Genomic DNA, 55,631 nt, shown 5'->3' with positions numbered 1-55,631 from the left:
AGAAGCTCACCGGCAAGCAGGTCCAGCTGAACATCCTCGAGGTCAAGAACCCCGAGGTGGACGCTCAGCTGGTCGCGCAGGCCGTCGCCGAGCAGCTCTCCTCCCGCGTCTCCTTCCGCCGTGCCATGCGCAAGAGCATGCAGTCGGCGATGAAGGCGGGCGCCAAGGGCATCAAGATCCAGTGTGGTGGCCGTCTCGGCGGCGCCGAGATGTCCCGCTCGGAGTTCTACCGCGAGGGCCGGGTGCCGCTGCACACGCTCCGCGCGAACGTCGAGTACGGCTTCTTCGAGGCCAAGACGACCTTCGGCCGCATCGGCGTGAAGGTCTGGATCTACAAGGGCGACGTCAAGAACATCGCCGAGGTCCGCGCCGAGAACGCCGCCGCCCGCGCCGGCAACCGCCCGGCCCGTGGCGGCGCCGACCGCCCGGCCCGTGGTGGCCGCGGTGGCGAGCGTGGCGGTCGCGGCCGCAAGCCGCAGCAGAACGCCGGTGCCGAGGCCCCCAAGGCCGACGCCGCCGCTGCTCCGGCTGCTGCTGAGAGCACCGGAACGGAGGCCTGACCGAAATGCTGATCCCCCGTAGGGTCAAGCACCGCAAGCAGCACCACCCGAAGCGTGATGGCATGGCCAAGGGTGGTACGCAGGTCGCGTTCGGCGAGTACGGCATCCAGGCCCTCACTCCGGCGTACGTGACCAACCGCCAGATCGAGGCGGCCCGTATCGCGATGACCCGCCACATCAAGCGTGGCGGCAAGGTCTGGATCAACATCTACCCGGACCGTCCGCTGACCAAGAAGCCGGCCGAGACCCGCATGGGTTCCGGTAAGGGTTCGCCGGAGTGGTGGATCGCGAACGTCAAGCCCGGACGGGTGATGTTCGAGCTGTCCTACCCGAACGAGAAGATCGCGCGTGAGGCGCTGACCCGTGCGGCTCACAAGCTGCCGATGAAGTGCAAGATCGTCAAGCGCGAGGCAGGTGAAGCGTGATGTCGGCCGGAACCAAGACGTCCGAGCTGCGCGAGCTGGGCAACGAAGAGCTTGTCGCCAAGCTCCGCGAGGCCAAGGAAGAGCTGTTCAACCTCCGCTTCCAGGCGGCGACCGGTCAGCTCGAGAACCACGGCCGGCTCAAGTCCGTCCGTAAGGACATCGCGCGGATCTACACCCTGATGCGCGAGCGCGAGCTGGGCATCGAGACGGTGGAGAGCGCCTGATGAGCGAGAGCAACGTGACTGAAGAGAAGACCGCCCGCGGTTTCCGCAAGACCCGCGAGGGTCTGGTCGTCAGCGACAAGATGGACAAGACCGTCGTCGTCGCCGTCGAGGACCGTGTGAAGCACGCGCTGTACGGCAAGGTCATCCGCCGTACCAACAAGCTCAAGGCCCACGACGAGCAGAACGCCGCGGGTGTCGGCGACCGCGTCCTCCTCATGGAGACCCGGCCGCTGTCCGCGACGAAGCGCTGGCGCGTCGTCGAGATCCTCGAGAAGGCCAAGTAAGCACCTGAGGGGTATCCCTCAGGTTCGTTCCGCCAGGCTCGGCGGGGCCGCAGGAGACCGCGGCCCCGCCGGGAACCGGCAGACAATCAGGAGATAAGACGTGATCCAGCAGGAGTCGCGGCTGCGTGTCGCCGACAACACTGGTGCCAAGGAAATCCTTTGCATCCGTGTTCTCGGTGGCTCGGGCCGCCGCTACGCGGGCATCGGTGACGTCATCGTCGCCACCGTCAAGGACGCGATCCCCGGTGGCAACGTGAAGAAGGGTGACGTCGTCAAGGCGGTCATCGTTCGCACCGTGAAGGAGCGCCGCCGCCAGGACGGCTCGTACATCCGCTTCGACGAGAACGCCGCCGTCATCCTCAAGAACGACGGCGACCCTCGCGGCACCCGCATCTTCGGCCCGGTCGGCCGTGAGCTGCGCGAGAAGAAGTTCATGAAGATCATCTCGCTCGCGCCGGAGGTGCTGTAAGCATGAAGATCAAGAAGGGCGACCTGGTCCAGGTCATCACCGGTAAGGACAAGGGCAAGCAGGGCAAGGTCATCGCGGCCTTCCCCCGCGAGGACCGCGTCCTGGTCGAGGGTGTCAACCGGGTCAAGAAGCACACCAAGGCCGGTCAGACCGCTCGCGGTTCGCAGACCGGTGGCATCGTCACGACCGAGGCCCCGATCCACGTGAGCAACGTTCAGCTCGTGGTGGAGAAGGACGGCAACAAGGTCGTCACGCGCGTCGGTTACCGCTTCGACGACGAGGGCAACAAGATCCGCGTTGCCAAGCGGACGGGTGAGGACATCTGATGGCTACCACCACCACTCCGCGTCTGAAGACGAAGTACCGCGAGGAGATCGCGGGCAAGCTGCGTGAGGAGTTCTCGTACGAGAACGTCATGCAGATCCCCGGCCTCGTCAAGATCGTGGTCAACATGGGTGTGGGCGACGCCGCCCGCGACTCCAAGCTGATCGAGGGCGCCATCCGCGACCTCACCACGATCACCGGTCAGAAGCCGGCCGTCACCAAGGCCCGTAAGTCCATCGCGCAGTTCAAGCTGCGTGAGGGCCAGCCGATCGGTGCCCACGTCACCCTCCGTGGCGACCGCATGTGGGAGTTCCTGGACCGCACCCTGTCGCTCGCGCTGCCGCGCATCCGCGACTTCCGCGGCCTGTCCCCGAAGCAGTTCGACGGCCGTGGCAACTACACCTTCGGTCTCACGGAGCAGGTCATGTTCCACGAGATCGACCAGGACAAGATCGACCGGGTCCGGGGCATGGACATCACCGTGGTCACCACGGCGACCAACGACGACGAGGGTCGTGCCCTCCTCCGTCACCTCGGCTTCCCGTTCAAGGAGAACTGACCGTGGCGAAGAAGGCTCTGATCGCTAAGGCCGCCCGCAAGCCGAAGTTCGGTGTGCGCGCGTACACCCGCTGCCAGCGCTGCGGCCGGCCCCACTCCGTCTACCGCAAGTTCGGCCTGTGCCGCGTGTGCCTTCGTGAGATGGCTCACCGTGGCGAGCTGCCGGGCGTGACCAAGAGCTCCTGGTAATCCCCTACTTGGGGATGACCGGAGTCTCTCGGTAAGCATCTGGTCGGCAGGAGCCCGGCCCCCCGTGCCGTAGGCTTGTGGGGTTGGGCGCCTGCCGCCCTTACGACTTACTACGCCGTAGGTCCCCGCGCCGCACCCGTCCCGCCCATGAGTGGGGAGAGGGATGGCGCAGACAGGAAACCCCGGCGAGAGAGGCCGAAGGCCAATTCATGACCATGACTGATCCCATCGCGGACATGCTCACGCGTCTGCGGAACGCGAACTCGGCGTATCACGACTCCGTGATCATGCCGCACAGCAAGATCAAGTCTCACATCGCGGAGATCCTCCAGCAGGAGGGCTTCATCACCGGCTGGAAGGTCGAGGACGCCGAGGTCGGCAAGAACCTCGTGCTCGACCTGAAGTTCGGTCCGAACCGTGAGCGCTCCATCGCGGGCATCAAGCGGATCTCGAAGCCCGGTCTCCGGGTCTACGCGAAGTCCACCAACCTGCCGAAGGTCCTCGGCGGCCTGGGCGTGGCGATCATCTCCACGTCCCACGGTCTCCTGACCGGCCAGCAGGCGCAGAAGAAGGGCGTGGGTGGGGAAGTCCTCGCCTACGTCTGGTAGTCGGGAACGGAGGAAAAGCCAATGTCGCGTATCGGCAAGCTCCCCATTTCGGTTCCCGCCGGTGTGGACGTCACCATCGATGGCCGCACGGTCCAGGTGAAGGGCCCCAAGGGCACCCTCACCCACACCGTCGCCGCGCCGATCGAGATCGTCAAGGGTGAGGACGGCGTGCTCAACGTGAGCCGTCCGAACGACGAGCGTCAGAACAAGGCCCTGCACGGCCTGTCCCGCACGCTGGTGGCCAACATGATCACCGGCGTGACCGCGGGATACACCAAGGCGCTCGAGATCAGCGGTGTCGGTTACCGTGTCGCCGCGAAGGGCTCCGACCTGGAGTTCCAGCTCGGCTACAGCCACCCGATCCTGGTGAAGGCGCCCGAGGGCATCTCCTTCAAGGTCGAGTCCCCCACCAAGTTCTCGGTCGAGGGCATCGACAAGCAGCAGGTCGGCGAGGTCGCCGCGAACATCCGCAAGCTGCGCAAGCCCGACCCGTACAAGGCCAAGGGCGTGAAGTACGCGGGCGAGGTCATCCGCCGCAAGGTCGGAAAGGCTGGTAAGTAAGCCATGGCATACGGCGTGAAGATCGCCAAGGGCAAGGCGTACAAGGGCGCCGCGCTGAAGCGTCGCCACATCCGGATCCGCAAGCGGATCTCGGGTACGGCGGAGCGTCCGCGTCTGGTCGTCACCCGGTCCAACCGCGGCATCACCGCTCAGGTGATCGACGACCTCAAGGGCCACACGGTCGCCTCGGCGTCCACCCTGGACTCGTCCATCCGCGGCGGCGAGGGCGACAAGTCGGCGAAGGCGAAGCAGGTCGGCCAGCTCGTGGCCGAGCGTGCCAAGGCCGCCGGTGTCGAGTCTGTCGTGTTCGACCGTGGCGGCAACCGGTACGCCGGGCGCATCGCCGCCCTGGCGGACGCCGCCCGCGAAGCCGGCCTGAAGTTCTGAGCCGGTTCCGTAGCTCAGCGGATAACGAAGAGAGGTAATTCCAATGGCTGGACCCCAGCGCCGCGGAAGCGGTGCCGGTGGCGGCGAGCGGCGGGACCGGAAGGGCCGTGACGGCGGCGCAGCTGCCGCCGAGAAGACCGCTTACGTTGAGCGCGTTGTCGCGATCAACCGTGTCGCCAAGGTTGTGAAGGGTGGTCGTCGCTTCAGCTTCACCGCGCTGGTCGTGGTGGGCGACGGTGACGGCACCGTGGGTGTCGGTTACGGCAAGGCCAAGGAGGTGCCGGCCGCCATCGCCAAGGGTGTTGAGGAGGCCAAGAAGCACTTCTTCAAGGTCCCCCGTATCCAGGGCACCATCCCGCACCCGATCCAGGGCGAGAAGGCCGCGGGCGTCGTCCTGCTCAAGCCGGCGTCCCCCGGTACCGGTGTGATCGCCGGTGGCCCGGTGCGCGCCGTCCTGGAGTGCGCGGGCGTGCACGACATCCTGTCGAAGTCGCTCGGCTCGGACAACGCGATCAACATCGTGCACGCGACCGTGGCGGCCCTGAAGGGCCTGCAGCGTCCCGAGGAGATCGCGGCCCGCCGCGGTCTGCCGCTGGAGGACGTCGCCCCCGCGGCTCTGCTGCGTGCGCGTGCGGGAGCGGGTGCGTAATGGCTCGCCTCAAGATCACGCAGACGAAGTCGTACATCGGCAGCAAGCAGAACCACCGCGACACCCTGCGTTCGCTCGGCCTCAAGCGGGTCAACGACGTGGTTGTCAAGGAGGACCGCCCCGAGTTCCGCGGCATGGTTCACACCGTGCGGCACCTCGTGACGGTCGAGGAGGTCGACTGACATGGCGGAGAACAACCCGCTGAAGGCCCACAACCTCCGTCCTGCCCCGGGCGCCAAGACCGCCAAGACCCGGGTGGGTCGTGGTGAGGCGTCCAAGGGTAAGACCGCGGGCCGTGGCACCAAGGGCACCAAGGCCCGTTACCAGGTTCCGGAGCGCTTCGAGGGTGGGCAGATGCCCCTCCACATGCGCCTCCCGAAGCTCAAGGGCTTCAAGAACCCGTTCCGCACCGAGTTCCAGGTCGTGAACCTGGACAAGCTGGCCGCGCTCTACCCGCAGGGTGGCGAGGTCACGGTGGCCGACCTGGTCGCCAAGGGCGCGGTGCGCAAGAACAGCCTCGTCAAGGTCCTGGGCCAGGGCGAGATCTCCGTGGCGCTGCAGGTGTCGGTGGACGCCGTCTCCGGCTCCGCCAAGGAGAAGATCGCCGCCGCCGGCGGCACCGTCACCGAGCTCGTCTGAGACGACTCGATGGCTTGAACATCCGACCGGGGATGCCTCTACAAAAGGGGCATCCCCGGTTGGTCGTTCCTAGGGGACCGCACTCGCCGGTAAGGTGGCGTCCACTGTGGTAATTTCCCGCGCTGTCCGCCCACCGGCGGCCGGCGCGGGAGCCTGTCCGAATGTTGCTAAATTCGTCGATCCTCAAGACCGTCACCTCTGACGCATAGCGCGGGGGTCGCAGGAGGCACCGTGCTCACCGCGTTCGCCCGGGCGTTCAAGACGCCCGACCTGCGCAAGAAGCTGCTCTTCACGCTGGGCATCATCGTTCTGTACCGGCTCGGGGCCCACATCCCGGTCCCCGGTGTCAGCTATCCGGCAGTGCAGCAGTGTGTGGACGAGGCACAGCGCAACAACAACAGCCTGTTCGGGCTCGTGAACATGTTCAGCGGCGGTGCGCTGCTGCAGATCACGATCTTCGCGCTCGGGATCATGCCGTACATCACGGCGAGCATCATCCTGCAGCTGCTGACCGTGGTCATCCCCCGGCTGGAGGCCCTGAAGAAGGAGGGGCAGGCCGGCACCACGAAGATCACGCAGTACACCCGGTACCTCACGGTCGCCCTCGCCATCCTCCAGGGCACCGGTGTCGTCGCCGCCGCCCGCGCAGGCGGTCTGTTCAGCGGCTGCTCGGTGGCGAGCCAGGTCGTCCCGAACAGCTCCATCTTCACCACCGCCACGATGGTCATCACCATGACCGCCGGCACCGCCGTCGTGATGTGGCTGGGTGAGCTGATCACCGACCGCGGCATCGGCAACGGCATGTCCATCCTGATGTTCGTCTCGATCGCCGCCGGCTTCCCGGGCGCCCTGTGGGCCATCAAGCAGAGCGGCAAGCTCGCCCAGGGCTGGATCGAGTTCGGCACGGTCATCCTGATCGGCTTCGTGATGGTGGCCCTGGTGGTCTTCGTCGAGCAGGCCCAGCGCCGCATCCCGGTGCAGTACGCGAAGCGGATGATCGGCCGCAGGTCCTACGGCGGTACCTCCACCTACATCCCGCTCAAGGTGAACCAGGCGGGTGTGATCCCCGTCATCTTCGCCTCGTCGCTGCTCTACATCCCGCTACTGGTCGTGCAGTTCGCCGGCAACGACACCAGCTGGTCCGGCTGGGTCCAGCAGCACCTCTCGGACGGCAAGCCGCTGCACACGGTCGCCTACTTCCTGCTGATCGTGTTCTTCGCCTTCTTCTACGTGGCCATCTCGTTCAACCCCGAGGAAGTCGCGGACAACATGAAGAAGTATGGTGGCTTCATCCCGGGCATCCGGGCCGGTCGTCCCACGGCCGAGTACTTGAGCTATGTGCTCAACCGGATCACCTGGCCGGGCTCGCTGTACCTGGGCCTGATCGCTCTCGTGCCGACAATGGCGTTGGCCGGCTTCGGCGGTGCCAACCAGAACTTCCCGTTCGGCGGCACCAGCATCCTCATCATCGTGGGTGTCGGTCTGGAGACCGTGAAGCAGATCGAGAGCCAGCTCCAGCAGCGCAACTACGAAGGGTTCCTCCGCTGATGCGAATCGTCCTCGTCGGACCGCCCGGGGCCGGGAAGGGTACGCAGGCCGCGTTCCTTGCCAAGAACCTGGACATCCCGCACATCTCCACGGGCGACCTGTTCCGGGCCAACATCAGCCAGGGCACGGAGCTGGGCAAGCAGGCCAAGGCGTTCATGGACGCGGGCAACCTGGTGCCCGACGAGGTCACCATCGGCATGGCCAAGGACCGCATGGAGCAGCCGGACGCCGAGGGCGGCTTCCTGCTGGACGGCTTCCCCCGCAATGTCGCCCAAGCCGAGGCGCTCGACGCCATGCTGACCGCCGAGGCCATGCGGCTCGACGCGGTCCTCGACCTGGAGGTCGAGGAGGACGAGGTCGTCAAGCGGATCGCCGGCCGCCGCATCTGCCGGAACAACAGCGCGCACGTCTTCCATGTGTCGTACGCCTCGCCCCGGGCCGAGGGCGTCTGCGACCTGTGCGGCGGCGAGCTGTACCAGCGTGACGACGACTCCGAGGAGACCGTCCGCAAGCGGCTCGAGGTCTACCACACCCAGACCGAGCCGATCATCGACTACTACAAGTCCCAGGGCCTGGTCGTGACCATCTCGGCCCTCGGCAAGGTGGACGAGGTGACGGAGCGCGCCATGGAGGCGCTGCGCCGTCGCCCGGAAGCGGCCTGACCGCCGCCCGGCCGGGCCGGATCGGTTTGGTTGGTTCATCAATAGTTCGTCGTTCCGCCGGTCGTACGGCTCCGCTCCGTACGGCCGGCGGAACCGTTACGGCGCGCACACCGGCCGCGGCACCCCCCGGGGAGCCGCGGCCGGCGCCGTGCCGGGACCCGGGCCGTATCGTGGATGGGAGCCCCCGGGACACCGGGCCCGCGCCGGGTCCGTCCGGTACCGGCTCGTCCGTCCCCGGGCTCGCTCCGGTCCGGCACCGGCTCCGGAGCCCGCCGGCGCCCGTGCCCCGGCTTCCTCCCGACCGCTTCCTCCCTCGTTTCCGAAAGGCGTCCGCCGACATGGTGCAGATCAAGACTCCCGAGCAGATCGCGAAGATGCGCGAGGCGGGGCTGGTCGTCGCCGCCATCCACGCGGCCACCCGCGAGGCGGCGGTGCCCGGCGCCACCACCAAGGACCTGGACGAGGTCGCCCGCAAGGTGATCGCGGACCACGGCGCCAAGTCGAACTTCCTCGGGTACGGCGGCTTCCCCGCCACCATCTGCACCTCGGTGAACGAGGTCGTGGTCCACGGCATCCCCAGCGAGGACGTGGTGCTCAAGGACGGCGACATCATCTCCATCGACTGCGGGGCCATCGTGGACGGCTGGCACGGTGACGCCGCGTACACCGCCTTCGTCGGCTCCGGCCACGCCCCGGAGCTGCTGGAACTCTCCCGGGTGACCGAGGAGTCCATGTGGGCCGGCATCGCCGCGATGCGGAACGGCAACCGGCTGGTGGACATCTCCCGGGCCGTCGAGTCGTACATCCGCCGCCAGCCCCGCCCGGCCACCGGCAAGTACGGGATCATCGAGGACTACGGCGGCCACGGCATCGGCACCGAGATGCACATGGACCCGCACCTGCTGAACTACGTCTCCCGCAAGCGCGGCAAGGGCCCGAAGCTGGTGCCCGGCTTCTGCCTGGCGATCGAGCCCATGGTGTCGCTGGGCACGCCCCGCACCGAGGTGCTCTCCGACGACTGGACCGTGATCACCACCGACGGCACCTGGTCCTCGCACTGGGAGCACTCGGTCGCGCTGACCGAGCAGGGCCCGCTGGTGCTCACCGCCCCGGACGGCGGCCGGGCGAAGCTGGCCGAGCTGGGCGTCACCGCCGCCCCGGACCCGCTGGGCTGAGCCCGCGGCGGGGCCGGGACGGGACCGCCGGGGGCCCGGGACCGGGGTGGGCCGGGCCGGTGGCCGGGGTGCCGCTGGCCGGCCGAGGCTGATCGGTGGCCGGGCGGCCGGGATGGCCCGGGATGGCCCGGTGGCCGGGATGGCCCGGTGGGATAAGGATCTTGCCGGGTGGGCAGACTCCCTGGATTCGTCTTTTCACAGGCCCTGACGTAGACTGATGCGTCGGCTCTCGTGTATCCGTGTGTCCTCATGCGGCGACGGAAGTCGATCAAGGTAGCCGATTCGAAGGGCGAAGCGTGGCCAAGAAGCAAGGTGCCATTGAGATTGAGGGCACCGTGATCGAGTCCCTGCCGAACGCCATGTTCAAGGTGGAGCTCCAGAACGGTCACAAGGTCCTCGCGCACATCAGCGGAAAGATGCGGATGCACTACATCCGTATTCTTCCGGACGACCGGGTCGTCGTGGAGCTGTCTCCGTACGACCTGACGCGCGGCCGGATCGTCTACCGATACAAGTAGATCTTGCCCGCATCCCGCTCCGGCGGGGTGGTGGCACTGACCCGGAGAACCTCACATCCCATGAAGGTCAAGCCGAGCGTCAAGAAGATCTGCGACAAGTGCAAGGTGATCCGCCGTCACGGCCGGGTCATGGTCATCTGCGACAACCTGCGCCACAAGCAGCGCCAGGGCTGACGCACGCCGACCTGCACCTCGCAGTTCTTCGCGCGACGCAAGTAATACCCGAAACATACGCAGCGCCCGTCCAAGCCGTGCGCCCCACGGCTGACGGCACCTCCGGCGGGGGCCGGGGACCCGGACGTACCACCCCTTCCGCGCACGTACCTCGTGTACGCGCACGGATCCGAGGGTCGGCGGTCGGGAGCGGCGCTGTGGCAGACCCCCGAACACACAGGAGCCATTGAATGGCACGCGTTTCCGGTGTCGACATCCCGCGCGACAAGCGTGTGGAGGTCGCACTCACCTACGTCTTCGGCATCGGCCGCACCCAGGCGCAGGCGACTCTCGCCGCGACCGGTGTGAACCCGAGCACCCGCGTTCGTGACCTGGCCGAAGAGGACCTGGTCAAGATCCGCGAGTACGTGGACGCCAACCTCAAGACCGAGGGTGACCTCCGCCGCGAGATCCAGGCCGACATCCGCCGCAAGGTCGAGATCGGCTGCTACCAGGGTCTCCGCCACCGTCGCGGTCTGCCGGTCCACGGCCAGCGCACCAGCACGAACGCCCGTACCCGCAAGGGCCCGCGTCGCGCCATCGCCGGCAAGAAGAAGCCGGGCAAGAAGTAGTCCGCAGCAGGACGCTCATCAGCGGTCTTCGCTGTAGGACCGACCACCTCCCGTAGGAGTTAAGACATGCCCCCCAAGGGACGTCAGGGCGCTGCCAAGAAGGTGCGCCGCAAGGAAAAGAAGAACGTCGCTCACGGTCACGCGCACATCAAGAGCACGTTCAACAACACGATCGTGTCCATCACGGACCCGACCGGCAACGTGATCTCCTGGGCCTCCGCCGGCCACGTCGGCTTCAAGGGCTCGCGCAAGTCCACCCCCTTCGCCGCGCAGATGGCCGCCGAGTCGGCCGCCCGCCGCGCGCAGGAGCACGGCATGCGCAAGGTCGACGTCTTCGTCAAGGGTCCCGGCTCCGGCCGTGAGACCGCGATCCGTTCCCTCCAGGCCACCGGCCTCGAGGTGGGCTCGATCCAGGACGTCACCCCCACCCCGCACAACGGCTGCCGCCCGCCGAAGCGCCGCCGCGTCTGACGCGGCGGTCGTGCGGCCGGGCGCCACGGGCGCGGGCCGCCGGGTTGCTTCTCGGGTTCCGGGCGGTACGGCTCTTCGGGGCCGTGCCGCCCGTACCCTTGCAGTACGCAGTACTGACGGACGTCAAATAGCGGGCGTCCACGACTGAAGGAACACACCATGCTGATCGCTCAGCGTCCCTCGCTGACCGAAGAGGTTGTCGACGAATACCGCTCGCGGTTCGTCATCGAGCCGCTGGAGCCGGGCTTCGGCTACACCCTCGGCAACTCGCTCCGCCGTACGCTCCTCTCCTCGATCCCGGGTGCGGCGGTCACGTCCATCCGCATCGACGGTGTCCTGCACGAGTTCACCACCGTGCCGGGCGTCAAGGAGGACGTCACCGACCTCATCCTCAACATCAAGCAGCTGGTCGTCTCCTCGGAGCACGACGAGCCGGTCGTGATGTACCTGCGCAAGCAGGGCCCCGGCCTGGTCACCGCCGCGGACATCGCCCCGCCGGCCGGTGTCGAGGTGCACAACCCCGACCTGGTCCTCGCCACCCTCAACGGCAAGGGCAAGCTGGAGATGGAGCTGACCGTCGAGCGCGGTCGCGGCTACGTCTCCGCCGTGCAGAACAAGCAGGCGGGCCAGGAGATCGGCCGCATCCCGGTCGACTCCATCTACTCGCCGGTCCTCAAGGTCACCTACAAGGTCGAGGCGACCCGAGTCGAGCAGCGCACCGACTTCGACAAGCTGATCGTCGACGTCGAGACCAAGCAGGCCATGCGCCCGCGTGACGCCATGGCGTCGGCCGGCAAGACCCTGGTCGAGCTGTTCGGCCTGGCCCGCGAGCTCAACATCGACGCCGAGGGCATCGACATGGGTCCGTCCCCGACGGACGCCGCGCTCGCCGCCGACCTGGCGCTGCCGATCGAGGAGCTGGAGCTCACGGTCCGCTCCTACAACTGCCTCAAGCGCGAGGGCATCCACTCCGTGGGTGAGCTCGTCGCCCGCTCCGAGGCCGACCTGCTCGACATCCGCAACTTCGGTGCGAAGTCGATCGACGAGGTCAAGGCGAAGCTGGCCGGCATGGGCCTGGCCCTCAAGGACAGCCCGCCCGGATTCGACCCGACCGCCGCCGCCGACGCCTTCGGGGCCGAGGACGACGCGGACGCGGGCTTCGTGGAGACCGAGCAGTACTGAGCAGTGCCGGACCCTTCCGGTGCGGCGCGGCGGACCCGAGCGGTCCGTCCGTACCACCGGGGGTCCACCCCGCCACCGGGTGGTGCGCGCCCCGCGCGCGCACCGGCCGGCGGCGGGACCCGCAGGACTTCCCCCGGGATTCCCCGGAGGGGTGCGCGGAGGGCGCGACGGCCCTTCGCACAGGCTGACACCGGTACCTGACACGGCCGGTGCAGATCACAAGGAGAAACACCATGCCGAAGCCCGCCAAGGGTGCCCGTCTGGGCGGCAGCGCCGCGCACGAGAAGCTGCTCCTCGCCAACCTGGCGAAGTCGCTCTTCGAGCACGGCCGCATCACCACCACCGAGGCCAAGGCCCGCCGCCTGCGTCCGGTCGCCGAGCGTCTGATCACCAAGGCGAAGAAGGGCGACATCCACAACCGTCGCCTGGTGCTGCAGTCGATCACGGACAAGGGTGTCGTCCACACCCTGTTCACCGAGATCGCGCCGCGCTACGCCGAGCGCCCGGGTGGCTACACCCGTATCACCAAGATCGGCAACCGTCGTGGCGACAACGCCCCGATGGCGGTCATCGAGCTGGTCGAGGGCGAGATCGCCAAGAAGGCGACCGTCGCCGAGGCCGAGGCCGCGACCAAGCGCGCGGTGAAGGAGTCCGACGAGGCCAAGGCCGCCGAGGACACCAAGGCCGAGGAGACCGAGGCTCCCGCCGCCGAGGCGAAGGACGCCTGAGTCCCCGCTTCCGGGGCCGCCTGAGCGCGGTCCCGGGGCTCACGGGCCCGTACCCCGCACCTGTGGCGGGGGCGGGCCCGTTCCCGTACGTACGCCCCCGCCGGCCCCCGGCTCGTGGGGGCGGTGGCGGTGCGGGCGACGCGAAGGAAAGGAACGGTCGCGTGAGCGACGAGGTGGAGCCCGGCTTCGTCCGGGTGCGGCTGGATCTGTCGTACGACGGCAGGGACTTCTCCGGCTGGGCCCGGCAGGCCGGCGGGCGCCGGACCGTGCAGGGCGAGATCGAGGACGCGCTGCGCACGGTGACCAGGTCGGCGGAGACGTACGAGCTGACCGTGGCCGGCCGCACCGACGCCGGGGTGCACGCCCGGGGCCAGGTCGCCCATGTGGACCTGCCCGAGGCGCTCTGGGCCGAGCACCGGGACAAGCTGCTGCGGCGGCTGGCCGGGCGGCTCGGGCACGACGTACGGGTGTGGCGGGTGAGCGAGGCGCCGCGCGGCTTCAACGCCCGGTTCTCGGCCATCTGGCGGCGGTACGCCTACCGGGTCACCGACCACCCGGGCGGTGTGGACCCGCTGCTGCGCGGCCATGTGCTCTGGCACGACTGGACGCTGGACGTGGACGCCATGAACGAGGCGGCGAAGCCGCTCCTCGGCGAGCACGATTTCGCGGCCTACTGCAAGCGGCGGGAGGGCGCCACCACCATCCGCACCCTTCAGGAGCTGCGCTGGGAGCGGCTGCCCAGCGGCATCCTGGAGGCCACCGTCCGGGCCGACGCGTTCTGCCACAACATGGTCCGCTCGCTGGTCGGCGCCCTGCTCTTCGTGGGCGACGGGCACCGCCCGGCCGACTGGCCCGGCACGGTGCTGGCGGCCGGCGTCCGGGACTCGGCGGTCCATGTGGTGCGCCCGCACGGGCTCACCCTGGAGGAGGTCGGCTACCCGGCCGACGAACTGCTGGCCGCCCGGAACCTGGAGGCCCGCAACCGGCGCTCGCTCCCGGGCGACCGGACCACCGGCGGCGACGCGGGCTGCTGCTGAGGCCGGGGGGTACGGCCCGGCCCGGGGCGGGAGGCCAGTGGGTCCGGGCGCCCGGTGGCCCGGGGCCGTCAACCCGGTGCCCCCGACCGGCCGGGCTGGCGACGGGGCCCACCCGGTGCCCCGACCGGCCGGGCGCCGGGCTCGGGCCCGGAGACCGGTGGTCCGGCCACCAGGGCGGGCGGCCGGGCGCGGTAGGTCGCTGGAGGCGCCCGGTCGGCCGCCGGCCTCACGCCCGGGACGCCGCGCGCCGGACGGCCCCGGTGACCCGGCCGGTCGGGCGGGTGTCCGGGGACGGGAGGCAGCCGTCCCGGCCGGGCGGCCGGTCAGCCGTGCGGGGCACCCGGACCGTTCAGCCGGTCCGGGCCGGGGCGGTGGCCGCCGCCGACGCCTGGGCCCGGCCCCGGGCGTAGATCTGGTCGAAGGTGAAGGTGCCGAGGTCGTCGCTGGCCTTGAAGACCTGGGCGTCGTCCCGGGTCACCTTCCGGCCACTGGTCCAGCCCGCCTGGGTGAAGTAGGCGTACCGCCCCACCGCGTTGGCGCGGCGCAGACAGACCGTCGCCCGGCAGAACTCGCCCACCCCGGAGCCGGCCAGCGGCGCGATCCCGCCGGTGGCCTCCTGCTTCGCGCGCCGGGCCGCCGCCTCGTTCTCGAAGAGCGCCACGCCGACCGTGACCGCCACCCCGTCCCGGACATAGGTGGCCCGGAGGACCCGGTCGCAGCCGTGCTTCGCCAGCACCGCGCCGAGACCGCCCTGGGCGGCCGAGCCGCAGCCGTCCGTGGCGGCGGTGGCGCCCTTGCGGTACGCCCGGTCGCCCACGGTCAGCCGGCTGCCGGGGAAGAGGGTCTCCGGGCCGATCGGTGCCTTGTCCTTGGCGGCGCTGGCGATGAAGTCCCGGGGGTTGGGCGGCGGCGGGGGAGCGACCGAGGAGAACGAGGGCTCGGGGCGGGCGCTCTCGCTGGGCAGCACCGGGGCGGCGCCGTTCTTCGCCGGATCCCGCCCGGAGCCGCCGTCGGTGGTGACGACCGCCGCCGCCACGACGGCGGCGACCGCAGCGGTGGCCAGCACCCCGCCGCCGATGAACAGCCGCCGCCGGCGCCGCGCCCGGGCCGCCGAGGCGTCCGCCAGCGCACCCCAGTCCGGGGTGTCCGCCCCCGTCTCACCGAACCCGAAGCCGGGGCCGCCGCCGGGCCCGCCCGGACCGGGCGCGGGGGCGCCGGGGCCCGTGCCGTACGACGGCTGTTGCTGGTACGGACGGTCGTTCCCCTGGTGCGGCTGCTGCGGCCACCCGGGCCCCCCAAAGCTCATGGCGCGCATCTTAGATGCCCCCGGGGACACGCGGATCCTCCCGGGGACACACCTGTCCGGAACCGGGGTAATCCGGTTGGGCGGAGCGGGGCGCGGCCGGAACAATGCCCTCCATGGGACATCTGGAGGCCGCGCACCTGGAGTACTACCTGCCGGACGGGCGGGTACTGCTCGGTGATGTGTCGTTCCGGGTCGGCGAGGGCGCGGTGGTCGCCCTGGTCGGTCCGAACGGCGCGGGAAAGACGACACTGCTGCGGCTGATCGCCGGCGAGCTGGAGCCGCACGGCGGATCGGTGGTGGTCTCCGGCGGGCTCGGGGTGATGCCGCAGTTCGTCGGCTCGGTACGGGACGACCGGACCGTCCGGGACCTGCTGGTCTCGGTCGCGCCGGCCCGGATCCGGGAGGCGGCGGCCGCGGTGGACGAGGCCGAGCACCTGATCATGACCGTGGACGACGAGGCCGCCCAGCTCCAGTACGCGCAGGCGCTCAGCGACTGGGCGGAGGCGCGCGGGTACGAGGCCGAGACGCTCTGGGACATCTGCACCACGGCCGCGCTGGGCGTGCCGTACGACAAGGCCCAGTTCCGCTCGGTCCGGACGCTCAGCGGCGGCGAGCAGAAGCGGCTGGTCCTGGAGGCGCTGCTGCGCGGCCAGGAGGAGGTGCTGCTCCTGGACGAGCCGGACAACTACCTGGACGTGCCGGGCAAGCGCTGGCTGGAGGAGCGGCTCGCGGAGACCCGTAAGACGGTGCTCTTCGTCTCGCACGACCGGGAGCTGCTGGCCCGGTCCGCGCAGAAGATCGTCGCCGTGGAGCCGAGCCCGGCCGGCTCCGACGTCTGGGTGCACGGCGGCGGCTTCGCCACCTTCCACGAGGCCCGGCGGGAGCGGTTCGCCCGCTTCGAGGAGCTGAAGCGGCGCTGGGAGGAGAAGCACGCCCAGCTCAAGAAGCTGGTGCAGGACATGCAGCAGTACGCCGCCCGCAGCGATCTGATGGCCTCCCGCTACCAGGCGGCCCAGACCCGGCTGCGGAAGTTCGAGGAGGCCGGGCCGCCGCCGGAGCCGCCGCGCGAGCAGGACATCCGGATGCGACTGCGCGGCGGCCGTACCGGCGTACGGGCGGTGACCTGCGCGAATCTGGAGCTGACCGGGCTGATGAAGCCGTTCTCGCTGGAGGTCTTCTTCGGCGAGCGGGTGGCGGTGCTGGGCTCCAACGGCTCCGGCAAGTCGCACTTCCTGCGGCTGCTGGCGGGCGACGCCTCGGTGGCGCACCGGGGCGAGTGGAAGCTCGGCGCCCGGGTGGTGCCGGGCCACTTCGCGCAGACCCACGCCCACCCCGAGCTGCTCGGCCGGACCCTGGTGGACATCCTCTGGACCGAGCACGCCAAGGACCGGGGCGGCGCGATGTCGGCGCTCCGCCGGTACGAGCTGGAGCGCCAGGGCGACCAGGCCTTCGAGCGGCTCTCCGGCGGCCAGCAGGCCCGGTTCCAGATCCTGCTCCTGGAGCTCTCCGGGAGTACGGCGCTGCTGCTGGACGAGCCGACCGACAACCTGGACCTGGAGTCGGCGGAGGCGCTCCAGGCGGGTCTGGAGGCGTACGAGGGCACGGTGCTCGCCGTCACCCACGACCGCTGGTTCGCCCGCTCCTTCGACCGGTTCCTGGTCTTCGGCTCCGACGGCGTGGTCCGGGAGACCCCCGAGCCGGTCTGGGACGAGCGCCGGGTGAAGCGGGCGCGATAGCGGAGCCGTACCCCCTCGGGGACCCGGGTGCCCCGGGGAAGAGCCGCGCGGAAGCCGCAAGCCGCCGGGAAGTCGTACGGCCCGTGCGACTTCCCGGGCGGGCCCGAGCCGGGACTCGTACGGCCCGTGCGGCCGCGCCACCGGGGGGCCGACGGGACCGGCCACGGGCCCCGGCCCGTACGCCCGGGCCACGGGCCCCCGCCGCCGGTCACCGGCAGGGGGGCGGCCAGGGGACCACCAGGCGTTTTGACCCCGCCGGGGGCGCCCGAGTATCCTGCTGGTTCGTTATGCGTATTGGCTTGGTCGTTCTCACGCGAGGGGCCCTTACGCCGGCCCACCGGGCCGATGAGCAGCGGCGAGTATCCGGAATGCGTCACCGGAGACCGCCAGGGCTGTTGTGATCGTCCGGGTGGCTAGTCAGGACCCTTTCCCCTCGGACCTCCGGGTCCCCGGGGAGCCCATCACTGAAGAAGCGAAGGCTACTACCGTGCGTACGTACAGCCCCAAGCCCGGCGATGTGACGCGTCAGTGGCACATCATCGACGCGCAGGACGTTGTCCTGGGCCGTCTGGCGACCACCGCCGCAACCCTTCTGCGGGGCAAGCACAAGCCGATCTATGCCCCGCACGTCGACGCCGGCGACTTCGTCATCATCATCAACGCCGACAAGGTGCACCTGTCCGGCAACAAGCGGACCCAGAAGATGGCGTACCGCCACTCCGGTTACCCGGGTGGTCTGCGCTCCGTCCGCTACGACGAGCTGCTCGACAAGAACCCCGAGAAGGCTGTCGAGAAGGCCGTCAAGGGCATGCTCCCGAAGAACTCCCTGGGCCGTCAGATGCTCTCGAAGCTGAAGGTGTACGCGGGCGAGAACCACCCGCACGCCGCCCAGCAGCCGGTCCCGTTCGAGATCACCCAGGTCGCGCAGTAAGTCCGGCCACCCCCTAAGACGAAAAGAATCTGAGGAGAATCGTGGCCGAGACCACTGTTGAGACCCCCGTCGAGGGCGAAGAGACCTACGCGGAGGTCACCACCTTCGAGTCGGAGGTCCCCGTCGAGGGTGAGTACACCTCCGAGTCCCTGGCGTCCCGCTTCGGCGACCCGCAGCCGGCCGCCGGCCTGGGCCGCCGCAAGAACGCCATCGCCCGTGTCCGGATCGTTCCGGGCTCCGGCAAGTGGAAGATCAACGGTCGCACCCTTGAGGACTACTTCCCCAACAAGGTGCACCAGCAGGAAGTCAACGAGCCCTTCAAGGTGCTCGAGCTCGACGACCGCTACGACGTCATCGCCCGCATCTCGGGTGGCGGCGTCTCCGGCCAGGCCGGCGCCCTGCGCCTCGGTGTGGCCCGCGCGCTGAACGAGGCGGACGTGGACAACAACCGCGGCCCGCTGAAGAAGGCCGGCTTCCTGAGCCGCGACGACCGTGCCGTCGAGCGCAAGAAGGCCGGTCTGAAGAAGGCCCGTAAGGCCCCGCAGTACAGCAAGCGGTAATCACCGCCCGCGCGGACTGCTCGGTCTGCTCGTACGTACGCCCCGGTGGCACCTCCGTGCTGCCGGGGCGTACGTCTATTCACGGGCGTACATCTATACGCTTTATCCAGCCCACCCGGGCTTCACCCGGCCTTCCCGGCCTCACCCGGGTCCGGGCGGCTTTTCACACGGAGTGACTCGGAGGACAGCTGTGGGACGACTCTTCGGCACGGACGGGGTGCGCGGCGTCGCCAACGCGGATCTGACGGCGGAGCTGGCGCTCGGCCTGTCGGTCGCGGCGGCGCATGTGCTCGCGGAGGCGGGCAGCTTCGAGGGCCACCGCCCGACCGCGGTGGTCGGACGGGACCCGCGCGCGTCGGGAGAGTTCCTGGAGGCCGCCGTGGTGGCCGGGCTGGCCAGCGCGGGCGTGGATGTCCTCCGGGTCGGCGTGCTGCCCACCCCGGCCGTGGCGCATCTGACCGCCGCGCTCGGCGCCGACCTCGGTGTGATGCTTTCGGCCAGCCACAACGCCATGCCGGACAACGGCATCAAGTTCTTCGCGCGCGGCGGCCACAAGCTCGCGGACGAGCTGGAGGACCGGATCGAGACGGTCTACGAGCAGCACCGCACCGGCGCCCCCTGGGACCGGCCCACCGGCGCCGGGGTCGGCCGGATCGCGGACTACACCGAGGGCTTCGACCAGTACGTGGCCCACCTCCTCCGGGTGCTGCCCAACCGGCTGGACGGGCTGAGGATCGTGCTGGACGAGGCGCACGGCGCGGCCTCCGGCGTCTCCCCGGCCGCCTTCGAGCGGGCCGGCGCCCAGGTGGTGACGATCGGCGCCACCCCGGACGGCCTCAACATCAACGACGGCTGCGGCTCCACCCACCTGGAGCTGCTGCGGGCCGCCGTGATCGAGCACGGCGCCGACCTGGGCATCGCGCACGACGGCGACGCCGACCGCTGCCTTGCCGTGGACCACACCGGTGCCGAGGTGGACGGGGACCAGATCCTCGCCGTGCTGGCGCTGGCGATGCGCGAGGCCGGGACGCTGCGCGGGGACACCGTGGTCGCCACGGTCATGTCGAACCTGGGCTTCAAGCTGGCCATGGAGCGCGAGGGCCTCTCGCTGGTCCAGACGGGCGTCGGCGACCGGTACGTCCTGGAGTCGATGAAGGAGCACGGGTACGCCCTCGGCGGCGAGCAGTCCGGCCATGTCATCGTGCTGGACCACGCCACCACCGGGGACGGCACCCTCACCGGTCTGCTGCTGGCCGCCCGGGTCGCCGCCACCGGCCGTCCGCTGGCCGAGCTGGCCGGGGTGATGGAGCGGCTGCCGCAGGTGCTGGTCAACGTCAAGGACGTCGACAAGTCCCGGGTGGCCACCTCCGCCGAGCTGAAGACCGCCGTCACCGAGGCCGAGACCGCCCTCGGCTCCACCGGCCGGGTGCTGCTCCGCCCCTCGGGCACCGAGCCGCTGGTCCGGGTGATGGTCGAGGCCGCCGACATCGAGCAGGCCCGCGCGGTCGCCGGCCGCCTCGCGGACGCGGTGAAGTCCGCCCTGGGCTGAGCCGTACCGGGCCGGCCCGGCCGTACGGCCCGAGCCGGGCCCGTGCCGGGCCTTGGCCGTACCGGCCGCCGCGTCGGCACCGCCGCACCGTTTCGCCATACGGCCCCGGGGCGCCCCGCCACGAACTGTGGCGGGGCGCCCCCGCGTGTGCCGGGGACGGGGCCGGTCAGGGGCGGGGCGGGGTCCGGGCGTGGGCCAGCCGCCACAGGGCCTTCTGGGCCAGCAGGGTCAGCGTCCCGGCCAGCACGATGCCGGCCAGATTGGCCAGCAGCTGGACCGCCGAGCCCCAGGTCTGGGCGTAGTCGGCGTAGCTGAAGGCCACCGCCGCGTTGGCCGCCGCCGGGACCGTGGTCACCGAGATCGCCACGCCGATCAGCGCGCCCGACTTGGCCGAGGTGAGGGAGAGGGTGCCGGCCACCCCGGCGAGCAGCGCCACCACGAACGACATCCAGTCCGGGTGCCAGATGAACCCGGTGTTCGGCCGGTCGGCGGTCACCATCTCGTCCCGGAACAGCCCCAGCGCGTCCAGCAGCCAGGAGAACCCGGCGGTGACCGTCATCGCCAGCGCGAACCCGGCGAGCAGCGCCCAGAGCGAGCGCCCGGCCAGCCGGGGTGCCCGCTGCACCAGGGCGGTCGAGATTCCGGCGAGCGGGCCGAACTCCGGTCCCACCGCCATCGCGCCCACGATGAGGATCGCGTTGTCCAGCATCACTCCGCAGGCGGCGAGCATGGTCGCCACCGCCAGGAAGGCGACATAGGAGACGCTGAGCGTGGACTCCTCGTGAGTGACCTCGGTCAGCTCCTCCCAGAGCACCGCGTCCGAGCCCTCGCCCGGTGCCTCCGCCTCGGCCCGGTCGGCGTGCCGGGAGAGGGAGAGCCCGACCTCCTCGGCGGTGATCGCCCCCGACTCGTCCAGACCCAGCCTCCGGAGCCGGCCGATCAGCTGGTCGCCGGCCTCCCGGGCGACATCGCAGAGCACCAGGTCCCCGGCGGGTTCGCGGGCGGCCCCGGGCAGGACGGCGAGATGGGTGGCGCCGACCGTCCCCCGGACGGTGGCGATCACCTCGTCGGTGCGGTCGGCCGGCACGATCAGGCGCAGATGCAGCACGTGGACGGGCTCCCCGGTCGGTCGGATGGGTCGGTCGGTCAGCTGGTCGGTCGGTCAGAGCTTGCGCAGCGAGAGGCGCTGGACCTTGTGGTCCGGGCCCTTCCGGACGACCAGGGTGGCCCGGCCCCGGGTGGGGGCGACGTTCTCTAGCAGATTCACCTTGTTGATCGTCCGCCACATGGTGCGGGCGTACTCCAGCGCCTCCTCCTCGGAGACCTGGGTGTACCTACGGAAGTACGAGGACGGGTCCTGGAACGCGGTCGCCCGCAGCTTGCGGAAGCGGTTGAGGTACCAGGACTCGATGTCCTCCGGGCGGGCGTCCACGTACACCGAGAAGTCGAAGTAGTCCGCGAGCCCGACCCGGGTACGGCCGTCCTTGCCGGGCAGCGCGGGCTGGAGGACGTTGAGGCCCTCCACGATGAGGATGTCCGGGCGGCGTACGGTCAGCCGCCTGCCGGGCACGATGTCGTAGATCAGGTGCGAGTAGACCGGCGCGGTCACCTCGTCCTTGCCGGCCTTGATGTCGGCGACGAACCGGGTGAGCGCCCGGCGGTCGTACGACTCCGGGAAGCCCTTGCGGGACATCAGGCCCCGCTCCTTCAGCTCCTTCATCGGGAGCAGGAAGCCGTCCGTGGTGACCAGCTCCACCCGTGGATGCTCGGGCCAGCGGGCCAGCAGCGCCTGGAGCAGCCGGGCGACGGTGGACTTGCCGACGGCGACCGAGCCGGCCACCCCTATGACGAACGGGGTGCCGCGCTGGGCGCTCCGCTCCCCGAGGAAGGTGTTGAGCGCGCCGCGCAGATTGTCGGTGGCGCCGACGTAGAGGTTGAGCAGCCGGGAGAGCGGGAGGTAGATGTCCCGGACCTCGTCCAGGTCGATGACGTCCCCGAGCCCGCGCAGCCGCTCGACCTCCTCGGCGGTGAGCGGCAGCGGCGTCTTGTCCCGCAGCGCGCTCCACTCGGACCGGGTGAGGTCGACGTACGGGGTGGTCTCCGCGCGGCGGTGGGCGGGGGTGGGAGGAGGCGGACTGATCACCAGGCCATTGTCGGGGGTGCGGCCGCGGCGTGGGCGGTGGGCTCGGTCACGCCGGAGCGCGCGCCGGGGCGGCACCCTTCCGGACGGCGGCGGGGGCTCCGTACGAACGCGGTGACGGGGCCCCGTACGGGCGTGGTGGCGGGGGCTCCGTGCGAACGTGGCGGCGGGGGCTCCGTACGGGCGTGGTGGCGGGGATGCCGTACGGGTACGGCCGGGCCGGTCGGTCGGGGTGCGGCGGCGGTCCGGGGGGTCCGTGTGGGCTCGGTCGGTCGGGGTGCGGCGGCGGTCCGGGGGATCCGTGCGGGGCCGGCCGGGCGGGGTGCGGGCGCGGTTTCCCGGGGCCTTGTGGGGTGATGATCACGAAGTCGTCACGGTCCCGCACCGGAACCTGACATACATGATCAGGTCTATGGCTGATCCGCCTATGGTGCTCACAGTCTGTACACAGAAAGTTGGGCCATGCGATCCACCGTCATCCGCCGTTCCGCCCTCGCCGCCGCGGCCGTCTCCCTGGCCGTGCTGGCCACCGCCTGCGGTTCCTCGGACTCCGGGGCCTCCGGCGACAAGGCCGCCGACCAGGGCAAGGGCGGGGACAAGGCGGCCACCGCCGCCCCGGCCGCCGGGGGCACGGGGAAGGCACTCCCCGCCGCCGAGCTGGAGAAGCTCGTACTGGCCCAGGGCGACCTCAAGGGCTACACGGTCCAGAAGTCGCCGGAGGTCGACAAGATGTCCGCCGCCGGGGTCACCGCCGACAAGCCCGCCTGTGAGCCGCTCGCCGAGCTGGTGGCCACCGCCTCGCCCGGGAAGCCCGGTGCCACCGTCAAGCGCCAGGCCGCCGAGGACGGCTCGGCCAAGCCGAAGCAGCCCGCCGCCAAGGACATGGCCAAGATGTCGGACGCGGAGGTGCAGAAGGCGATGGCCGCGATGCTCTCCACCACCGCGGTCAACGTCACGCTCTCCTCGTACGAGGGCAACGGCGCCGCCGACGCGTTCGCGGCCGTCCGCACCGCCGCCACCGCCTGCGCCGGTGGCTTCACCGGTGCCGCCGACAAGTCCCCGCAGAAGGTGTCCAAGGTCGAGAAGGCCGAGATCACCGGCGGCGACGAGGCCGCCGCCTGGACGGTGACGGTCGATCAGGAGGGCAGCCCGATGCCGATGAAGGTCGTCGCCGTGCGCAAGGGCGCGGTGCTCGCCTCCTTCACGGCCATCAACCTGGCCTCGGCCGCCAACGGCAAGGACTTCCCGATGCCGACCGCCGTCGTCGACGCCCAGGTGAAGAAGCTCGGCTGACACCGGGTCCGCTCCGGACCGTCCCCGGTCCGCTCCCGGCCCGGGGACGGGGCTGCCCGGTCGCCCCGGGCCTCCGGGCCGGTCCGGCCGCCCCGGGGACCCAGCGGGGGCGCGTGCGGCCGGTCCGGGCACCCCGGCGCCCGCCGGGCGCGTCCGGTCGGCGGGAACGCGCCAGGGGCCGCGTGCGGCTCACCGGGACGCGCGGGCCCTGCCCGTAGGCTGCCGACATGTGCGGAATCGTGGGTTACGTCGGCGGTCAGTCGGCGCTCGATGTGGTCATCGCCGGCCTCAAGCGGCTGGAGTACCGGGGCTACGACTCGGCCGGGGTCGCGGTGCTCGCCGACGGCGGGCTGGCCGCGGCCAAGAAGGCGGGCAAGCTCGTCAATCTGGAGAAGGAACTGGTCAGCAGGCCCCTGCCGGCCGGCTCGACCGGGATCGGGCACACCCGGTGGGCCACCCACGGCGGCCCCACCGACGCCAACGCCCATCCCCACCTCGACAACGCCGGACGGGTCGCCGTCGTCCACAACGGCATCATCGAGAACTTCGCCGCGCTCCGGGCCGAACTGGCCGAGCGCGGACACGCCCTGCGGTCCGAGACCGACACCGAGGTGGTCGCCCATCTGCTGGCCGAGTGCCACTCGGCCACCGGTGACCTGGCGGAGGCGATGCGGCAGGTCTGCCGCCGGCTGGAGGGCGCCTTCACCCTGGTGGCGGTGGACGCCGACGAGCCGGACGTGGTGGTCGGCGCCCGCCGCAACTCCCCGCTCGTGGTGGGCGTCGGGGAGGGCGAGGCGTTCCTCGCCTCGGACGTGGCCGCCTTCATCGACCACACCCGCTCCGCCATCGAACTGGGCCAGGACCAGGTGGTGGAGGTGCGCCGGGACGCGGTGACCGTCACCGACTTCGAGGGCGCCCCCGCCGAAGTCCGGGCGTACCACGTCGACTGGGACGCCTCGGCCGCCGAGAAGGGCGGCTACGACTACTTCATGCTCAAGGAGATCGCCGAGCAGCCCCGGGCGGTGGCCGACACCCTGCTGGGCCGGATCGACGCGGCGGGCTCGCTCACCCTGGACGAGATCCGCATCCCGGCCACCGAACTGCGCGAGGCGGACAAGGTGGTGGTGGTCGCCTGTGGCACCGCGTACCACGCCGGGCTGATCGCCAAGTACGCCGTCGAGCACTGGGCCCGCATCCCCTGCGAGGTCGAGCTGGCCAGCGAGTTCCGCTACCGGGACCCGATCCTGGACCACCGCACCCTGGTCATCGCCGTCTCCCAGTCCGGCGAGACCATGGACACCCTGATGGCGCTGCGCCACGCCCGGGAGCAGGGGGCCCGGGTGCTGGCCGTCTGCAACACCAACGGCTCCACCATCCCGCGCGAGTCGGACGCGGTGCTCTACACCCACGCCGGGCCCGAGGTGGCGGTCGCCTCGACCAAGGCGTTCCTCACCCAGCTGGTCGCCTGCTATCTGCTGGCGCTCTACCTCGCCCAAGTCCGGGGCGCCAAGTGGGGCGACGAGGTACGGGCGGTGATCCGGGACCTGGCCGGGATCGCCGAGGAGGTGGAACGGGTCCTGGAGACCATGGAGCCGGTCCGGGAGCTGGCCCGTTCGCTGGCGGCGAAGAACACCGTCCTCTTCCTGGGCCGCCATGTGGGGTACCCGGTCGCCCTGGAGGGCGCGCTCAAGCTCAAGGAACTCGCCTATATGCACGCCGAGGGCTTCGCGGCGGGCGAGCTGAAGCACGGGCCGATCGCGCTGATCGAGCCGGGCGTGCCGGTCGTGGTGGTGGTGCCCTCGCCGCGCGGCCGGTCGCTGCTGCACGACAAGATCGTCTCCAATATCCAGGAGATCCGGGCGCGCGGGGCGCTGACCATCGTGATCGCGGAGGAGGGCGACGAGTCGGTCGTCCCCTACGCCGACCACCTGGTCCGCGTCCCGGCCACCCCGGTGCTGCTCCAGCCGATGGTCTCCACGGTGCCGCTCCAGGTCTTCGCCTGCGAACTGGCCACCGCCCGGGGCAACGAGGTGGACCAGCCGCGCAACCTGGCCAAGTCCGTGACGGTGGAGTGAACGGAACCGGCACCGGAGTGATCAGAACGGCAGTGAACAGAACGACGGAGTGAAGAGATGATCATCGGGGTGGGGATCGACGTGGCCGAGATCGACCGGTTCGGCCAGTCGCTGGAGCGGACACCGGGGCTGCTGAAGCGGCTCTTCGTCCCGGGCGAACTGCTGCTGCCCAGCGGCGAGCGGCGCGGTACGGCCTCCCTGGCGGTGCGGTTCGCCGCCAAGGAGGCGCTGGCCAAGGCGCTGGGCGCGCCGCCCGGGCTGCTCTGGACGGACGCCGAGGTGTACGTGGAGGAGAACGGCCGCCCCCGGCTGCGGGTCATCGGCACGGTCGCCGCCCGCGCCGCCGAACTGGGCGTACGGCACTGGCATGTGTCGCTCAGTCATGACGCGGGAGTGGCCTCGGCGGTGGTGATCGCGGAGGGGTGAGGGACTCCCCGGCCGGTGGTGACTTCGCCGTTCCGGTGGTGGCCTTCTCGTTCCCTCGGCGGCCCGGCGCCGGGACGGGCCGACGCCCGGATGGGGTGACGCCGGGGGTGGGGTGGCGCGGGGCGGTGTGATCGCGGAGGGTGGGGGCCATGCGTACCGCTTACCGTATCGAGACCGTACGGGCCGCCGAGGCCGCGCTCATGGCGAAGCTGCCGCCCGGGGCACTGATGGACCGGGCGGCCGCCGGACTGGCCGCCGCCTGCGCCGGGTTGCTGGGGCGGGGCCGGGTCTCCGGCGCCCGGATCGTGGTGCTGGCCGGCAGCGGGGACAACGGCGGTGACGCGCTCTACGCGGGTGTCCGGCTGGCCCGGCGCGGCGCGGGGGTGACGGTGGTACGGCTCGGCTCCCGGGTCCATGAGGCCGGGCTCGCCGCGCTGCTCCGGGCCGGCGGCCGGGTGGCGGACGACCCGTACGCGGCGCTGGCCCGGGCCGATCTGGTGCTGGACGGCATCACCGGGATCGGCGGGCACGGCGGACTGCGCCCGGAGGCGGTGCCGCTGGTGCGGGCCGCCCGGGAGTCCGGCGCGGTGCTGGTGGCGGTGGACCTGCCGAGCGGGGTGGCGGCCGACACCGGGGAGGTGGCCGGCGAGGCGGTACGGGCGGACGCCACGGTGACCTTCGGCGCGTACAAGCCGGGCCTCCTGGTGGACCCGGCCCGGGAGTACGCAGGGGCGGTGCGGCTGGTCGGCATCGGTCTGGAACTGCCCGGCGAGCCGGACCTTGAGGCGCTCCAGCACGCCGATGTGGCCGGGCTGCTGCCGGCGCCGGCCGCCGAGAGCGACAAGTACGGCCGGGGCGTGGTCGGGGTGGTGGCCGGCTCGAAGCGCTACCCGGGCGCCGCCGTGCTGGCCGTCGCGGGCGCGCTGCGGGGCGGCGCCGGGGCCGTGCGGTACGTCGGACCGGCCCGGGACGAGGTGCTGGCGCGCTTCCCGGAGACCCTGGTCCACGAGGGGCCGCCGGGCGAGGCGGGGCGGGTGCAGGCCTGGGTGATCGGCCCGGGGCTCGGTGACACCCCGGGCCTGGACGAGGTGCTGGCGGCCGAGGTGCCGGTACTCGTCGACGCCGACGGGCTCGGGCTGCTGGACCCGGAGGCGGTGCGGAGCCGGCCGGCCCCGACGGTGCTCACCCCGCACGCCGGGGAGGCCGCGCAGCTGCTGGGCACCTCCCGGGAGCGGGTCGAGGCCGGGCGGCTGGCGGCGGTGCGGGAGCTGGCCGCGCGGTTCGGGGCGACGGTGCTGCTGAAGGGTTCCACGACGCTGGTGGCCGCGCCCCCGCCCGGCCCCGGTGCCGGTGGCGACGGCCCGGCCTCCGGTGGCGCGGTGCGGGTGAACCCGACCGGTACGCCCTGGCTGGCGACGGCCGGCAGTGGGGACGTCCTCTCCGGGCTGACCGGCTCCCTGCTGGCCGCCGGCCTCGCCCCCCGGGACGCCGCATCGGCCGGTGCCTACCTGCACGGCCTGGCCGCCCGCCGCGCCGCCCGGGGAGCGCCGGTCGCCGCGCTGGACGTGGCGGACGCGCTGCCGGCGGCGTGGCGGGACGTCGCGGGAACGGAGCCGGGCGACTGACGGGACGGCGCGGTGGCCGCCGGGGCCCGGGCGATCACCGGAGGCGCACGCCCCCGGCGCCGGGCGCCCGACGGCCTCATCCGGCCTCCTCCGGTGACCGGGCGGGGCCGGGTGCCTGACAGCCATGTGCCTCCGGTGACCGGACGAGGCCGGGGCGGACCGGACGGCGCGCCCCGAGCCCGGCCGGGCCGGACGGCCGGCGTCGATCCGCGCCCGGGCGGGAGCCGGGCGGCTGTTGACGGGGTGTGCGGCTGACGGGGCGGAGCCCGTACGCCTCCGGCCGTGCCATCGGGCTCGGGGCAGTGCGTTTCCGGAGTGCCCGCCGGTGCGGGGCCCGTACCGGCGGGCACGCCCGGCCGACTCGGGCCCGTTCGCTCCCGGGCCCGGGCAGTGCCGTCGGGGGCGTCCGCCGGACCCGGGGCAGTGCGCCTCCGGGGGCGACCGGGGCGTGAGCCGTACCTGGCTGCGGGCAGCCGCCCACCGCTGCGGGGCCCGTGTCGTCTGCGGTGTCCGCACGGTTGGGGGCGGTGCGTGCCCGGGACGGGAGCCGTACGTCTCCGAGGTACCCGCCGGGCCCGGGACCCGGATGCCGTTCGGACGCCGGCGGGGCCGGAAGCCGTATGTGGCCGGGCGGCCGCCCGACGCGTAGCCGGTACGCCTCCGGGAGGGCGGAGATCCGTACCGCTCGGCGCGCCCGCACGATGCGGGCCCGTATGCCTCCGCGCGTGCCGGTCGGGCTCGGAACCGCACACGTACGGGTGGTCGCCGGTGCGGGACCCGGGCCGTTCGGGACGCCCGACGCGGGCCTGTCGGCCTCCGGGGCGGGCAGGACCGGGGCGTCCTCCGGACGCGGAGCTCGTACGCGTCCGCGCGTACCGGTGGGGGCGTGAGCCGTACGCGTCCGGGGCCCCGCTCGGTGCCCGAACGCCTCGGCACCGAGCGGGGCGTGAGCGGCCGGTACCGGGGCCGTCCGGCGGGTTCGGAGCCGTACCGTCCGGGGCCCTCCGGTCTCCGGGGCCGGTACGCCTCCGGCCCGGGGCCGTGCACGGCCGGGCGATGTGGCGGCCGGGGCGTGACCGGGGCGACAGGCGCGGTCGGCCCGGGCGCGCGGCGGCACCTGAGACACTGAGCGCGATGAGCGAGACACCAGAGCCCCTCCGCGCCCGCGCCGAGATCGACCTCGGCGCCCTGCGCGCCAACGTCCGTGCCCTGCGGGCCCGGGTGGCGCCCGGCACTCAGGTCATGGCCGTCGTCAAGGCCGACGCGTACGGCCACGGCGCCGTGCCCTGCGCGCGGGAGGCGCTGGCGGCCGGGGCGTCCTGGCTCGGTACGGCGCTGCCGCAGGAGGCACTGGCCCTGCGTGCCGCCGGTCTCGACGCGCCGCTGCTCTGCTGGCTGTGGACGCCCGGCGACCCCTGGCGGGAGGCCATCGAGGCGGACATCGACGTCTCGGTCAGCGGCCGCTGGGCGCTCGACGAGGTGGTCGCCGCCGCCCGCGCGGCCGGCCGCCCCGCCCGGGTGCACCTCAAGGCCGACACCGGGCTCGGCCGCAACGGCTGCCAGCCCGCCGACTGGCCCGATCTGGTCGGCGCGGCGCTGAAGGCCCAGGCCGGGGGCGAGCTGCGGATCGTCGGCCTCTGGTCGCACTTCGCCTGCGCCGACGAGCCCGGCCACCCCTCCATCGCGGTCCAGCTCGCCGCCTTCCGCACCATGGTCGGCCAGGCCGAGGCGGCCGGCGCCGAGCCGGAGGTGCGGCACATCGCCAATTCGCCCGCCACCCTGACCCTGCCGGAGACCCACTTCGACCTGGTCCGGACCGGGATCGCGATGTACGGGATCTCGCCCGGCCCCGAGCTGGGCACCCCCGCCGACTTCGGGCTGCGCCCGGTGATGCGGCTCTCCGCCGCGCTGGCCCTGGTCAAGCAGGCCCCGGCCGGCCACGGGGTGAGCTACGGCCACCACTACGTCACCGAGCACCCCACGACCCTGGGCCTGGTTCCGGTCGGGTACGCCGACGGGGTGCCCCGCAACGCCTCGGGCCGGGGCCCGGTGCTGGCCGGCGGCAAGGTCCGCACGGTGGCCGGGCGGGTCGCGATGGACCAGTTCGTGGTGGATCTGCACGGCGACACCCCGGCGCCGGGGGAGCGGGCGGTGCTCTTCGGACCGGGCGACGACGGCGAGCCGACGGCCGAGGACTGGGCACGGGCGGCGGACACGATCGCGTACGAGATCGTGACTCGCGTCGGATCGCGGGTACCACGGGTCCATAAGAACGCGTCGGCGGAGGCCGGGCGGACCGGGGAGGCGTGACCGTGACCGAGACCAGCGCGGAACAGGCGGCCGTGGCCGCCGTGACGGAGGCCGCCGCCGGCACCTGGCGCCGGGCGGGCTTCGCCGGGGCCGCGGTGGGCGTGATAGCGGCGGGCGCCGCCGCCGGAGTCGCCCTGGAGCGGCTCACCGTGGGGCGCGGAATACGCCGCAGGGCCCGGCTGGCGCTGGACGCGGCCGGGCCGTACGGGGGCCTGCGCGGCACCCCCGGCCGGGCGGTCGCCGACGACGGCACCGGGCTGTACTACGAGATCGATGAGATCAATGCGGTCTCCGGGGTCGCTGCGGTCTCCGCGGCCACCAGGGCCACCGGGGTCTCCGAGGGCGCCAGCTCCACCAAGGGCACCAAGGGCAGCAAGGGCAGCAAGGGCAGCAAGGCCGCCGCCGGGTCCGCCGGAGCGGCCGGCTCCGGCGGGCGGCGGCGGCTCTTCGGCCGGCGGCGGCCCGCGCCGGTCACCGTGGTCTTCAGCCACGGCTACTGCCTCAACCAGGACTCCTGGCACTTCCAGCGGGCCGCCCTGCGCGGGTTGGTGCGCACGGTCCACTGGGACCAGCGCTCGCACGGCCGTTCCGAGCGCGGCGCCGCCCAGTGCGGCCCGGAGCGGGTGCCGGTCTCCATCGACCAGCTCGGCCGCGACCTCAAGGCGGTCATAGACGCCGCCGCGCCCGAGGGGCCGCTGGTGCTGGTCGGGCACTCCATGGGCGGCATGACGGTGATGGCGCTGGCCGACCAGTACCCGGAGCTGATCCGGGAGCGGGTGGTCGGGGTGGCCTTCGTCGGCACCTCCTGCGGACATCTCGGGGAGGTGAACTTCGGGCTCCCGGCGGCGGGCGTCAGCGCCGTACGCCGGGTGCTCCCCGGGGTGCTCCGGGCGCTCGGCTCCCAGGCGGAGCTGGTCGAGCGGGGGCGCCGGGCCACCGCCGACCTGTTCGCCGGGGTGGTCAAGCGCTACTCGTTCTCCTCGCGGGAGGTCGACCCGGCGGTCGCCCGGTTCGCGGAACGGATGATCGAGGCCACTCCGATCGACGTGGTCGCGGAGTTCTACCCCGCCTTCACCGAGCACGACAAGGCCGGGGCGCTGCGCGTCTTCACGGAGGTGCCGGTGCTCGCCCTGGCGGGGGAGAAGGACCTGGTCACGCCCAGCTCGCACACCGAGGCCATAGCGAGGCTGCTCCCGGACGCCGAGCTGGTCCTGGTCCCCGACGCCGGCCATCTGGTGATGCTGGAGCACCCCGAGGCGGTGACCGGCCGGCTGGCGGAGCTGCTGGCCCGGGTGGGTGCCGTACCGGCAGCGGCTACCGTTGGGGCGTATGGAAGCACCGCACAGCCCCGCCCCTGACTCCGCCGCCCCGCCCGTCTCCCCGGCGGCCCCGACACCCCCCGTGTCCTCCGTCCCGCCGGTGCCGGCCGCGTCCCCGGCGCCCGTGCCCGCCGGGGGCGTCGTCTCCGCCCGGCTGACCCTGAACTCCGCCGAGGAGACCCTGGCCCTGGGCCGGGCACTGGCCGGACTGCTCCGGCCGGGCGACCTGGTGCTGCTCACCGGCGAGCTGGGTGCCGGCAAGACCACCCTGACCCGGGGGCTCGGGGAGGGCCTGGGCGTCCGGGGCGCGGTGACCTCGCCGACCTTCGTCATCGCCCGGGTGCACCCGCCGCTGGGCGACGGGCCCGCGCTGGTGCATGTGGACGCCTACCGACTGGGTGGCGGTCTGGACGAGATGGAGGACCTCGACCTGGATGTCTCACTGCCCGAATCGGTGGTGGTCGTGGAGTGGGGCGACGGCAAGGTGGAGGAGCTGTCGGACGACCGGCTGCACGTGGTGATCGACCGGGTGGTGGGCGAGCCCGGCGGGGACGGGGACGGCGCGGACGGCCGGGAAGCGCACGGCGACGACCACCGGGTGGTCACCCTGACCGGTGTCGGCACCCGCTGGGCGGACGTGGACCTGGAGCCGGCCCTGGCCCCGACCCGGCGCTGAGGCGGTGCGGAACCGCGCCGGGCCCCGGCCCGGCGCCGGGACGGGTCGCCGGGGCCGTACCGGGCGCCGGGCGGTGTGAGCCCGTATGGGGAAAACGGACCCGGTTCCGGGGCGGGCGGCCCGGGACCGCTCCGTACTTTCCGACAAGCCGTCGGTACGTTCTTGCGCCCCGGCCATGGGGCGTGGTCACATGGACCCCAGGATCCACGGTCAGGTCTGCCTAACCACGCTCCCGGAGCCCCAGGAGGCACGCCATGCCGACGACCCCGACGCAGCCCAGGAAGGCCCCGGTGCCGGCCGTCCCCATGCGTGAGCTGCTGGCCTCCTGCGCCGCTGCCACCGCGGTCTCCACCCCGCCTGCGCCCGCCCGGGTCCGGGACGCGGACGGGCGGCACGGCCGGCCCGAGGCGTACGACGGACACCACGAGGCGTACGACGGGGTCCCGGGCCTCCGGGGCGGACGCGGCGAGACACCCCGCGCCGCCTGACCGGCCGGGAGCCCCCAAGAGGCCCACGGCCCATGGTCTCAGGGCCCCACGGGTCTCAGGGGATGACGACGACCTTCGCGTGGACGCTCGCGAACTTCCACAGCGCGTCCCCGTCCGCCCGCTGCATCCGGACGCCGCCGGTCTTCCGCGACGGGTCCGGGCTCGGCAGGCTGCCGTCCACGGCCGCGCTGAAGCCGATGGTCACCCCGCTCACGGTGGCGAAGCGCACCACATGTTCGATCCGCACCCCGTCAGAGCCGGCCACGCTGTTCGACCGGGAGGTCACGGAGTAGGCCCCGGGGGGCGGGCTGATCGTGCTCGGCACCACCCGGAAGGTGCGGACGGTCGTCTCCTCGGTGCCCTTGCCGCCATCGGCACCCTTGGCGTCCTTGGCGTCGACCAGCCAGACCGTACGCGCGCCCAGCGCGTAGACGACCCGCTTCCCGGAGCCGGAGTGGGCGGGCGGGGCGCTCGGATCGGGGGACGGCTTTCCCGCGCCGGACGGCGCCGGGGCGGTGGCCGAGGGCTTGGCGCCGGTGGCCCCGCCCCTGTCCGTGAGATGCGCGGGGGCGGTGGCCGATGCCTGGTAGGCGAGGAAGGCGACCGCGGCGACCGCCGCCGCGGTGAGCCCGGCCACGATTCCCGAGCTGCTCCGTGCCACGCTGCTGCCCGCCTCTCATACGTACGTATCGGTGTGACGGTAGCAGCAGCGGACGGTAGGACCGGGGCGGCCGTACTCCCGCGCGCGGAGCCGTAGGCTGTTCGCGTGCTGTTGCTCGCCATGGATACCGCCACGCCCGCCGTCACCGTCGCCCTGCACGACGGTGAGACCGTCGTCGCCCGCTCGGACCAGATCGACGCCCGCCGCCACGGGGAACTCCTGCTGCCCGCCGTGGACCGGGTGCTCGCGGAGGCCGGACGGCGGCTCGACGCCGTGACCGGGGTCGTGGTGGGTGTCGGCCCCGGCCCGTACACCGGACTGCGGGTCGGGCTGGTCATGGCCACCACCTTCGGCTCGGCGCTCGGGGTCCCGGTGCACGGGCTCTGCACCCTGGACGGACTCGCGTACGCCTCCGGGCTGACCGGGCCGTTCGCGGTGGCCACCGACGCCCGGCGCAAGGAGGTCTACTGGGCGCGGTACGAGGACGCCAGGACCCGGGTCACCGAGCCCGCCGTGGACCGGCCCGCCGAGATCGCCGAGCGGCTGGCCGGGCTGCCCGTGGTGGGGGCCGGGGCGCGGCTGTACGGCGAGCACTTCCCGGACGCCCGTGACCCCGAGCACCAGTCGGCGGCGGCGCTCGCCGCGCTGGCGGCCGAGCGGCTGCGGGCGGGCGGGGAGTTCCTGGACCCGCTCCCGCTCTATCTGCGCCGGCCGGACGCCCAGGTGCCGAAGAACTACAAGGTGGTCACGCCCCGATGACCGCCGAGGGCGACGGGAGCGGCGGGGGCTCGGGGCGTTCCGGCCCGGGCGCCGCTCCGGTGCTCGCTCCGGTCCTCCAGGAGATGCGCTGGTGGGACATCGCCCCGGTGCTGGAGCTCGAACGTGAGCTGTTCCCCGAGGACGCCTGGTCGGAGGGGATGTTCTGGTCCGAGCTGGCCCACGCCCGGGGCCCCCGGGCGAGCCGTCGCTATGTGGTGGCCCGTGACCCGGCGGACGGCCGGCTCGCCGGATACGCCGGACTCGCGGCGGCCGGCGGGCTCGGCGACGTACAGACCATCGCCGTGGCCCGGGAGCAGTGGGGCACCGGGCTCGGTGCCCGGCTGCTGACCGAGCTGCTGCGGCACGCCACCGCCTTCGAGTGCGAGGAGGTGCTGCTGGAGGTACGGGTGGACAACGCCCGCGCCCAGCGGCTCTACGAGCGCTTCGGCTTCCGGCCCATCGGCTTCCGGCGCGGCTACTACCAGCCGGGCAACATCGACGCCCTGGTGATGCGGCTGGAGCTGCGGGACGCGCCGGTCACCCGCGCCCAGCCGGCCTGTGACAATCTGCCCGGGTGATGATCACTCTGATGTGGGAGGCCCGGGCCGCCGAGGGCCGGGGCGCCGAGCTGCTCGCCTGGGCCCGCGCCCAGCCGCTGCCGGCCGAGCCGGTACGCCGGGAGACCTTCACCGCGCCGGGTGACCGGGTGCTGGTGCTGACCTGGTGGGACGTGCCCGGGGGTGACGGCGACGACGGCGACGACGGGATGTCGGCGGCCGGGCCGGGGGCCGGGCCGGCGGGGCCTGGGGAACTGCCGGAACCGCCGGAACTGCCGGAGCCGGACGCCGGGCTGGTGACCCGGCCGGTGCACCGCTGGCGCTTCGAGTCGCAGGGCACCGACCCGGCCGGTCCGGCGACCGGGCCCCTGGCCGGCTGACCGGCCGGCCCCCGGCGGACCCTCCGGAGGGCCTCCCCGGCAAATCCCCCAAGGGCTTCCCCGGCCGGTTCTCCACGGGCTCGGCCGACCGGCTTCCCGGCCGGCTCGGCCGACCGGTTTCCCGACCGGCTTCCCGGCCGGCCGAGGCAACCTCCCGTCCGCCTCGTCCGTCCCCCAGAACGCAGACTGATCAGGCGTTCGAACATGGGGTTCCAGGGTGGGCAAGAGGATGGCGGGGGTGGTGGCGCTCTGCGCCGCCCTGCTCGTACCGGTCATATCGGGCTGCGGCGCCACCGCGGAGCCGTCCGGGCCCGGCGGCGGACGGCCGGCGTCCTCCGTGTCCCCGTCCCCGTCGCCGGACCGGGCGGGCGGGGGCGAGGGGACCGGCGACACGGCGGCGGGCGAGCGCGCCGCTGCCGCCGCCCGCTTCGCCCGGTGGGACCTGAAGCCGCTCCCCGCCGCGCCCGCCCCGCCCGCGAGCCCCCCGGTGCGGACCGGCGGCGGCAAGGTCCCGGTGATCAGCGAGATACCGACCAGGGACAAGGTGGTCTTCCTCACCTTCGACGACGGCGCCGAGAAGGACCCGGAGTTCGTCCGGATGATGCGGGAGCTGAAGGTCCCGTTCACGATGTTCCTGACCGACGCGGCCATCCGGTCCGACTACGGCTACTTCACGCCACTGGCCGCCCTGGGCAACGGGGTCGCCAACCACACCCTCACCCACCCGAACCTGCGCACCCTCGGCGCGGAGGCCCAGCGCCGGGAGATCTGCGGCCAGCAGCGGAAACTGGCCGGCACCTATGGCGCCACGCCCCGGCTGATGCGGCCGCCGTACGGCAACTGGAACGAGGACACCAGGGCCGCCGCCGCTTCCTGCGGGGTGGAGGCGATCGTGCTGTGGCGGGAGTCCATGCAGATCACCAACATGCAGTACCAGCGGGCCGACCGGAAGCTGCGCCCCGGCGACATCATCCTGGCCCACTTCCGGGGCCCGTCCGAGCTCAAGGGCACCTCGATGACGGAGATGACGGCCAATCTGCTGCGCCATGTCCAGGAACAGGGCTTCGCGGTGGCCCGGCTGGAGGACTACATCGGCCGGGCCCGCTGACGGCCGCCCCGGCCGTTCCCGTTCCCGTCTCCGTCCCCGTCTCCGTACGAAGGCCGGCCCGGCCGCCGTACGGAGACGGGGCCCGGCAGGACCGGGGCTCAGCAGGGGCGGCCGATGAGCATGGCCGGGGCGCCCGCCACCCGGGTCAGGAAGACCGTCGCCGCGTTCGGGCCCTTGGGCTTCACCCGGCGGCGCACCTCCTCGGGCTCCACCGCCGAGCCCCGCTTCTTCACGGTCAGGGTGCCCACCTCGCGCTCCCGCAGCAGCGCCTTGAGCCGCTTGAGGCCGAACGGCAGCTCGTCGGTGATCTCGTAGCACGTGGCGTACGGCGTCGGGCGCGGCTCGTCGGCCGTCAGATAGGCGATGGTCGGGTCGATCAGCCCGGCGCCCAGCTCCTCGGCGACCTCCGCGACCAGGTGTGCCCGGATGACGGCGCCGTCCGGCTCGTAGAGGTACCGTCCCACCTTCCGTACCTCCGGGTCGGGCAGCCCCCGGCCGGTCAGGGTGGCGCCCGAGGGGAGCAGGGTGGCCCGGAAGACCCCCGGCCGGACGGCCCCGGTGCTCCCGGGGCCGGCGCCCTCGGATCCGCTGCCCGGGTGCGTGGCGGCGGTCCGGCCGTCGTGCCAGAGCACCGCCTCCTTCACATCGCCGCCGTCCGAGATCCACTCCGCCTCGAAGTCGTCCGGGACCAGCTCGTGCGGGATGCCGGGCGCGATCTTCACCGCTCCGGCGCCCACCCGCCGTACCGCCTCCAGCGCCCAGGAGAGCGGCGGTGAGTACGCCTCCGGGTCGAAGATCCGGCCCCGGCCGCGCGCGGCGCCCGAGGTCCGGCGCGCCGGGTCGGTGAACAGGGCGTCGGTGCCTTCGGTGCCGTCAGTGGCGTCGGTGTGTCCGGGGCTGTACGCCGTCACATCCTCCTGGCGCACCTCCAGCGACCCGTCCGGGACCAGCGCCGCCCCATTGGCCCTGACCACCTCGCAGGTGAGCGGGTCCAGATCGACCGCCGTCACCGCGAACCCGGCCCGCAGCAGGGCGACGGCGTCCCCGCCGATCCCGCAGCAGAGGTCCGCCACCCGGGCCGGTCCGCCGCTCGCGGGCAGCAGCTCCCGGAACCGCCGGGCCCGGTACTCCGCGACCGGGCGGCGCGTGGCCTGCTCCACCCCGTGCGGGGTGAAGAACATCCGGTACGCGTCCTCCGCGCCGAACTTCGCCACCGCCCGCTGCCGCAGCCGTGCCTGGCCAAGCGCGGCCGAGACCAGCCCGGCGGGGTGCTCGCGGCGCAGCCGGGAGGCGAGCGCCAGCTCCTGGTCGGGGGTGTGGTCGCGCAGCGCGGCGAGCAGCTCGCGGCCCTCCTCGGTGAGCAGCGCGCGGAAGGAGTCGAGGTCGTTCACCGGCCCATTGTGGGCCAGCCGGGCGATGGTGCGCGCCGGGCGGCGGTGTCGGCCGGGGGCCGGGGCCGAGCGCTGACAGGATGCGACGCCATGCATCTTGTACGACAAAACGGAAAACACGGTCAGCGGAACGGCCAGAGGAACGGCCAGAGGAATGGCCAGAAGAGCGGCCAGGAGAGCGGTCGGGGGAACGGTCAGGAGGGCGGCCAGGGGGCCGGCCGGGGGAACGGTCGGCGGAGGCATCGGTTCCGGGTCCGGGCGACCGGGGCGCTGCTGCTCGTCGCCGCGCTCGGTTCCGGCTGCGCGGCGGAGGGCGGGAGCGGTGGAGCGGCGCACCCCGCCGGGGGCGCCCAGGGCCGGCCGGCCGCCGGCGGCCCCGCCCAGGCGCGGGGGCCGGCCGGGGCCCTCTCCGCGTACGTCCAGAAGGTCCGGGCCGCCCGGGCCGCCCGTGTCGCCGCCGCCCGCAAGTGGGGCCTGAAGCTCACCCCGCTGCCCGCCCCGGCGCCGCCGAGGACCAAGCCGGAGATCACCTTCCGCAAGGGCTTCGAGGTCGGTGACGACAGCCTGCCGCCGGTCTTCACCACCGTCCCCACCAAGGAGAGGATCGTCTTTCTGACGATCGACGACGGCTCCGAGAAGGACCCCGAGCTGCTGAAGATGATGACCGAGCTGGACATCCCGTACAGCGCCTTCCTCAGCGACTACGTCACCAGCGACGACTACGGCTACTTCGAGCGGATGCAGGGGCGCGGGGTCGTGCTGAACAACCACACCCTCAACCACCGCTATCTGCCCGGACTCTCCTACGACGAGCAGGAGAAGGAGATCTGCGGGCAGCAGGAGATCATGGAGAAGCGGTTCGGCAAGCGCCCCCGGCTCTTCCGCCCGCCGTACGGCAACTACAACGGCGACACCCTGCGCGCCGCCCGGTCCTGCGGGGTCGAGGCGGTGCCGCTCTGGTCCGCCGAGGCCTTCCCGGACCACATGGAGTGGCGGGAGTGGGACCGGGACCTGCACCCCGGCGACATCGTGCTGACCCACTTCCGGGGCAAGGCGGACTGGAAGGGCACGATGCCCGACATGATCCGCCAGGTGATGAATGTGATCACCGCCAAGGGGTACGCCGTGGCGAAGCTGGAGGACTACGTGTGAGCGACGGCCCGGGCCGGGGCGGAGCCACCCGGCGCCCGCCCCGGCCACCTCGCCCATCGCGGTCGTCACCTCGCCCACCCTGGTCACCTCGCCCGCAGCGGCAGCCCCGGCCGGCCCGCCCGCACCGGCCGGTGGCCGCTCTGCTGGCCGTCGCCGCGCTCCTCCTCGCCGCCGGCTGCGCCCCCTGCGCCCCCGCCATGGACCCGATCGGCCGGCTGGGACGCGAGGCGGCGCATCGCATCGACGCGCTCGACGGGCTCGACGCGCTGGGCGCCGCCCGCGGCCCGGCCCTGCGCGCCCCGCTCGCCGGGCCCGGCGGGAGGGTGGATTCCGGCGACGAAGGGGGCGACATGGCCCGGAACTGGCACTCCGCTTGACCGAGTGCTAATCGCGGTCATAGTCTCGCCTCTGGCACTCCCCACCGGAGAGTGCCAACACAGCGACGGGCAGGTCCGGCACCCGCGACGACGGATCGACCTGGTCGCCACCTCAGACAGTTGACCCCGTGAGATCTCCGAAGGGGGAGGTCGGATCGTGACGACCACCAGCTCCAAGGTTGCCATCAAGCCGCTTGAGGACCGCATTGTGGTCCAGCCGCTCGACGCCGAGCAGACCACCGCCTCTGGCCTGGTCATTCCGGACACCGCCAAGGAGAAGCCCCAGGAGGGCGTCGTCCTGGCCGTGGGCCCGGGCCGCTTCGAGAACGGCGAGCGCCTGCCGCTCGACGTCAAGACCGGCGACATCGTGCTGTACAGCAAGTACGGCGGCACCGAGGTGAAGTACAGCGGCGAGGAGTACCTCGTCCTGTCGGCGCGCGACGTTCTCGCGATCGTCGAGAAGTAAGCACCGCTTCACCCTGTTCGATGTGAGCTGCGCCCCTGGTCACCCCGCTGATTGCCGGGCGGCGAGGGGCGCGGTTCGTTGCACCCGTTTGATTTCCGAGAGGGCTGAACCGCTCCCATGGCGAAGATCCTGAAGTTCGACGAGGACGCCCGTCGCGCCCTTGAGCGCGGCGTCAACAAGCTTGCCGACACGGTCAAGGTGACGATCGGCCCCAAGGGCCGCAACGTCGTCATCGACAAGAAGTTCGGCGCGCCCACCATCACCAACGACGGTGTCACGATCGCCCGTGAGGTCGAGATCGAGGACCCGTACGAGAACCTCGGTGCCCAGCTGGTGAAGGAGGTGGCGACCAAGACCAACGACATCGCGGGTGACGGCACCACCACCGCCACCGTGCTCGCCCAGGCGCTCGTCCGCGAGGGCCTGCGCAATGTCGCCGCCGGCGCTTCCCCGGCCGCCCTGAAGAAGGGCATCGACGCCGCGGTCAAGGCCGTGTCCGAGGACCTCCTCGCGACCGCCCGCCCGATCGACGACAAGTCCGACATCGCCGCCGTGGCCGCGCTCTCCGCGCAGGACCAGCAGGTCGGCGAGCTCATCGCCGAGGCGATGGACAAGGTCGGCAAGGACGGTGTCATCACCGTCGAGGAGTCCAACACCTTCGGTCTGGAGCTGGACTTCACCGAGGGCATGGCCTTCGACAAGGGCTACCTCTCCCCGTACATGGTGACCGACCAGGAGCGTATGGAGGCCGTCCTCGACGACCCGTACATCCTGATCCACCAGGGCAAGATCTCCGCCATCACCGACCTGCTCCCGCTGCTGGAGAAGGTCATCCAGGCGGGTGGCTCCAAGCCGCTGCTGATCATCGCCGAGGACGTCGAGGGCGAGGCCCTGTCGACCCTGGTCCTCAACAAGATCCGCGGCACCTTCAACGCGGTCGCGGTGAAGGCCCCCGGCTTCGGCGACCGCCGCAAGGCGATGCTCGGTGACATGGCCGCCCTCACCGGCGCCACGGTCATCGCGGAGGAGGTCGGCCTCAAGCTCGACCAGGCCGGTCTGGACGTGCTCGGCACCGCCCGCCGGGTGACCGTCACCAAGGACGACACCACGATCGTGGACGGCGGCGGCAACTCCGACGACGTTCAGGGCCGCGTCAGCCAGATCAAGGCCGAGATCGAGACCACCGACTCCGACTGGGACCGCGAGAAGCTCCAGGAGCGTCTCGCCAAGCTGGCCGGCGGCGTGTGCGTGATCAAGGTCGGCGCCGCCACCGAGGTGGAGCTGAAGGAGAAGAAGCACCGTCTGGAGGACGCCATCTCCGCGACCCGCGCCGCGGTCGAGGAGGGCATCGTCTCCGGTGGTGGCTCCGCGCTGGTCCACGCCGTCAAGGTGCTGGAGGACAACCTCGGCAAGGACGGCGACGAGGCCACCGGTGTGGCGGTCGTCCGCCGCGCCGCCGTCGAGCCGCTGCGCTGGATCGCGGAGAACGCGGGCCTGGAGGGCTACGTGATCACCGCCAAGGTGGCCGAGCTGGACAAGGGCCAGGGCTTCAACGCCGCCACCGGCGAGTACGGCGACCTGGTCAAGGCCGGCGTCATCGACCCGGTGAAGGTGACCCGTTCCGCGCTGGAGAACGCCGCCTCCATCGCCTCCCTGCTGCTCACGACCGAGACCCTGGTCGTCGAGAAGAAGGAAGAGGAGCCGGCGGACGCGGGCCACGGCCACGGCCACGCCCACTGATCCGGTCGTACGACGGTACGTACGCGACCAGGGCCCGGCGCTCCCCACACGGGGGCGCCGGGCCCCGGCGCGTCCGGCCCGGGTGCGTTCCGGCCCCGGCGCGTTCCGGGCTGGGTGCGTTCCGGCCCCGGCGCGTCGCCCGGTCCGACGCATTACCGGCCCGGCGTGTTCCGGCCTCGGCCCGGTGCGCCGCCGCCCCGGCCCGTTCGGGCCCGGCGCGTCCGGCCCGGCCCGTTCAAGCACGGTCGCATCCGGTACGTCGGCGTCCGGCCCGGCACGTGCGGGCCTGGCCCGGCACGCTCGGGGTCGGCCCGGACGTGTCCGATCCGGCCCGGTAGGGTGCCGGCCCGTCCGGCCCGTCGGGTATCGGCCCCGTCCGGCCCGTCGGGTGCCGGCCGGGCCTACTGGGGCCCGTACTTGCGGCCCATCCGGGTGCTCACCCCGCCCAGCAGGGCGCGCGGCGCCAGCTTCACCACGCCCATCAGCGCCTTGTAGCGCGGGTCCGGAATCGAGAGCGTCCGGCCGCGCGCCAGGTCGGCCAGCGCGTCGGCGACCACCTTGTCGGCGTCCAGCCACATCCAGCCGGGGATGCCGTCCGTGCCCATGCCGGCCCGCTGGTGGAACTCGGTCCGTACGAAGCCGGGGCAGAGCGCCATCAGCCGGACCCCGGTGCCCGCCAGGTCCCGGGCCGCGCCCTGGGTGAACTGCACCACCCACGACTTGGACGCGCCATAGGTGCCGCGCGGCACGAAGGCGGCGACCGAGGCCACGTTGACCACCCCGCCGCGCCCCCGTTCCCGCATCGACCGGGCGCCCGCGGCGGTGAGCCGCAGCACCGCCTCGCAGTGCACCTTCAGCATGGTCAGCTCGTCGGCCATGCCGACGTCCAGGAAGCGGCCCTTGTTGCCGAAGCCGGCATTGTTGACCAGCAGATCGACGGGCTGGCGCGGATCGGCCAGCCGGGTCTCGACGGCCGCGATGCCGTCCTCGGTGGAGAGGTCGGCGGGGAGCACCTCCGCCTCGACCCCGTGCCGGTCGTGCAGTTCGGTCGCCTGCGCCCGCAGCCGCTTCACATCGCGGGCCACCAGCACCACGTCGTGGCCGTCCGCCGCCAGCCGCCGCGCGAAGGCGGCCCCTATGCCCGCCGTCGCTCCGGTAATCAGTGCAGTCGTCATAGGCCGAACGTTAGTGCCAGGCGCGCCGCCCGGCCCGTCCGCCCGCGCCTCCCGGCCACTCCGCCGGACGGATGACTCCGGGGAAGCGGCGGGAAGTCGGGACCCCACCGCCGGTCCCGCCGGCGCCGGCCCCTGCCGCCGGCCCCGCGCCGCCGGGCCCCTGCCGCTGATCCCGTGCCGCCGGCCCCGTGCCGCCGCCCCGTCAGATCGTGGCGCTCGCCGTCCGCGTCCGCAGATAGGTGTGGGCGGTCTCCCGGAAATCCGGGTGGAGCGCCTCGCCCGCCGCCAGGATCTCCGGCAGCAGCGGCCGCTCCAGGGTGACCGCGCGGAAGACGAGACGGGTGGTCACCTGGTGCGCCGGGCGGTGCACCACCCGGATCGGCTCGCCCGCGCGCACCTCGCCCGGCTCCAGCACCCGGAAGTACGCCCCCGGGGACGCCCGCCGGGTGAACCGCTTGACCCAGCCCCGCTCGTCCAGCCAGCCGGCGAACGTACGGCAGGGCAGCCGGACCGAGGCGACCTCCAGCAGGGCCGTACCCACCCGCCACCGCTCACCGATCAGCGCCGCGTCCAGATCGGCCCCGGAGGTGGTGAGGTTCTCGCCGAACGAGCCGTTGGCGAGCGGCCGGCCGAGCTCCGCCTCCCAGTGGTCCAGCTCCTCGCGGGCGAAGGCGTACACCGCCTGGTGCGTACCGCCGTGGAAGCGCAGATCGGAGACGGTGTCCCCGGCCACCCCGCTGCCACCGGCACCCGGCGCCCCGGGGTCCGTCACCCGCACCGGCCCGTCGGCCGGCCGCTTGTCGATGCCGGTCGTCCCGCTCGGGGCGTCGGTGTAGCCGGCGGATCTCGGCCGTCCCACGTTCACGGTCAGAAGCTTCATGGCGGCACGTTAGCGGGCCGTTCTCAAACAATCCAACGATCATCGCCAACACCACCCAAGAAGTGCTTATAGTCGAAGGGTGATCGAAGCCCGGCACCTCCGTGTCCTGCGCGCCGTCGCCGCCACCGGCTCCTTCTCGGCGGCCGCGCGCGAGCTCGGCTGCACCCAGCCCGCCGTCAGCCAGCAGATGAAGGCCCTCGAATCCGCTGCCGGCACCCCGCTGCTCATCCGCACCGGCCGGGAGATGCGGCTCACCCAGGCCGGCGAGGCCCTGGTCCGGCACGCCTCGGGCATCCTCGCCGGGCTGACCGCCGCCGAGGAGGAGGTCGCCGCCATCGCGGGGCTGCGGGCCGGCCGGGTGCGGCTGGTCTCCTTCTCCAGCGGCAACTCGACGCTCGTCCCCACCGCGCTCGCCGCCCTGCGCGCCGCCCATCCCGGCACCCGGGTCTCCCTGGTGGAGGCCGAGCCGCCGCGTTCGGTCGAGATGCTCCGCGAGGGCGACTGCGACGTGGCGCTGGCCTTCCGGTACGGCCCGGCCGCCGCCGGCGAGTGGGGCGACCTGGTGGTGCGCCCGCTCCGCACCGACCGGCTCGTCGGGCTGGTTCCGGAGGATCACCGGCTCGCCGGCGCCGGCTCGGTGGTGATCGGGGAACTGGCCGGCGAGTCCTGGATCGCCGGCTGCCCGCGCTGCCGCCGCCAGCTGGTGGAGGTCTGCGAGGAGGCCGGTTTCAGCCCGCGCATCGACTTCGCCACGGACGACTACCCGGCCGTGGTGGGGCTGGTCGGCGCCGGGCTCGGGGTCGCCGTCCTCCCCGAGCTGGCCATCGAGTCGGTGCGCGCCAAGGGGGCCCGTACCGTCGCCCTGGAGCCCCCGGTGCGGCGGGAGATCGTCGCCCTCACCCTGCCGGACCTCGCCCGGGTCCCGGCGGTCGCCGCCACCCTGGACCAGCTCGCCCTGGCGGCCGGACGCGACTAGTGGCCCCGGTCTCCCCGCCAGGTTCCGGCTGCGGCCCCGGCCCGCCACTCGGCCTCCGGCCGCCCCGCGAGGCTCCGGCCCGCCCCTCCCGCCCGGCTTGCGGCCCGGCCATCCGCGAGGCCCGGAACCCCGCCCTGCGTGCGGGCTCCGGTCCCGTCCGGGCATGGCGGGGCCCGGGATCCCGCCGCCCCGCCGCCCGGGGCCGTGCGGCCCGGTGACACCCCCGGCACCCCGTGGTGCCCCCCTGGAGAAACGTTCCTTCAGTTCTGCTCGGCCGGTCCCGCCGACGCGCTGATCAGCCGGTGGCGGGCCCGGCCCATGAGCTCTTCGCGCTCGTCCTCGGTGAGCCCGCCCCAGACGCCGTACGGCTCCCGGACGGCCAGCGCGTGCGCCGCGCACTCGGCCCGTACCGGACAGCGCATGCAGACCTCCTTCGCGGAGTTCTCGCGAGCGCTCCGTGCCGCGCCGCGCTCACCCTCCGGGTGGAAGAAGAGCGAACTGTCGACCCCACGGCAGGCCGCGAGCAGCTGCCAGTCCCACAGGTCGGCGTTGGGCCCTGGAAGGCGGGAGAAATCTGCCATGGCGCATGTCCCCTTGAAGCCGGTTGAAGCCGATGCTGGGCGGATGGCCGGGCCGGCAGGTCGGTGGGTCCGATCCGACGTCGGCGGTCGGCCGGCGGCTGTCTGTCAGCCACCAGCAGTTCCTACTGTCTAAGTAGATGTAAATATGACTCATTGCGAATCTAGCCATAGACACCAGCAAACGGAAGGAAAAGCCGCTAAATGGGGCATAGCTCTACGTGAAGCCATGGTGACCTGCGGTACTCCCGCCGTATCCGGGCCCTCACGTAGCGTGTCGATTGAGTCGGCGTGGCCCGTAACTCTTTCGAGTGACCGTCGTTGAGAGGTGCGGAAGCGGTTGAGAGAACAAGCACTCGGGCGGGTGTCCGGGAGCGCTTACCGCTCAGGTGACGAAACGACCAGCCTGGAGGCTCAAGGTGACGCGCATCAGCTGCGGAGGCCCGTCATGACATCCGTCCTCGTCTGCGACGACTCCCCGCTCGCCCGAGAAGCGCTCCGCCGCGCCGTCGCCACCGTGCCCGGTGTCGAGCGCGTGACGACCGCGGCCAACGGCGAGGAAGTCCTCCGCCGCTGGGGCGCGGACCGCTCGGACCTGATTCTGATGGACGTGCGCATGCCCGGACTGGGCGGCGTCGAGACCGTCCGCCGGCTGCTCTCGGCCGACCCCGGCGCCCGGATCATCATGCTCACCGTCGCCGAGGACTTGGACGGCGTGGCGCTCGCGGTGGCCGCCGGTGCCCGCGGCTACCTGCACAAGGACGCCTCGCGCGCCGAGCTGCGGGCCACCGTCACCCAGGCGCTCGCCGACCCGACCTGGCGGCTCGCGCCGCGCCGGCTCCGCTCGGCCGAGATGGGCGCCGCGCCCACCCTCACCGCCCGGGAGATCCAGGTGCTGGAGGGCATGAGCCACGGCCGGTCCAACGCCGAGATCGGCCGCGAGCTGTTCCTCTCCGAGGACACCGTCAAGACCCACGCCCGGCGGCTCTTCAAGAAGCTGGGTGCCTCGGACCGGGCGCACGCGGTGGCCCTCGGCTTCCGCTGGGGTCTGGTGCGCTGAGCCCGCCGGGTCCGCCGAGCCCGCTCGGGCGGCCGGGGTCGCTCCACCGGACCCCGTCCGGCCGTCCGGGGGCGTCCGCGGGCGGAGGCCCGTACGTATCCCGTCCGCCGCCCGGCGGACGGGGCGGCGGAGGCCCGATGTCTGTTTCCCGCCCGATGCCGCATCCTTGAGGGGTGGAGTTCCTCGGGGACGAGTCGATCGAGCGGAAATCGAGCGGAAGGGGAGGGCGCAGGGGATGAGGTCCGGCGTACCTGCTCATAACGCTTCGGTGCACAACTACGCACGCGGCGGTACGGACCAGCGGTCCGCAGGGCACCATGGTCCGATGCGCGACGAGGAGGCGGCCGCCGCCCGGGGGACGATCGGCGCACTCGTCCACCGCGCCGTCGAGGGGGACGAGCAGGCCACCCACGATCTGCTGGCCCATGTCCACCCGCTGGCACTGCGCTACTGCCGCACCCGGCTGAACCGGCTCCCCGGTGACGCCCGCCACTTCACCGAGGACCTGGCGCAGGAGGTCTGCGTCGCGGTGCTCATGGCCCTGCCGCGCTACAAGGACACCGGGCGCCCCTTCGAGGCGTTCGTCTTCGCCATCGCCGGCCACAAGGTGGCGGACCTCCAGCGGGCCGCGATGCGCCACCCGGGCTCCACCGTCGTGCCCTCCGACGAGATGCCCGAGCGGCCCGACGACTCGCTCGGCCCCGAGGAGCGGGCGCTGCTCAGCGACGACGCCGAGTGGGCCAAGCGGCTGCTCGCCAACCTTCCGGAGAACCAGCGGGAGCTGCTGGTGCTGCGGGTGGCGGTGGGGCTGACCGCCGAGGAGACCGGCCAGATGCTCGGCATGTCCCCGGGCGCCGTCCGGGTGGCCCAGCACCGCGCGCTCAGCAGGCTCCGGGCCCTGGCGGAGCAGTAGGCCCCCGGATCCCCCCGATCCGCCCTTCCGTCGAGCCGCGCGAAGCGGTGCGCCGGCGGGCCCGGCGGGCGGTGAGCCGGGCCGTGGCGGAACGGCTGGGTGGTGCGCCGGCGGGCGGGTGTGCGGTGGGGCGTCCCGGGGGGGCGTACGGACGAACGTACAAAGCTTTTGTCTGATCTTGCTCGTGGAATGAGACACGGCCGAAGCCCGTTAGCATGGACATCCGCACCGATCAAGGCCATTTGGGGAAGGTGTCATGACTGCCAACGTCGACGGAGTGCCCGGAAAATTCGCGACACTCGGGCTGACCTACGACGACGTGCTGCTGCTGCCCGGCGCGTCGGACATGGCGCCCGACCAGATCGACACCGCCTCGTACATCTCCAGGAACGTACGGGTGAACATCCCGCTGCTCTCGGCCGCCATGGACAAGGTGACCGAGTCCCGGATGGCGATCGCCATGGCCCGCCAGGGCGGTGTCGGCGTGCTCCACCGCAATCTCTCCATCGCGGACCAGGCCAACCAGGTCGACCTGGTGAAGCGGTCCGAGTCCGGCATGGTGAGCGACCCGATCACGGTCCACCCGGATGCCACGCTCGCCGAGGCCGACGCCATCTGCGCCAAGTTCCGCATCAGCGGCGTCCCGGTCACCGACCGGGCGGGCAAGCTGCTCGGCATCGTCACCAACCGCGACATGGCCTTCGAGACCGACCGCAGCCAGCAGGTGCGGGACGTCATGACCCCGATGCCGCTGGTCACCGGCAGGGTCGGCATCTCCGGGGTGGACGCCATGGAGCTGCTCCGCCGCCACAAGATCGAGAAGCTGCCGCTGGTGGACGACGAGGGCGTCCTCAAGGGCCTGATCACCGTCAAGGACTTCGTCAAGGCGGAGAAGTACCCCAACGCCGCCAAGGACAAGGACGGCCGGCTGCTGGTCGGCGCCGCCGTCGGCGTCGCGGGGGACGCGTACGAGCGCGCCCAGGCGCTGATCGAGGCGGGCGTGGACTTCATCGTCGTGGACACCGCCCACGGCCACTCCAAGCTCGTCGGGGACATGGTCGCCAAGATCAAGTCGAACTCCGCCGTCGATGTCATCGGCGGCAACATCGCCACCCGGGACGGCGCCCAGGCGCTGATCGACGCGGGCGTGGACGGCATCAAGGTCGGTGTCGGCCCCGGCTCCATCTGCACCACCCGGGTCGTGGCGGGCATCGGCGTCCCCCAGGTCACCGCCATCTACGAGGCGTCCCTGGCCGCCAAGGAGGCCGGCGTCCCGGTGATCGGCGACGGCGGGCTCCAGTACTCCGGCGACATCGCCAAGGCGCTGGTCGCCGGCGCCGACACGGTGATGCTCGGCTCGCTGCTCGCGGGCTGCGAGGAGTCGCCCGGCGAGCTGCTCTTCATCAACGGCAAGCAGTTCAAGTCGTACCGGGGCATGGGCTCGCTGGGTGCCATGCAGACCCGGGGCGAGCAGCGCTCCTTCTCCAAGGACCGGTACTTCCAGGAGGGCGTCGCCTCCGACGAGAAGCTGGTCCCCGAGGGCATCGAGGGCCAGGTGCCCTACCGGGGCCCGCTCGCGGCGGTCGTCCACCAGCTGGTCGGCGGTCTGCGCCAGTCGATGTTCTACGTCGGCGGCCGGACCGTGCCGGAGCTCCAGGAGCGCGGCCGGTTCGTCCGGATCACCTCGGCGGGCCTCAAGGAGAGCCACCCGCACGACATCCAGATGACGGTCGAGGCGCCGAACTACAGCCGGAAGTAGCCGGCAGCGATCGACGAGGGGCGGGCGCGGCGGTGCGACCGCGCCGACGCCCGGCGGTGCGTGCGAGGGGCGGTTCCGGACCTGACCGGAACCGCCCCTCCCGCATGGGTCGGGGATACTGGTAGGCGCAGACGTAGAGGGAAAGGCCACACATCGTGACTGAGATCGAGATCGGGCGCGGCAAGCGCGGCCGCAGGGCGTACGCGTTCGACGACATCGCCGTCGTACCGAGCCGGCGCACCCGGGACCCGAAGGAGGTCTCGATCGCCTGGCAGATCGACGCCTACCGGTTCGACCTGCCGTTCCTGGCGGCTCCGATGGACTCGGTGGTCTCCCCGGAGACCGCCATCCGCATCGGCCGGCTCGGCGGCCTCGGCGTCCTCAACCTGGAGGGTCTGTGGACCCGCCACGAGGACCCGCAGCCGCTGCTGGACGAGATCACCGGCCTGGACGAGGCCACCGCCACCCGCCGTCTGCAGGAGATCTACGCCGCCCCGATCCAGGAGGAGCTGATCGGCCGGCGCATCAAGGAGGTGCGCGACTCGGGTGTGGTCACCGCCGCCGCGCTCTCCCCGCAGCGCACCGCCCAGTTCTCCAAGGCGGTCGTGGACGCCGGGGTCGACATCTTCGTCATCCGGGGCACCACCGTCTCCGCCGAGCACGTCTCCGGCGCGGCCGAGCCGCTGAACCTGAAGCAGTTCATCTACGAGCTGGACGTGCCGGTCATCGTCGGCGGCTGCGCCACCTACACCGCCGCCCTGCACCTGATGCGCACCGGCGCTGCGGGCGTGCTGGTCGGCTTCGGCGGCGGCGCCGCGCACACCACCCGCAACGTCCTGGGCATCCAGGTCCCGATGGCCACCGCGGTGGCCGATGTCGCGGCCGCCCGCCGGGACTACATGGACGAGTCCGGCGGCCGGTACGTCCACGTCATCGCGGACGGCGGGGTGGGCTGGTCCGGCGACCTGCCGAAGGCCATCGCCTGCGGCGCCGACTCGGTGATGATCGGCTCCCCGCTGGCGCGGGCCACCGACGCGCCGGGCAAGGGCCACCACTGGGGCATGGAGGCCGTCCACGAGGACGTACCGCGCGGCAAGCTGGTCGACCTGGGCATGGTCGGCACCACCGAGGAGATCCTCACCGGTCCCTCGCACAGCCCGGACGGGTCGATGAACATCTTCGGCGCGCTGCGCCGGGCGATGGCCACCACCGGCTACAGCGAGCTCAAGGAGTTCCAGCGCGTCGAGGTCACCGTCGCGGACTCCCAGCACCGCCGCTGACGGCCGCCGCCGGGGCCCGGCCGGACGGCCGGTCCTCGGCGCACCGGCGCGGTCCTCGGTTCGCTCCCGGCCCGGTCCCCGGTTCGCTCTCGGCCCGGGGAGTGCGTCGGTTTCGGCCCGGGGAGCGGAGCGGTTCCGCTACGGAGAGGGGCCCGGACCCATGAGCGGTCCGGGCCCCTCTCCGTGTGCCCGGGGGACCGTGTCCCTCTCCCGTGTGCCCGGGAGCGAGCCCCCTCATCGGGTGCCCGGGGCGGGTCAGAGGCGGTGGGCGGCGCCGGCCGGGGTGGCGCCGCGGGTGTCCAGCAGGAGCTGCGCCTTGACGGCCAGGCCCTGGAGGTCGTACGTCCGGTGGTGCTGGAGCAGCACCGTCAGATCGGCCGCGGCCGCCGCCTCGTAGAGCGAGTCCGCGCGCGGCACCGGCCGGTCCCGTACCCGCCAGTCCAGGACATGCGGGTCGTGGTAGCTGACCACCGCGCCCAGTTCCATCAGCCGCCGGGCGATCTCGCCGGCGGGGGCGGCCTCCCGGTCCGGCAGATCGGGCTTGTAGGTGACGCCGAGCAGCAGGATCCGGGCGCCGCGCGCCGACTTGCCGTGCTCGTTGAGCAGCTGGGCGCACCGCCGGATCACGTACTGCGGCATCCGCTCGTTGATCTGGCCGGCCAGTTCCACCAGTCGCAGCGGGCGGTGGCCGCCGACGGTGTCGACCGGTACGGAGTGGCCGCCGACCCCGGGACCCGGGCGGAACGCCTGGAAGCCGAAGGGCTTGGTCTCGGCGCACCGGATGACGTCCCAGAGATCGACGCCGAGTTCGTGGCAGAGCACCGCCATCTCGTTGACCAGCGCGATGTTGACATGGCGGAAGTTGGTCTCCAGCACCTTGACCGTCTCCGCCTCGCGCGGGCCCCGGGCCCGGACCACCTTGTCGGTGAGCCGTCCGTAGAAGGCCGCCGCCGCCTCGGTGCAGGCGGGGGTGAGGCCGCCGATCACCCGGGGGGTGTGGGCGTACTCCTGGGCGCGGTTGCCCGGGTCGAGACGGCCGGGGGAGTAGGCGAGGTGGAAGTCGCGGCCCGCCCGCAGCCCGGATCCGGCCTCCAGGAGCGGCCGCAGCACCTCCTCGGTGGTGCCGGGGTGGACCGGGGACTCCAGCAGCACCGTGGTGTTCGGACGGAGCCGGGCGGCGAGGGCCCGGGCGGCGTCGGTGACGGCGGTGAGGTCCGGGGCGCGGTCGGCGCCGGGCGGGGTGGGGGCGCAGATGACGGCGGTGCGCACCCGGCCGAGTTCGGTGGGGTTGGTGGTGGGCCGGAAGCCCCCCGAGAGCATCCGGCGGATCTCCGAGGCGGTGAGCGAGCCGTCGACCGGGGGGCGCCCGGCCGCGAGTTCCGCGACGGGGCGGGGATCGGTGTCGAAGCCGACGGTGGCCACCCCGGCGGTGGTGGCGGCCTGGGCGAGGGGCAGTCCGAGGTGGCCGAGGCCGATGACGGCGAGATCTGCGGGCATGGAGGGCCGTCCTTCCCAGTAGCCGGAGTGAGCTGGGCGCGCAACCGCTGAGGGCGGAATGAGCGCGCGCAATGTCACACTAGGCGTAAATATGACCGTTATGCCGTATTGGAAGCGTGTGATCGCCCGGGTGTTGTGGACAGCCGGTGGCTGAAGTGGGAGGCCCGGGACAGAATCAAGTCTGTGAGCCCGATCACGGGATGAATCCGGTGAGGGGGCGCACCCGGTCATGGGGCGTGCGCGCGGTGCGTTCCGCCCGGTGCCGGGCGGACGGTGCGGCGCCCTGCCGGACGGACAGGCGAGGCGGGCAGGCAGCCGGACGGGCAGGCAGCCGGAGGAACAGGCGGCCGGTCGGGGCGGGGTCGTAGGGGCCCGACCCGGCTTCGTGCGGGCCACACGGGCCATATGCAGGCCATATCCCACATACGGGGGACAGGACGGGAGGCAGCGGTGAGGACAGCGACACTGGGACCCGCGGAGCGCGCCGAGGCGCTGGCCGCCATGGCCGAGCGCGAGCTGGACGTGCTGGTGGTGGGCGCCGGAGTGGTGGGCGCCGGCACCGCGCTCGACGCGGCGACCCGCGGACTGGCCACCGGGCTGGTCGAGGCGAGGGACTGGGCGTCCGGCACCTCCAGCCGGTCGAGCAAGCTCATCCACGGCGGGCTGCGCTATCTGGAGATGCTCGACTTCGCCCTGGTGCGGGAGGCGCTGAAGGAGCGCGGGCTGCTGCTGGAGCGGCTGGCGCCCCATCTGGTCAAGCCGGTGCCCTTCCTCTATCCGCTCCAGCACAAGGGCTGGGAGCGGTTCTACGCCGGCTCGGGCGTCGCGCTCTACGACGCCATGTCCCTCTCCTCCGGGCACGGCCGCGGGCTGCCGACGCACCGCCATCTCACCCGGAAGCACGCCCTCCGGGTGGCCCCGGCGCTCCGGAAGGACGCGCTGGTCGGCGCCCTCCAGTACTACGACGCCCAGATGGACGACGCCCGCTTCGTCACGACCCTGGTGCGCACGGCCGCCAGTTACGGCGCCCTGGTCGCCAGCCGGTCCCGGGTGGTCGGCTTCCTGCGCGAGGGCGAGCGGGTGGTGGGCGTCCGGGTGCGGGACGTCGAGGCGGGCGGCGAGTACGAGGTCCGCGCCAAGCAGGTGGTCAACGCGACCGGGGTGTGGACCGACGACACCCAGGCGCTGATCGCCGAGCGCGGGCAGTTCCACGTCCGCGCCTCCAAGGGCATCCACCTGGTGGTGCCCAAGGACCGGATCCACTCCACCACCGGGCTCATCCTGCGCACCGAGAAGTCCGTGCTCTTCGTCATCCCCTGGGGCCGGCACTGGATCATCGGCACCACCGACACCGACTGGGACCTCGACAAGGCCCACCCGGCCGCTTCCAGCGCCGACATCGACTATCTGCTCGACCATGTCAACAGCGTGCTCGCGGTCCCGCTCACCCGGGACGACGTCCAGGGCGTCTACGCGGGGCTCCGCCCCCTGCTGGCCGGCGAGTCCGACGCCACCAGCAAGCTGTCCCGGGAGCACACGGTCGCCCACCCGGTGCCCGGCCTGGTCGTGGTGGCGGGCGGCAAGTACACCACCTACCGGGTGATGGCCAAGGACGCGGTGGACGAGGCGGTGCACGGCCTGGACGCCCGGGTGGCCGCCTGTGTCACCGAGGACGTGCCGCTGCTGGGCGCCGAGGGCTACCGGGCCCTGTGGAACGCCCGCGCCGGGATCGCCGCCCGGACGGGTCTCCATGTCGCCCGGGTGGAGCATCTGCTGAACCGGTACGGGACGCTCACCGAAGAGGTCCTGGAGCTGATCGCCGCCGACCCCTCGCTCGGCGAACCACTGACCGCCGCCGAGGACTATCTGCGCGCCGAGGTGGTCTACGGCGCCTCGCACGAGGGCGCCCGGCACCTGGACGACGTGCTCACCCGGCGCACGCGCATCTCCATCGAGACCTTCGACCGGGGCACTCGCAGCGCCCGGGAGTGCGCCGAGCTGATGGCGCCGGTGCTCGGCTGGGACGCGGAGCAGATCGAGAAGGAGGTGACGCACTACGAGAAGCGGGTCGAGGCCGAGCGCGAGTCCCAGCGCCAGCCCGACGACCTGACCGCCGACGCCGCCCGCCTGGGCGCACCCGACATCGTCCCCCGCTGACGCTCTGAGCGACGTCCCCCTCCGAACCCCCGTCCGCCCGCGCCGGAGCGGAGCCGTCGATGGCCCTTTCCGGCCCCGTCCCTCCGCGCTCCGGCCCCGCCCGCTCGCCCGGGAGCGGGGCCGCCGCTCCGGCCCCGCCCGCCCCCGAAGCAACGGCCGCGCCGATCACGGCGGTACGGCGGTATGGCAGTACGGCTGTCACGGCAGTGGCGACGACCGTGAAGACGCGACGGTCTCTGCCCGCCCGTCCGCCTGTCGCTGACGCGTGGCCGGGGGGTGCGGCAGAGCCGTACTCCGCGTCCGCCCGTGATCTGTCCCGCGTCGTACTGCTGCCGACCGGCCGTCTGTATCGCCGTGTCCGCGCACTTCCGCGCCACTTCCGCTTCTCGGTACTTCTTGTCCCACGGTGGGCTCCGGGTGCCGGTTTGTGCGGGTCGGGCGGGGCGATCGCGGGGTGAATGCTGCCCGTTGGCGGGCACGCGACGGCAAGCCTTGCTCAGCGGGGTGTTCTTGACGGACGGTGGACCCTGGGACAATCGCCACTCCTGGAGTGAGAGACAATGGCAGCTCTTCCAGGGCGGGTTACCGCATCGCGCGAAAGCGGCAGTCGCGGGCGAGGATCAGGGATCGCAGAGGGGACGCATGTCGGGAGCGGAGCAGTCGCGGGACGCGGCGCGGGAACCTCAGCGTGACGCGACGAAATCGGGTGTCGGTGAAGCGGCCAGGCCGGAGAACGGCGACGCCGGACGCCAGGCGGCCGTGACACCGGAGAGAACGCCGGAGAGCGGGCCCGGCGAGGGTCCGGCCGGCGCCGGTGGCCGGGGGCGGGTCCCGGCGGCCCGCTCGGGCGACCGCCCGGAGGGCGGCGCCACCACGGGCGGTGACGCCGCGTCGGGCGCGGCGCGGGACGGCGCCCGGGGCGGCGCGTCCGGCGCGGGCCGGGCGCCCGGCACCTCCTGGGGCCGCAAGGACGAGGAACCGGCCGGTCGCTCGGCCGGCGCGGGCACCGGCGGCACGGCGGCCGGTGGCCCCGACGCCGGCGCGGGCACCGGCGGGCGCGGCGCCGCGGGCCGGAGCGACGGCTCCATGGGCCGGAGCGCCGGTACCGGTGGCACCGGGCGCCCCACGGCCGAGGGACGGCTGCTCGCCGGGCGCTACCGGCTCGGCGGGGTGCTCGGCCGGGGCGGCATGGGCACCGTCTGGCGCGCCGTGGACGAGACCCTCGGCCGCACGGTCGCGGTCAAGGAGCTGCGCTTCCCCAACAGCATCGACGAGGAGGAGAAGCGCCGGCTCATCACCCGCACCCTCCGCGAGGCCAAGGCGATCGCCCGGATCCGCAACAACGGCGCGGTGACGGTCTACGACGTGGTGGACGAGGACGACCGCCCCTGGATCGTCATGGAGCTCATCGAGGGCAAGTCCCTCGCCGACGCGGTGCGCGAGGACGGCGTGCTCACCCCGAGGCGCGCCGCCGAGGTCGGCCTCGCCATCCTCGACGTCCTGCGCTCGGCGCACCGCGAGGGCATCCTGCACCGCGATGTGAAGCCGTCCAATGTGCTGATCGCGGAGGACGGCCGGGTCGTCCTCACCGACTTCGGCATCGCCCAGGTGGAGGGCGACCCGTCCATCACCTCCACCGGCATGCTCGTCGGCGCGCCCTCGTACATCTCGCCCGAGCGCGCCCGGGGCCACAAGCCGGGCCCGGCCGCCGACATGTGGTCGCTCGGCGGACTGCTGTACGCGAGCGTGGAGGGCTGCCCGCCGTACGACAAGGGCTCCGCCATCGCGACGCTCACCGCCGTGATGACCGAGCAGCTCGACCCGCCGAAGAACGCGGGCCCGCTGGAGGAGGTCATCTACGGCCTGCTCCACAAGGACCCCGCCCAGCGGCTGGACGACGCCGGGGCCCGCCGGCTGCTCAACGCCGTCATCCACGCCCCCGAGCCGGTCGCCGCGCCCGCGGTGCCGGAGCCGCCGCCGGCCGAGGTCACCCGGGTGGTGCCACTGCTGCCGCCGCCCGGCGAGACGCCCCGCCCGGTCCAGCCGGTGGACGAGCCCAAGCCGGTCCGTCCGGCCAGGTCGTCCACCGACACGGCCGAGCGGCTGCGCGGCGCCCTCCGCTCGGTGCGGAACGCCGCGGCGGCCCCCCGGACCGACTCCCGGCCCGGCCCCGGCCGGCGCCCCGGGGAGCGGTCCGGGCCGCCCGCCCCGCAGCGGGCGCCGCTGACCGATGTGGTGCCCCGCCGCACCCTGGTGATCATCGCCGTGGTGGTGGTGCTCGCCGTGCTCGGCGTCGTCCTGGCCATCGCTCTCAGCGGTGACGACGAGCCGGGCGCGGGCAACGGCAC

At 72.8% G+C, this 55,631-nt stretch carries 60 protein-coding genes (2 of these 60 running past the window's edge); 51 read left to right on the top strand and 9 right to left on the bottom strand.

What is annotated here, in order from left to right; genetic code table 11:
* The 24 genes from rpsC to truA form a co-directional block, all read left to right on the top strand.
* A protein-coding gene (gene rpsC, locus NX801_RS16195; protein WP_258788417.1) for a 30S ribosomal protein S3 crosses the window boundary here: on the top strand, window positions 1-560 show its 3' portion. Its footprint begins 271 nt before the window's first position; 560 of the gene's 831 nt are visible here — the last part of the coding sequence; its start codon lies off the left edge, out of view; its stop codon occupies window positions 558-560.
* Between the two features lie 5 nt (window positions 561-565).
* Entirely contained in the window at window positions 566-985 is a 420-nt protein-coding gene (gene rplP / locus NX801_RS16190; protein WP_258788416.1) for a 50S ribosomal protein L16, read from the top strand.
* Window positions 985-1,209 carry a 50S ribosomal protein L29 gene (gene rpmC, locus NX801_RS16185; RefSeq protein ID WP_258788415.1) on the top strand — a complete coding sequence of 75 codons (225 nt, stop codon included), beginning with the start codon at window positions 985-987 and terminating at the stop codon, window positions 1,207-1,209. Before rplP ends, rpmC begins: the two co-directional genes overlap by 1 nt.
* A complete protein-coding gene (gene rpsQ, locus NX801_RS16180; RefSeq protein WP_067283945.1) occupies window positions 1,209-1,493 on the top strand; it encodes a 30S ribosomal protein S17 in 285 nt (94 codons plus the stop codon). Before rpmC ends, rpsQ begins: the two co-directional genes overlap by 1 nt.
* A 100-nt stretch (window positions 1,494-1,593) precedes the next feature.
* Window positions 1,594-1,962: a 50S ribosomal protein L14 gene (rplN, locus tag NX801_RS16175; RefSeq protein ID WP_003956455.1), complete on the top strand. Its 369-nt coding sequence runs from the start codon at window positions 1,594-1,596 to the stop codon at window positions 1,960-1,962.
* 2 nt (window positions 1,963-1,964) lie between these two features.
* A complete protein-coding gene (rplX, locus tag NX801_RS16170; RefSeq protein ID WP_019888758.1) occupies window positions 1,965-2,288 on the top strand; it encodes a 50S ribosomal protein L24 in 324 nt (107 codons plus the stop codon).
* Window positions 2,288-2,845, top strand: coding sequence for a 50S ribosomal protein L5 (gene rplE / locus NX801_RS16165; protein WP_258788414.1), 558 nt, complete (start codon window positions 2,288-2,290; stop codon window positions 2,843-2,845). Before rplX ends, rplE begins: the two co-directional genes overlap by 1 nt.
* Window positions 2,846-2,847: 2 nt before the next feature.
* Window positions 2,848-3,033, top strand: a complete 186-nt coding sequence (locus NX801_RS16160) for a type Z 30S ribosomal protein S14 (protein WP_003956452.1) — start codon at window positions 2,848-2,850, stop codon at window positions 3,031-3,033.
* Window positions 3,034-3,242: 209 nt separating this feature from the next.
* Window positions 3,243-3,641 (top strand): 30S ribosomal protein S8, encoded by a 399-nt coding sequence (gene rpsH, locus NX801_RS16155; protein ID WP_258788413.1) that lies wholly within the window; start codon window positions 3,243-3,245, stop codon window positions 3,639-3,641.
* A 21-nt stretch (window positions 3,642-3,662) separates the two neighbouring features.
* Entirely contained in the window at window positions 3,663-4,202 is a 540-nt protein-coding gene (gene rplF, locus NX801_RS16150; protein ID WP_258788412.1) for a 50S ribosomal protein L6, read from the top strand.
* Window positions 4,203-4,205: 3 nt separating this feature from the next.
* Window positions 4,206-4,589, top strand: a complete 384-nt coding sequence (gene rplR, locus NX801_RS16145; RefSeq protein WP_258788411.1) for a 50S ribosomal protein L18 — start codon at window positions 4,206-4,208, stop codon at window positions 4,587-4,589.
* Between the two features lie 43 nt (window positions 4,590-4,632).
* Complete coding sequence (gene rpsE / locus NX801_RS16140; RefSeq protein WP_005313527.1) at window positions 4,633-5,238, top strand: 30S ribosomal protein S5; 606 nt, start codon at window positions 4,633-4,635, stop codon at window positions 5,236-5,238.
* Window positions 5,238-5,420 (top strand): 50S ribosomal protein L30, encoded by a 183-nt coding sequence (gene rpmD, locus NX801_RS16135; protein ID WP_071273185.1) that lies wholly within the window; start codon window positions 5,238-5,240, stop codon window positions 5,418-5,420. Before rpsE ends, rpmD begins: the two co-directional genes overlap by 1 nt.
* Before the next feature lies 1 nt (window position 5,421).
* The gene (gene rplO / locus NX801_RS16130; RefSeq protein WP_258788410.1) at window positions 5,422-5,877 is read left to right on the top strand and encodes a 50S ribosomal protein L15; all 456 of its coding nucleotides are present in this window, start codon (window positions 5,422-5,424) and stop codon (window positions 5,875-5,877) included.
* A 231-nt stretch (window positions 5,878-6,108) separates the two neighbouring features.
* The gene (gene secY, locus NX801_RS16125) at window positions 6,109-7,425 is read left to right on the top strand and encodes a preprotein translocase subunit SecY (protein ID WP_258788409.1); all 1,317 of its coding nucleotides are present in this window, start codon (window positions 6,109-6,111) and stop codon (window positions 7,423-7,425) included.
* Entirely contained in the window at window positions 7,425-8,087 is a 663-nt protein-coding gene (locus NX801_RS16120; protein ID WP_258788408.1) for an adenylate kinase, read from the top strand. Before secY ends, NX801_RS16120 begins: the two co-directional genes overlap by 1 nt.
* A 338-nt stretch (window positions 8,088-8,425) precedes the next feature.
* Window positions 8,426-9,262: a type I methionyl aminopeptidase gene (map, locus tag NX801_RS16115; protein ID WP_258788406.1), complete on the top strand. Its 837-nt coding sequence runs from the start codon at window positions 8,426-8,428 to the stop codon at window positions 9,260-9,262.
* 296 nt (window positions 9,263-9,558) lie between these two features.
* Window positions 9,559-9,780 carry a translation initiation factor IF-1 gene (gene infA / locus NX801_RS16110; RefSeq protein WP_003956442.1) on the top strand — a complete coding sequence of 74 codons (222 nt, stop codon included), beginning with the start codon at window positions 9,559-9,561 and terminating at the stop codon, window positions 9,778-9,780.
* 60 nt (window positions 9,781-9,840) lie between these two features.
* Complete coding sequence (gene rpmJ, locus NX801_RS16105; RefSeq protein ID WP_003956441.1) at window positions 9,841-9,954, top strand: 50S ribosomal protein L36; 114 nt, start codon at window positions 9,841-9,843, stop codon at window positions 9,952-9,954.
* 230 nt (window positions 9,955-10,184) lie between these two features.
* Window positions 10,185-10,565, top strand: coding sequence for a 30S ribosomal protein S13 (gene rpsM / locus NX801_RS16100; RefSeq protein ID WP_258788405.1), 381 nt, complete (start codon window positions 10,185-10,187; stop codon window positions 10,563-10,565).
* Between the two features lie 66 nt (window positions 10,566-10,631).
* On the top strand, window positions 10,632-11,036 hold the full coding sequence (gene rpsK / locus NX801_RS16095; protein ID WP_003948617.1) for a 30S ribosomal protein S11: 405 nt from the start codon (window positions 10,632-10,634) through the stop codon (window positions 11,034-11,036).
* Between the two features lie 159 nt (window positions 11,037-11,195).
* Complete coding sequence (locus tag NX801_RS16090; RefSeq protein WP_258788404.1) at window positions 11,196-12,218, top strand: DNA-directed RNA polymerase subunit alpha; 1,023 nt, start codon at window positions 11,196-11,198, stop codon at window positions 12,216-12,218.
* A 233-nt stretch (window positions 12,219-12,451) separates the two neighbouring features.
* Window positions 12,452-12,946, top strand: a complete 495-nt coding sequence (gene rplQ, locus NX801_RS16085; RefSeq protein WP_258788403.1) for a 50S ribosomal protein L17 — start codon at window positions 12,452-12,454, stop codon at window positions 12,944-12,946.
* Window positions 12,947-13,107: 161 nt separating this feature from the next.
* A complete protein-coding gene (gene truA / locus NX801_RS16080) occupies window positions 13,108-13,983 on the top strand; it encodes a tRNA pseudouridine(38-40) synthase TruA (RefSeq protein WP_258788402.1) in 876 nt (291 codons plus the stop codon).
* 349 nt (window positions 13,984-14,332) lie between these two features.
* Here truA and NX801_RS16070 read toward each other — a convergent pair whose 3' ends face one another.
* A complete protein-coding gene (locus tag NX801_RS16070) occupies window positions 14,333-15,289 on the bottom strand; it encodes a hypothetical protein (RefSeq protein WP_258788401.1) in 957 nt (318 codons plus the stop codon).
* Window positions 15,290-15,402: 113 nt separating this feature from the next.
* Between NX801_RS16070 and NX801_RS16065 the strand changes: the two genes are divergently transcribed.
* From NX801_RS16065 to glmM, 4 genes are all read left to right on the top strand, one after another.
* A complete protein-coding gene (locus tag NX801_RS16065; RefSeq protein WP_258788400.1) occupies window positions 15,403-17,025 on the top strand; it encodes an ABC-F family ATP-binding cassette domain-containing protein in 1,623 nt (540 codons plus the stop codon).
* Window positions 17,026-17,512: 487 nt separating this feature from the next.
* Entirely contained in the window at window positions 17,513-17,956 is a 444-nt protein-coding gene (gene rplM, locus NX801_RS16060; RefSeq protein WP_258788399.1) for a 50S ribosomal protein L13, read from the top strand.
* 41 nt (window positions 17,957-17,997) lie between these two features.
* On the top strand, window positions 17,998-18,516 hold the full coding sequence (gene rpsI / locus NX801_RS16055) for a 30S ribosomal protein S9 (protein WP_258788398.1): 519 nt from the start codon (window positions 17,998-18,000) through the stop codon (window positions 18,514-18,516).
* 190 nt (window positions 18,517-18,706) lie between these two features.
* Window positions 18,707-20,065 (top strand): phosphoglucosamine mutase, encoded by a 1,359-nt coding sequence (gene glmM / locus NX801_RS16050; RefSeq protein ID WP_258788397.1) that lies wholly within the window; start codon window positions 18,707-18,709, stop codon window positions 20,063-20,065.
* Between the two features lie 166 nt (window positions 20,066-20,231).
* On the opposite strand, the gene NX801_RS16045 is transcribed toward glmM, so the two are convergent.
* Together NX801_RS16045 and coaA are read right to left on the bottom strand one after the other, a co-directional pair.
* Window positions 20,232-21,173 (bottom strand): DUF389 domain-containing protein, encoded by a 942-nt coding sequence (locus NX801_RS16045; RefSeq protein WP_258788396.1) that lies wholly within the window; start codon window positions 21,171-21,173, stop codon window positions 20,232-20,234.
* Between the two features lie 54 nt (window positions 21,174-21,227).
* Window positions 21,228-22,211 (bottom strand): type I pantothenate kinase, encoded by a 984-nt coding sequence (coaA, locus tag NX801_RS16040; RefSeq protein WP_428986163.1) that lies wholly within the window; start codon window positions 22,209-22,211, stop codon window positions 21,228-21,230.
* A 456-nt stretch (window positions 22,212-22,667) separates the two neighbouring features.
* Between coaA and NX801_RS16035 the strand changes: the two genes are divergently transcribed.
* The 8 genes from NX801_RS16035 (at window position 22,668) to NX801_RS16000 (ending at window position 32,417) form a co-directional block, all read left to right on the top strand.
* Entirely contained in the window at window positions 22,668-23,498 is an 831-nt protein-coding gene (locus NX801_RS16035) for a hypothetical protein (protein WP_258788395.1), read from the top strand.
* A gap of 227 nt (window positions 23,499-23,725) precedes the next feature.
* On the top strand, window positions 23,726-25,573 hold the full coding sequence (glmS, locus tag NX801_RS16030; RefSeq protein WP_258788394.1) for a glutamine--fructose-6-phosphate transaminase (isomerizing): 1,848 nt from the start codon (window positions 23,726-23,728) through the stop codon (window positions 25,571-25,573).
* A gap of 57 nt (window positions 25,574-25,630) precedes the next feature.
* Window positions 25,631-25,999: a holo-ACP synthase gene (locus tag NX801_RS16025; RefSeq protein WP_258788393.1), complete on the top strand. Its 369-nt coding sequence runs from the start codon at window positions 25,631-25,633 to the stop codon at window positions 25,997-25,999.
* Between the two features lie 149 nt (window positions 26,000-26,148).
* On the top strand, window positions 26,149-27,624 hold the full coding sequence (locus NX801_RS16020; protein ID WP_258788392.1) for an NAD(P)H-hydrate dehydratase: 1,476 nt from the start codon (window positions 26,149-26,151) through the stop codon (window positions 27,622-27,624).
* Between the two features lie 1,134 nt (window positions 27,625-28,758).
* Entirely contained in the window at window positions 28,759-29,934 is a 1,176-nt protein-coding gene (gene alr / locus NX801_RS16015) for an alanine racemase (RefSeq protein ID WP_258788391.1), read from the top strand.
* Window positions 29,935-29,936: 2 nt separating this feature from the next.
* The gene (locus NX801_RS16010) at window positions 29,937-31,292 is read left to right on the top strand and encodes an alpha/beta fold hydrolase (protein ID WP_258788390.1); all 1,356 of its coding nucleotides are present in this window, start codon (window positions 29,937-29,939) and stop codon (window positions 31,290-31,292) included.
* Entirely contained in the window at window positions 31,264-31,929 is a 666-nt protein-coding gene (gene tsaE, locus NX801_RS16005; protein WP_258788389.1) for a tRNA (adenosine(37)-N6)-threonylcarbamoyltransferase complex ATPase subunit type 1 TsaE, read from the top strand. The genes NX801_RS16010 and tsaE overlap by 29 nt, the downstream gene beginning before the upstream one ends.
* A 254-nt stretch (window positions 31,930-32,183) precedes the next feature.
* Complete coding sequence (locus NX801_RS16000) at window positions 32,184-32,417, top strand: hypothetical protein (protein ID WP_258788388.1); 234 nt, start codon at window positions 32,184-32,186, stop codon at window positions 32,415-32,417.
* A gap of 55 nt (window positions 32,418-32,472) precedes the next feature.
* On the opposite strand, the gene NX801_RS15995 is transcribed toward NX801_RS16000, so the two are convergent.
* Complete coding sequence (locus NX801_RS15995) at window positions 32,473-33,078, bottom strand: hypothetical protein (RefSeq protein WP_258788387.1); 606 nt, start codon at window positions 33,076-33,078, stop codon at window positions 32,473-32,475.
* A 105-nt stretch (window positions 33,079-33,183) separates the two neighbouring features.
* Here NX801_RS15995 and tsaB point away from each other — a divergent pair, with 105 nt between their 5' ends.
* The 4 genes from tsaB to NX801_RS15975 all read left to right on the top strand — a co-directional run bounded on the left by tsaB (window position 33,184) and on the right by NX801_RS15975 (window position 35,882).
* Entirely contained in the window at window positions 33,184-33,837 is a 654-nt protein-coding gene (tsaB, locus tag NX801_RS15990) for a tRNA (adenosine(37)-N6)-threonylcarbamoyltransferase complex dimerization subunit type 1 TsaB (protein ID WP_258788386.1), read from the top strand.
* A gap of 83 nt (window positions 33,838-33,920) precedes the next feature.
* Window positions 33,921-34,415 (top strand): ribosomal protein S18-alanine N-acetyltransferase, encoded by a 495-nt coding sequence (gene rimI, locus NX801_RS15985; RefSeq protein WP_258788474.1) that lies wholly within the window; start codon window positions 33,921-33,923, stop codon window positions 34,413-34,415.
* Entirely contained in the window at window positions 34,415-34,774 is a 360-nt protein-coding gene (locus NX801_RS15980) for a hypothetical protein (protein WP_428986162.1), read from the top strand. The genes rimI and NX801_RS15980 overlap by 1 nt, the downstream gene beginning before the upstream one ends.
* A 229-nt stretch (window positions 34,775-35,003) precedes the next feature.
* Entirely contained in the window at window positions 35,004-35,882 is an 879-nt protein-coding gene (locus NX801_RS15975; RefSeq protein ID WP_258788473.1) for a polysaccharide deacetylase family protein, read from the top strand.
* A gap of 98 nt (window positions 35,883-35,980) precedes the next feature.
* Here NX801_RS15975 and NX801_RS15970 read toward each other — a convergent pair whose 3' ends face one another.
* Window positions 35,981-37,273 (bottom strand): class I SAM-dependent methyltransferase, encoded by a 1,293-nt coding sequence (locus NX801_RS15970; RefSeq protein WP_428986157.1) that lies wholly within the window; start codon window positions 37,271-37,273, stop codon window positions 35,981-35,983.
* Between the two features lie 90 nt (window positions 37,274-37,363).
* Here NX801_RS15970 and NX801_RS15965 point away from each other — a divergent pair, with 90 nt between their 5' ends.
* From NX801_RS15965 to groL, 4 genes are all read left to right on the top strand, one after another.
* The gene (locus NX801_RS15965) at window positions 37,364-38,425 is read left to right on the top strand and encodes a polysaccharide deacetylase family protein (protein WP_258788383.1); all 1,062 of its coding nucleotides are present in this window, start codon (window positions 37,364-37,366) and stop codon (window positions 38,423-38,425) included.
* 131 nt (window positions 38,426-38,556) lie between these two features.
* Complete coding sequence (locus NX801_RS15960; RefSeq protein WP_258788382.1) at window positions 38,557-38,802, top strand: hypothetical protein; 246 nt, start codon at window positions 38,557-38,559, stop codon at window positions 38,800-38,802.
* 157 nt (window positions 38,803-38,959) lie between these two features.
* A complete protein-coding gene (gene groES, locus NX801_RS15955; protein WP_010471835.1) occupies window positions 38,960-39,268 on the top strand; it encodes a co-chaperone GroES in 309 nt (102 codons plus the stop codon).
* Window positions 39,269-39,385: 117 nt separating this feature from the next.
* Entirely contained in the window at window positions 39,386-41,008 is a 1,623-nt protein-coding gene (groL, locus tag NX801_RS15950) for a chaperonin GroEL (RefSeq protein ID WP_258788381.1), read from the top strand.
* Window positions 41,009-41,409: 401 nt separating this feature from the next.
* On the opposite strand, the gene NX801_RS15945 is transcribed toward groL, so the two are convergent.
* Window positions 41,410-42,183 (bottom strand): SDR family NAD(P)-dependent oxidoreductase, encoded by a 774-nt coding sequence (locus NX801_RS15945; protein ID WP_258788380.1) that lies wholly within the window; start codon window positions 42,181-42,183, stop codon window positions 41,410-41,412.
* Between the two features lie 202 nt (window positions 42,184-42,385).
* Window positions 42,386-43,063 (bottom strand): MOSC domain-containing protein, encoded by a 678-nt coding sequence (locus NX801_RS15940; protein ID WP_258788379.1) that lies wholly within the window; start codon window positions 43,061-43,063, stop codon window positions 42,386-42,388.
* 79 nt (window positions 43,064-43,142) lie between these two features.
* On the opposite strand from NX801_RS15940, the gene NX801_RS15935 reads away from it, so the two are divergent.
* Window positions 43,143-44,039: a LysR family transcriptional regulator gene (locus NX801_RS15935; protein WP_258788378.1), complete on the top strand. Its 897-nt coding sequence runs from the start codon at window positions 43,143-43,145 to the stop codon at window positions 44,037-44,039.
* Between the two features lie 260 nt (window positions 44,040-44,299).
* On the opposite strand, the gene NX801_RS15930 is transcribed toward NX801_RS15935, so the two are convergent.
* Entirely contained in the window at window positions 44,300-44,620 is a 321-nt protein-coding gene (locus NX801_RS15930) for a WhiB family transcriptional regulator (RefSeq protein WP_258788377.1), read from the bottom strand.
* Window positions 44,621-45,065: 445 nt separating this feature from the next.
* Here NX801_RS15930 and NX801_RS15925 point away from each other — a divergent pair, with 445 nt between their 5' ends.
* From NX801_RS15925 to NX801_RS15910, 4 genes are all read left to right on the top strand, one after another.
* Window positions 45,066-45,677, top strand: coding sequence for a response regulator transcription factor (locus NX801_RS15925; protein WP_003948568.1), 612 nt, complete (start codon window positions 45,066-45,068; stop codon window positions 45,675-45,677).
* Window positions 45,678-46,002: 325 nt separating this feature from the next.
* Entirely contained in the window at window positions 46,003-46,590 is a 588-nt protein-coding gene (locus NX801_RS15920) for a sigma-70 family RNA polymerase sigma factor (RefSeq protein WP_309505849.1), read from the top strand.
* A gap of 256 nt (window positions 46,591-46,846) precedes the next feature.
* Window positions 46,847-48,349, top strand: a complete 1,503-nt coding sequence (guaB, locus tag NX801_RS15915; protein WP_258788375.1) for an IMP dehydrogenase — start codon at window positions 46,847-46,849, stop codon at window positions 48,347-48,349.
* A gap of 155 nt (window positions 48,350-48,504) precedes the next feature.
* Window positions 48,505-49,629: a GuaB3 family IMP dehydrogenase-related protein gene (locus NX801_RS15910; RefSeq protein WP_258788374.1), complete on the top strand. Its 1,125-nt coding sequence runs from the start codon at window positions 48,505-48,507 to the stop codon at window positions 49,627-49,629.
* A gap of 255 nt (window positions 49,630-49,884) precedes the next feature.
* On the opposite strand, the gene NX801_RS15905 is transcribed toward NX801_RS15910, so the two are convergent.
* Window positions 49,885-51,126: a nucleotide sugar dehydrogenase gene (locus tag NX801_RS15905; protein ID WP_258788373.1), complete on the bottom strand. Its 1,242-nt coding sequence runs from the start codon at window positions 51,124-51,126 to the stop codon at window positions 49,885-49,887.
* 450 nt (window positions 51,127-51,576) lie between these two features.
* Between NX801_RS15905 and NX801_RS15900 the strand changes: the two genes are divergently transcribed.
* Together NX801_RS15900 and NX801_RS15895 are read left to right on the top strand one after the other, a co-directional pair.
* Window positions 51,577-53,283: a glycerol-3-phosphate dehydrogenase/oxidase gene (locus NX801_RS15900; RefSeq protein ID WP_258788372.1), complete on the top strand. Its 1,707-nt coding sequence runs from the start codon at window positions 51,577-51,579 to the stop codon at window positions 53,281-53,283.
* A gap of 642 nt (window positions 53,284-53,925) precedes the next feature.
* On the top strand, window positions 53,926-55,631 hold the 5' portion of the coding sequence (locus NX801_RS15895; RefSeq protein ID WP_258788371.1) for a serine/threonine-protein kinase. It continues 664 nt past the right edge of the window; 1,706 of the gene's 2,370 nt are visible here — the first part of the coding sequence; the start codon lies at window positions 53,926-53,928; the stop codon falls past the right edge of the window.

The sequence above is a fragment of the Streptomyces pyxinae genome, assembly GCF_024756275.1.
In the GTDB taxonomy this organism is placed as follows: Bacteria; Actinomycetota; Actinomycetes; order Streptomycetales; family Streptomycetaceae; genus Streptomyces; species Streptomyces pyxinae.
The sequence above is the reverse complement of the archived record's forward strand: the minus strand, read 5'-3'. Positions and strand labels throughout refer to the sequence as shown.

Bases quoted from the DNA above. Each gene is read 5' to 3' on its own strand.
- rplP (WP_258788416.1), top strand. From the start codon at position 566: ATGCTGATCCCCCGTAGGGTCAAGCACCGCAAGCAGCACCACCCGAAG.
- rpmC (WP_258788415.1), top strand. From the start codon at position 985: ATGTCGGCCGGAACCAAGACGTCCGAGCTGCGCGAGCTGGGCAACGAA.
- rpsQ (WP_067283945.1), top strand. From the start codon at position 1,209: ATGAGCGAGAGCAACGTGACTGAAGAGAAGACCGCCCGCGGTTTCCGC.
- rplX (WP_019888758.1), top strand. From the start codon at position 1,965: ATGAAGATCAAGAAGGGCGACCTGGTCCAGGTCATCACCGGTAAGGAC.
- rplE (WP_258788414.1), top strand. From the start codon at position 2,288: ATGGCTACCACCACCACTCCGCGTCTGAAGACGAAGTACCGCGAGGAG.
- rpsH (WP_258788413.1), top strand. From the start codon at position 3,243: ATGACCATGACTGATCCCATCGCGGACATGCTCACGCGTCTGCGGAAC.
- rplF (WP_258788412.1), top strand. From the start codon at position 3,663: ATGTCGCGTATCGGCAAGCTCCCCATTTCGGTTCCCGCCGGTGTGGAC.
- rplR (WP_258788411.1), top strand. From the start codon at position 4,206: ATGGCATACGGCGTGAAGATCGCCAAGGGCAAGGCGTACAAGGGCGCC.
- rpsE (WP_005313527.1), top strand. From the start codon at position 4,633: ATGGCTGGACCCCAGCGCCGCGGAAGCGGTGCCGGTGGCGGCGAGCGG.
- rpmD (WP_071273185.1), top strand. From the start codon at position 5,238: ATGGCTCGCCTCAAGATCACGCAGACGAAGTCGTACATCGGCAGCAAG.
- rplO (WP_258788410.1), top strand. From the start codon at position 5,422: ATGGCGGAGAACAACCCGCTGAAGGCCCACAACCTCCGTCCTGCCCCG.
- NX801_RS16120 (WP_258788408.1), top strand. From the start codon at position 7,425: ATGCGAATCGTCCTCGTCGGACCGCCCGGGGCCGGGAAGGGTACGCAG.
- map (WP_258788406.1), top strand. From the start codon at position 8,426: ATGGTGCAGATCAAGACTCCCGAGCAGATCGCGAAGATGCGCGAGGCG.
- rpmJ (WP_003956441.1), top strand. From the start codon at position 9,841: ATGAAGGTCAAGCCGAGCGTCAAGAAGATCTGCGACAAGTGCAAGGTG.
- rpsM (WP_258788405.1), top strand. From the start codon at position 10,185: ATGGCACGCGTTTCCGGTGTCGACATCCCGCGCGACAAGCGTGTGGAG.
- rpsK (WP_003948617.1), top strand. From the start codon at position 10,632: ATGCCCCCCAAGGGACGTCAGGGCGCTGCCAAGAAGGTGCGCCGCAAG.
- NX801_RS16090 (WP_258788404.1), top strand. From the start codon at position 11,196: ATGCTGATCGCTCAGCGTCCCTCGCTGACCGAAGAGGTTGTCGACGAA.
- rplQ (WP_258788403.1), top strand. From the start codon at position 12,452: ATGCCGAAGCCCGCCAAGGGTGCCCGTCTGGGCGGCAGCGCCGCGCAC.
- NX801_RS16070 (WP_258788401.1), bottom strand. From the start codon at position 15,289: ATGAGCTTTGGGGGGCCCGGGTGGCCGCAGCAGCCGCACCAGGGGAAC.
- NX801_RS16065 (WP_258788400.1), top strand. From the start codon at position 15,403: ATGGGACATCTGGAGGCCGCGCACCTGGAGTACTACCTGCCGGACGGG.
- NX801_RS16035 (WP_258788395.1), top strand. From the start codon at position 22,668: ATGCGATCCACCGTCATCCGCCGTTCCGCCCTCGCCGCCGCGGCCGTC.
- glmS (WP_258788394.1), top strand. From the start codon at position 23,726: ATGTGCGGAATCGTGGGTTACGTCGGCGGTCAGTCGGCGCTCGATGTG.
- NX801_RS16025 (WP_258788393.1), top strand. From the start codon at position 25,631: ATGATCATCGGGGTGGGGATCGACGTGGCCGAGATCGACCGGTTCGGC.
- NX801_RS16020 (WP_258788392.1), top strand. From the start codon at position 26,149: ATGCGTACCGCTTACCGTATCGAGACCGTACGGGCCGCCGAGGCCGCG.
- alr (WP_258788391.1), top strand. From the start codon at position 28,759: ATGAGCGAGACACCAGAGCCCCTCCGCGCCCGCGCCGAGATCGACCTC.
- tsaE (WP_258788389.1), top strand. From the start codon at position 31,264: ATGGAAGCACCGCACAGCCCCGCCCCTGACTCCGCCGCCCCGCCCGTC.
- NX801_RS16000 (WP_258788388.1), top strand. From the start codon at position 32,184: ATGCCGACGACCCCGACGCAGCCCAGGAAGGCCCCGGTGCCGGCCGTC.
- rimI (WP_258788474.1), top strand. From the start codon at position 33,921: ATGCGCTGGTGGGACATCGCCCCGGTGCTGGAGCTCGAACGTGAGCTG.
- NX801_RS15980 (WP_428986162.1), top strand. From the start codon at position 34,415: ATGATCACTCTGATGTGGGAGGCCCGGGCCGCCGAGGGCCGGGGCGCC.
- NX801_RS15975 (WP_258788473.1), top strand. From the start codon at position 35,004: ATGGCGGGGGTGGTGGCGCTCTGCGCCGCCCTGCTCGTACCGGTCATA.
- NX801_RS15965 (WP_258788383.1), top strand. From the start codon at position 37,364: ATGCATCTTGTACGACAAAACGGAAAACACGGTCAGCGGAACGGCCAG.
- groL (WP_258788381.1), top strand. From the start codon at position 39,386: ATGGCGAAGATCCTGAAGTTCGACGAGGACGCCCGTCGCGCCCTTGAG.
- NX801_RS15945 (WP_258788380.1), bottom strand. From the start codon at position 42,183: ATGACGACTGCACTGATTACCGGAGCGACGGCGGGCATAGGGGCCGCC.
- NX801_RS15940 (WP_258788379.1), bottom strand. From the start codon at position 43,063: ATGAAGCTTCTGACCGTGAACGTGGGACGGCCGAGATCCGCCGGCTAC.
- NX801_RS15930 (WP_258788377.1), bottom strand. From the start codon at position 44,620: ATGGCAGATTTCTCCCGCCTTCCAGGGCCCAACGCCGACCTGTGGGAC.
- NX801_RS15925 (WP_003948568.1), top strand. From the start codon at position 45,066: ATGACATCCGTCCTCGTCTGCGACGACTCCCCGCTCGCCCGAGAAGCG.
- NX801_RS15920 (WP_309505849.1), top strand. From the start codon at position 46,003: ATGCGCGACGAGGAGGCGGCCGCCGCCCGGGGGACGATCGGCGCACTC.
- guaB (WP_258788375.1), top strand. From the start codon at position 46,847: ATGACTGCCAACGTCGACGGAGTGCCCGGAAAATTCGCGACACTCGGG.
- NX801_RS15905 (WP_258788373.1), bottom strand. From the start codon at position 51,126: ATGCCCGCAGATCTCGCCGTCATCGGCCTCGGCCACCTCGGACTGCCC.